Raw genomic sequence first — 53959 nt, forward strand, 5'->3', positions numbered from 1 at the left:
GAACACGTCGCACAAAAGCTCAACAGCCGCCCACGCAAGACGCTCGGCTGGGATACCCCAGCCGAGCGTCTGCTACAACTCATTTAGTTCACTTGGCGTTGCGACGACCCCTTGAATCCGCCCGTGAGGCACCGGGCGCTTCGTCGATGCGGCTCAGCCCTTGCTGTGGCCGGCCGATCCGAGCTGCTGCGCGGCCTCGACGACGCGGGCGGCCATCGCCGTCTCGGCGACCTTGCCCCACGCGCGCGGGTCGTACTGCTTCTTGTTGCCGACCTCGCCGTCGACCTTCAGCACGCCCTCGTAGTTCGAGAACATGTAGCCAGCGACCGCGCGGGTGAACGCGTACTGCGTGTCGGTGTCGATGTTCATCTTGATCACGCCGTTGGCGACCGCCGTGGCGATCTCCTCGGCGCTCGATCCGCTGCCGCCGTGGAAGACGAGGTCCAGCGGCTTGGGGCCGGTGCCGAACTTCGCTGCGATGCCCTCCTGGATCTCGCCGAGCAGCTCGGGGCGCAGCTTGACGCCGCCGGGCTTGTACACGCCGTGCACGTTGCCGAAGGTGAGGGCCGAGATGTAGCGGCCCCGCTCGCCGAGGCCGAGCGCCTCGACGGCCTTCGTCACGTCGCCCACGGTCGTGTAGAGCGCCTCGTTCGAGCCCTCGTGCACGACCCCGTCCTCCTCGCCGCCGACGACGCCGACCTCGATCTCGAGGATCGAGCCGATCGCGTGGGTGCGGGGCAGGAGGGTCTTCGCGATCTCGATGTTCTCGTCGAGCGGCACGGCCGATCCGTCCCACATGTGCGAGTTGAACAGCGGCTCGCCGCCGGCCCTGACCTGCTCCTCGCTCGCCTCGAGCACGGGCAGCAGGAAGCCGTCGAGGGCGTCCTTGGGGCAGTGGTCGGTGTGCACGGCGACCGTGATGGGGTAGTTCTTCGCGACGGTGCGCACGTACTGCGCCATCGCGATCGCGCCCGTGGCGCGGCCCTTTACGGTGTGGCCGGCGAAGTAGTCGGCCCCGCCCGTGGTGACCTGCAGGATGCCGTCGGAACCGGCCTCGGTCAGGCCCTGCAGCACGGCGTTGATGGTCTGCGAGCTCGACACGTTGATGGCGGGATAGGCGAAGCCGCCCGCCTTCGCGCGGTCGAGCATCTCTGCGTACTGGTCGGGTGTGGCGACGGGCATGTCTGGCTCCTCCGGTCGACGTCTGTCGCGTCTCACTCTACTCAGCGGCGGCCGCCCGGATACCCGGGCGAGCGGGGGCGGATCACCGGCCCGAGATGACAGGAGCGAAAGAATCGCGGATCCTTCGCGCTCCGCGGCCGTCGGATGCCGGGCGCGGCGGGGCGGCACGCCTAGGCTAGCAGCATGCAGACCGCCGACGACATGATCCCCCTCCGTCCCGATCGCAACATCGCCCTCGAGCTGGTGCGCGCCACCGAGGCGGCGGCGATCCGCTCGGTGCCGTTCATCGGCCGCGGCGACAAGGAGGCGGCCGACGGTGCGGCGGTCGACGGCATGCGCGCCTTCCTCTCGACGGTGGACTTCGACGGCGTCGTCGTGATCGGCGAGGGCGAGAAGGACAACGCGCCGATGCTCTACAACGGCGAGCACGTGGGCACCGGGAAGGGCCGGGCGTACGACATCGCGGTCGACCCGATCGACGGCACCTCGCTGACCGCCGCGGGTCGGCAGAACGCGCTCTCGGTGATCGCGCTCTCGGACCGCGGCACCATGCTCGACGCATCGAGCGTGTTCTACATGGACAAGCTCGTGACGGGTCCGGCCGGCGTGGGTGTGGTGGACATCCGCCTGCCGATCGGCGAGAACATCCGCCGCCTGGCGGAGGCGCTCGGCAAGCCGGTGGACGAGATGGTGGTCTCGGTGCTGAACCGGCCGCGGCACGACGCGCTCATCGAGGAGATCCGCGCGGCCGGCGCCGGCACGCGCCTCATGACCGACGGCGATGTGGCCGGCGGCATCAACGCGGCGCGCCACAACGCGCGCACCGACATGTGCGTGGGCATCGGCGGCAGCCCGGAGGGCATCGTGACGGCGTGCGCCATCAAGGCGCTCGGCGGGCACATCCAGGGCCGGCTGTGGCCGCGCGACGACGACGAGCGGCAGAAGGGCATCGACGCGGGCCTGAAGATGGACCACGTCTACGAGGCGGACGAGCTCGTCAGCGGCAACAACACCCTCTTCGTCGCGACGGGCGTGACCGACGGGCAGCTCGTCGCGGGCGTGCGTCGCAGCGGCGATTACGTGTACACCGAGAGCGTCGTGCTGCGCAGCCACTCGGGCACGCTGCGCCGGGTGTCGTCGGAGCACCTCGTCTCGAAGTGGCTCTGATCCGGATCCGCTGAGGGGGCCCGGATCGGGCGGGCGCCATCCGTCCGCCCGGGCACCGCCGGTCCGGCGCGCCGCCGGATCGTGATCCGGCCGTGACGGCTCTCTCACGGGAGCGCGTGGCACAATCGAGACAGGCGCTCGGGAAGGGGCATCGCTTCCGCGATGCGGGCGCCGGGAGCAACGCATATGAGCACGCAGAAGGCATCAGGACCCGTCACGGGCGCGCAGGCGGTCGTGAAGGACGCGGTCGACCCCGCACGCCGACCGGACGTGCTGCTGCGCGTGCGGCGCGAGCCCGGCGAGGAGCTCAGCCCCTGGTGGAACATCGGCGCGTTCGTCGTGTTCTCCGTCGCCGTGGTGACGCTGCTCAGCTTCATCCCCTGATCGCGCGGCTCCCGCGCAGACGCCCGATGCCCGGCGCGCGGTTCGGCGCGCGGGTCAGAGCCGGCCGCGCACGTCGCCCAGGTCGGCCGCGATCGTCGCCGCCTCGCGCGCGGCGTCGCCCTGCTCGTCGGAGCCCGCGTCGGTGCCGAGCAGCTCGGGCGCCGTGAGGGGACGCGGCGTGGCCTCGAGCGGGGCAGGGGCTTCGGTCTGCCCCAGTTTGGAGGCGTCGATCCCCGGGAAGCGCCGCGCCGTGACGAGCACGCGGCTCTCGAGCGAGCCGACGAGCTGGTTGTACGCCTCGACGGTGCGCTCGATGGCCCGGCGCATGCCGTTGGCGTGCGTGGCGAGCGAGCCGAGTCGTTCGTAGAGCTGGTTGCCGAGGTCGAAGAGCGTGCGCGCCTCCTGCGAGACCTCCTGCTGCGTCCACGAGTACGCCACGGTCTTGAGCACGGCCCAGAGGTTCACGGGCGAGGCGAGCGCCACGCGCTTGGCGAACGCGTGCTCCAGCAGGGTGGGGTCCTCCGAGAGGGCGGCCGAGAGCACGGACTCGGACGGGATGAAGCAGACGACGAACTCGGGCCCGGCGTCGAGGCCTGACCAGTAGGACTTCTTCGCGAGCGCGTCGACGTGGGCGCGCACCGCCCGCACGTGCTTCTGCAGCAGCGCCTGGCGGCGCGCGAGCTCGTCGGCGCCCGCCGAGTCGGGGATCGCGGCGGCGTCGAGGAACGCGTCGAGGGGCGCCTTCGCGTCCACGGCGATCGAGGTGCCGCCGGGCAGGTGCACCACCATGTCGGGGCGACCCGCGCCGGCGTCGGAGGAGATCGAGGCCTGCACGTCGAAGTCGACGCGGTGCAGCAGCCCCGCCGACTCGACGATGCGGCGCAGCTGCGTCTCGCCCCACACCCCGCGCGAGGTCGTGGAGCGCAGCGCGCCGGCGAGCGACTCGGTCGTGACGCGCAGCTGCTCATCGGCCGCCTGCGCGGCGCGCAGCTGCTCGGCGACCTGCCCGAACTGCTCCTGCCGGGCGCTCTCCATGGCGTCGACGCGCTCCTGCATGCGCCGCAGGCTCTCCTGCACGGGTGAGAGGGCGCGCAGCACGGCGGCCTCCTGCCGCGAGCGCTCCGCGTCCTGCGCGCGCTCGGCGCGGGCGTGCTCCACGGCGTCGCGCCGCAGGTCCTCCGCGCGCTCGAGCGCGGTGCGCAGCGCCGCCAGCTCGGCGTCCCTCGCCGCGAGCGCGGCCGCCCCGCTGCCCTCAGCCTGGCCCGCCCGCGCGGCGCGCGCGAGCCACCCGACCGCGGCCCCGGCGAGCAGGGCCAGTGCCACGAGAACAACCGTCGTCGCATCCATGCGTCCCATCATGGGCGGGGCCTGCGACATCGCCGCCCGATCCGCGGCGCGCCGGGCACGCCGCGCGCGACACGCCGCAGACCGACCCCGCGCCCGGCGCGCCGCCGGGGCAGCGGCGCGCCCGCGCGCACACTGGAGCCGTGGGCGTGGACTTCTGTGCGATCGACTTCGAGACGGCCAACTCCTCGCCCGCGTCGGCCTGCCAGGTGGGCCTCGCCCGCGTGCGCGACGGCGCGGTCGTCGAGACCGCCTCGTGGCTGATCCGGCCCGTCTCGGGCCACGACGAGTTCAACGTGTGGAACACGCGCATCCACGGCATCACGGCCGATCACGTGGCGGGCGCGCTCGGCTGGCGCGAGCAGTTCCCGCAGCTGTGCGACTTCATCGGCGACGACGTGCTCGTGGCCCACAACGCCGGCTTCGACACCGGCGTGCTGCGCAAGGCCGCCTCCGTCTCAGGCGACGCGTGCCCCGAGTACCGCTACCTGTGCTCGCTGCAGGTGGCGCGCAAGGTGTACGACCTGCCGTCATACAAGCTGCCGCTCGCGGCCGAGGCCGCCGGCTTCACGGGCTTCGCCCACCACGACGCGGCCGCCGACGCGCTCGCGTGCGCGCACATCGTCATCGACGCCGCCCGCCGCCACGCCGCCGCCGACCTCGACGACCTCGCCGCGCGGATCGGCGTCGCCGTCCGCGCGATCCACCCGATCCCCGCACCCGTCGCCTGATCGGGATCCAGCGGCAGGTCGCCGATCCTGATCCGGACCGCTCGCCGATCCCGATCCCGATCCGGACCCTGCCGATCCGCCCGCGGCCGGCGCCGCTCAGTCGCCCGCGGTGCGCACGCCCTCCTCCGCGTCGGCCGCGTGCACCTGGCGCCTCACCCACGGCGCGAGCAGGAACAGCGCCGCCGCGAACACGACCGCCACGACGCCCGTCCAGCCGAAGTAGGCCGTGTCGGGCACGTCCTGCGTCACCTGCACCACCTGCGCGGTGATCGCCGTGCCGGCCGCCGGCGCGAGGAACCACAGGCCCATCGCCTGCCCGCGGAAGGCGCGCGGCGCCAGCAGCGTGGTGGCCGCCAGGCCCACGGGGGAGAGGAACAGCTCGCCGAGGGTCTGGATCACGTATACGCCGATGAGCAGCAGTGCGGGCGTGCGGTCGCCGCCGGCCAGCGCCGCGCCGGCCGAGAGCACGAGGAACGACACCCCGGCCAGCAGCAGTCCGATCGCGAACTTGTACGGCAGTGCGGGGCGGTCGTGCGTCCGCAGCCACAGCCACGCGAACACGGGCGAGAGGATGATGATCGACAGCGGGTTCATCGACTGGAAGAACTCCGGCTGCAGCGGGATGCCGAACACGTTCAGCTCCGTGCGCTCGGCCGCGTATGTCGTGAGGGTGGTCGCGGCCTGCTCGAAGATCATCCAGAACAGCATGGCCGCCACGAACAGCGGGATGTAGGCGAGCAGCCGCCGCCGCTCCGGCGCGGTGACCTTGGGGGAGCGGTACATCACGGCGAACGCCGCGACGGGCGCGACGAACGCCGCGTACGAGAGGGTGTCGACGAGGGTCGTCATGCCGAAGCCGCCGCTCACGAGCGAGGCGATCACGGCGAGCACCGCGAGGCCGGCGATGACCACGGCGAACAGGCGGATCACCTTCGGCCACTCGTCGCGGGCGATCGGGTTCGGCGGGGTGTCGCCCGCGCCGCCGAGCGCGCGACGGCCCCCGATGTAGAACGCCACGGCGATCGCCATGCCCACCGCCGCGACGAGGAAGCCGGCGTGGAAGCCCCACAGGCCGCGCACGAACCCCACGATGAACGGTGAGAAGAACGAGCCGATGTTGATGCCCATGTAGAAGATCGAGAACGCCGAGTCGCGGCGCTCGTCCTCGCGCTCGTAGAGCTCGCCGACCATCGACGACACGTTCGCCTTCAGCAGGCCCGTGCCGATCGCCACGAGCGCGACGCCCGCGAACGAGAACCCGGCCCCGGGGATGGCGAGCACGACGTGCCCGCTCGCGATCACGACGCCGCCGTACAGCACGGATCGCCGGGCTCCGATGATCCGATCCGCCAGCCAGCCGCCCGCGATCGTGAGCAGGTACACGCCCGTGCCGTAGATCGCCACGAGCGCCTGCCCGGTGGCGGTGTCGAGGCCCAGGCCGCCCTCGGCCATCTCGGCCGTGAGGTACAGCAGCAGGATGGCGCGCATGCCGTAATAGCTGAACCGCTCCCACAGCTCGGTGGTGAAGAGGGTGAACAGCCCCAGCGGGTGCCCGAAGAACCGGCGGTCGTCTCGCACGCGTGCCGCGGGGGTCGGATCCGCCGATCCGTCGGGGGGCGGGTACGGCGACGGCTCGGCGGTGCTCATGCCCTCGATGGTTCCACCCGTGCGTCGGATGCGCGAGGGGCTTGCGGGCCGGGCGGGCGCTCGGCGTGCCCGCAGGCGGCCGCACCTAGACTGGACTCCCGTGGCCCTCACCATCGGTATCGTCGGACTCCCCAACGTGGGCAAGTCGACGCTCTTCAACGCCCTGACCAAGAACACCGTGCTCGCGGCGAACTACCCGTTCGCGACGATCGAGCCGAACATCGGGGTGGTCGAGCTTCCCGATCGGCGCCTGGATCGCCTCGCCGAGATCTTCGGATCGCAGAAGATCCTGCCCGCTCCGGTGTCGTTCGTCGACATCGCCGGCATCGTCCGCGGTGCGAGCGAGGGCGAGGGGCTCGGCAACCAGTTCCTCGCCAACATCCGCGAGGCCGACGCGATCGCCCAGGTGGTCCGAGGCTTCAGCGACTCGGACGTCGTGCACGTCGACGGCAAGGTCGACCCCGCCAGTGACATGGAGACGATCAACACCGAGCTGATCCTCGCCGACCTGCAGACCCTCGAGAAGGCGCTGCCGCGCCTCGAGAAGGAGGTCAAGGGCAAGAAGACCGACGCCTCGGTGTTCGACGCCGCGAAGGCCGCCAAGGACGTGCTCGACTCGGGCAAGACGCTGTTCCAGGCGGGCTTCGACGTCACGCCCATCAAGGAGCTGGGCCTGCTCACGGCCAAGCCGACGCTGTTCGTCTTCAACGTGGACGAGGGCGTGCTCACCGACGCGGATCGGATGGCGGAGCTGGCCGCGCTCGTCGCGCCGGCGAAGGCCGTGTTCCTCGACGCCAAGGTGGAGTCGGAGCTCATCGACCTCGACGCCGAGGAGGCCCTCGAGCTGCTGCAGTCGCTCGGCCAGGAGGAGTCGGGCCTCGACCAGCTCGCCCGCGTCGGCTTCGAGACCCTCGGCCTGCAGACCTACCTCACGGCCGGGCCGAAGGAGGCCCGCGCCTGGACGATCCGCCGCGGCTGGACGGCCCCGCAGGCCGCGGGCGTCATCCACACCGACTTCGAGCGCGGCTTCATCAAGGCCGAGATCGTCTCGTTCGACGACCTCGACCAGTACGGCTCGATGGCCGAGGCCAAGGCCGCCGGCCGCGTCCGCATGGAGGGCAAGGACTACGTCATGCAGGACGGCGACGTGGTGGAGTTTAGGTTCAATGTGTAGTCGGCACTGCACGGGAGCCAGTGCGCGCCATGGCGAGCATATGGGGCTCTTCACGATTGAGGGTGTAGCGCGGGTTTGAATCCGCCGGCTTCGAGCAGGCTGCGTGCGATGTAGTGGGTGAGGTTGCGGAATCCGAGTGCGGAGCCGCGGAGGTGTTCGAGCCGGCCGTTGATCGCCTCGGTGGGTCCGTTGCTGGTGCCGGGTCGATCGAAGAACGCGAGGATGTCGGTGGCGCGCTGGCGCATGGTGCGGCCGAGCTTGCGGATCTCGACGAGCGCCGCGGGGACCCCGGTGGTGATCGCGTTGATCACGGCCTGCATCATCTGCTTGGCCTTCTTCTTGTCGTGTTCCCGGTAGGCGGCGACGATGCGCTGGTAGATGCCCCAGGTCGCTTCGACCTCGACGTGCTCTTCGATCGCGAACACCGCGTCGAGGCGGGCGGTCTGTTTCTCGGTGAGCAGGTCCGCGCCGGTGTGCAGGGTGCGGCGTGCTTTGTAGAGCGGGTCACCGGCGCGGCCGCGGTGCCCGACCGTGTCCTGCTGCACTCGGCGTCGGCACTGGTCCAACGCGTCGCCGGCAAGGCGGACAACGTGGAAGGGATCCATGACCGGGACGGCGTCGGGGAGTTCTTCGGCGGCGGCGGTCTTGAAGCCTGCGAACCCGTCCATCGCGACCACCTCGATCGCCTTCGACCACTCCTTCGGGCGGGCGGCGAGCCACTGCTTGAACACCGCCTTCGAACGACCCTCGACCATGTCCAGCAGCCGCGCGGGTCCTGTCTTCTCGCGGGCCGGGGTGAGGTCGATGATCACGGTCACGTACTTGTCGCCGAGGCGGGTGTGCCGCCAGACGTGCTCGTCGACACCGATCGTGGTGACCGCGTCGAACCGGGCGGGATCGTCGATCAGTCGACGCTTGCCCTCCGCGAGCACCGCAGTGTTCGCGGCGCTCCAGGACACCCCCAGGCCCGCGGCGACACGGGTCACGGTGAGGTGGTCGATGACGATGCCCCGCAGCGCCCACTCCACGCCGAGGCGGGAGATCTTCGCTCGTGGCTCGGCGGCGCGGGTCATGTCCTGACGCCACGTCCGTCGGCAGTGCGCGCACCGGTACCGGCGCACCCGGACCAGCAGCGTCGTCGGGCGATGCCCGAATGGTTCGTGCGCCAGGCGACGCGTCGCCGTGTCTCGCGGCACACCCTCCGCCCCGCACTTGCGACACCACGGGTTTGTCTCGACCGGTCGGCACTCGATCACCGCCCGGTCCGGCTCGATCAGCTGGCCGACGGCGACGAGCCCGAGCTCGTCGAGCCGGCAGAACGCCGTCAGGTCAGGGGTCGCGAAAGTAGGGTGGAGCACGTCGAGGTCTTTCGAGATGGCAAGCGTGAAGAACTTCCATCATCCGGGAGGCCTCGACCCCTACCCGGCCACCGACGCACTCAACCGACTACACCCTCGTTCGCGAAGAGCCAGCAATACGAGGCCAAGCGGGGTCTCGACTGTGCAGGCGAAGACGTCGGGTGCCTTTACTGTGCCCACCGACGCGGCACCCCCGGTGCGGGGCGTCGCACGCTCGGTTGCGGGAACAGGGAGGTCCGCGTGCGATGCGGCAATCGACTCCGCGGTGGGGATTTCACTCATGGCCGTGCGCCTTTCTCTGGGCTGGCTGGCGTCGCCTCGAGCCCGGGATGGTCCGCTGCCGGGCTCGGTTCGCGCGCTGGCCGGTTCTGTGGCAGAACTCCCGCCCTCATCACACGGTAGACGCACGCGGGGCCGAGGGCGAGGCCCTCTGGAACGCGGTGCGTGCCGGTTCAGCGCGGAGCTTCACTCGTAGCGGTAGAAACCCTCGCCGCTCTTGCGACCGAGCTTGCCGGCATCCACATAGCTCTTCACGAAGTCGCGAGCGGTCGCCGGCAACCAGGGATACTGCGCGAGGTAGTGCTCTTCGATGTCGAGAACGACATCGAGCCCGACCTGATCCATCAGCGCGAATGGGCCCGCGGCGATGCCCATGTTCGCCTTCATGATGCCGTCGACATCGGCGGGCGTGCTCACGCCCTCGGCGACCACGGTGAGCGATTCGCGTTTGATGGCGGCCCAGATGCGGTTGAAGATGAAGCCGGTGCTCTCGGCGTGCGCGATGAAGGGCAGCAGGCCGTAGCGGCGCAGCTGCGCATCGAGGAGGTCCATCACACCGTCCGCGGTCTGGCCGTCGGTCATCAACTCAACCGCCATGCTCTGCGGCGGCATCGCGAAGTGCATGTTCAGTACCCGTTCGGGGTGGGTCACCTCGGTGATCACCTCCCGCGAGGCGTAGGAGGAGGAGTTCGTCGCAAGGAGCGCGTCGGCGTCCGCGATGCGATCGAGCGTGCCGAACAGGGGCCGCTTGATGTCGAGCCGCTCGGGCACGGCCTCGATCACGAGCCAGGAGCCGGGAACGGCCTCTTCCGCGGTCGCGAAGGCGGTGAAATCGATCGAGCTCGCGGCCTGGCCGCGCTGCTCGCGCAGCTGCGGAACGAGCTCGTTCACAAACGCGGTCGCACTCGCGCGCTGTTCGGGTGCCAGATCGACGAGACGGACGGCGGCGCCGCCGGCGGCGAACACCGCAGCGATCCGGCGGCCGAGCGTCCCGCCACCGATCACGACGACCGGACGTGCGTCGATGTTCTCGGGCAGCTCATAGGTCATATCGACCCCTTCCTTCCCCGGCCAGCGCCGGATGCGATACATTTTGTATTGAATTCATTATGCATCGAGATGTGGAGGTCGGGATGCGTGCAGCGACCATGCGCAGCCGTGAGAACACGCGGACCCGTCTCGTGTCCGCGGCCGAAGCGCTGCTTGCCGAGACCGGGACGGCCCGGCTGAGCATCGACGAGATTTGCGAGCGTGCCGGCTTCACCCGTGGTGCGTTCTACTCCAACTTCGGCGCCGTCGACGATGTGCTCTTTGCGCTGTATGAGCGAAAGACCGCGGAGGTGCTCGAGGGGATCGCTGCGGCGCGACCGCGGATGCGACCGGGGGCGGGGGTCGACGACGTCGCTGACGGCATCCTCGAGGTCGTCCAGGCGGATGCCGACTGGTTCACCTTGCGGGTGACTTTCGCTGCCAGCGCCCGATCGGATGCTGCGATGGCGGCGTCTCTGCGCGAACACGGGGAACAGCTCGTGCGCGGCGTCGCGCCCGGCCTCGCGCGTCTGGTCGAGGACGCGGGTCTGGCGCTGCGCCTTGACGAGTATGAAGCGGCTCGCGTGGTCGTGGCCGCCCACGTCGGCGCGGTGCTTCAAGCTGCCTTCGTGGATGATCCGGCACTGCTGCGCCGCGACACCGTTCGGGCGGCTTTGCGCGGCATCACCGAGCCCGGGGCTGCGGTGGCCGCGGGCGGAACAGAGGAGAGTTGATCATGGCTGAACGCGTCGCCATCATCGGGGCGGGTGTGATTGGACTGAGCTGGGCGGAACTGTTCGCCCGAGCCGGTTGGGAGGTCGCCGTCTTCGACGTCGCTGCGGGTGCCGTGCCGGAGGGTGCCGGGTATCTCGTCGCCGACAGCGTTGAAGCCGCTGTTGCGGGCGCTGCATTCGTGCAGGAGAACGGCCCCGAGCGGCTCGAGATCAAGCGGGAGTTACTCGGGCGGATCGCCGCGGCAGCGGGGGAGGACACGGTGATCGCCTCATCGACCTCGACGCTGCTGCCGAGCCTGCTCGCCGAGGGCAACGCGCGCGCGGCGCAGATCATCGTCGGCCACCCCTACAACCCGCCGGCGATCATGCCGCTCGTGGAGGTCGTCCCCGGGCCGGACACCCGTCCCGACATCGTCACGCGCGCCACCGAGGTGTACCGCGCCCTCGGCAAGCATCCCGTCGCACTCAAGCGCGAAATCCCGGGCTTCGTCGGGAACCGCGTGCAGAAGGCGGTGCTCGATGAGGCGATGTGGCTCGTGCAGCAGGGGGTCGTCGACCCGGCAGACTTCGATGCGATCTTCCGGGACTCGCTCGGCCTGCGCTGGGCATCGATCGGTGTGTTCGAAGCGAGCCATCTCGGCGGCGGCCCGGGCGGCATCCGCCACCTCCTCGAGCACGTCGGTGTTGCGCTTGACGCCTTCACGCTGGAAAAACCCAGTCGCGATCCTGCCGCCGCGGCAGCGCTGATCGACGCGGTCGAGCACAGCTACGGCGGCGCCGACAGCTATGGTGCGCGTGCCGCGCGCCGCGACCGGATCACGCGTGCTGTTGCGCAGACGGTCGCACGCGAGCATGAGACATCCGTGCTCTACGCGCTGACGCCGTTGACCGGCGGCGTGCACCGCATCGATCCGGACACCGGCGCCGTCGCACAGCTCGTCTCCGGCCTGACCGAGGTCCCCGACGGGATCGTCATCGATCCGATTGGCGAGCAGGCCGTCTTTACGCTCATGGGGGCGCCCGATCGTATGCCGGCTCCGGGCGAGGAGCCGCCGTTCACTCAGCGCAACGGTTCTGTGCAGGCGGTTCCGCTCACCGGCGGCGACCCCTCCGAGCTCGTTGCGTGCGGAACATTCACGACCGGTAAGCAGCTTGCCCGCGACGCACAGAGCGGACGGCTGTACTGGGCCGACCGGGAGGGGCGCGCCGTTTATCGTTCGGAGGCGGATGGTACCTCGGTGACGGCGCTTGTCGTGCGCGATGGACGGGGACCGGATGCCGTGGACGAAGAGTGCGTGGGAGTCGCCGTCGACCCGGTCGGCGGGTACCTGTATTGGACGCAGAAGGGGGCGCCCGACGCGGGGCGTGGCCGAATCTTCCGCGCAGGGCTGGAGCTTCCCGAGGGTGAGGATGCCGCCCATCGCAGCGACATCGAGGTGCTCTGGCACGGGCTCCCCGAGCCGATCGATCTGGAGCTGGATACCGCGGCCGGCATGATCTACTGGACCGATCGCGGCGCCGAGCCCGACGGTAACACCCTCAACCGTGCGCCGATCCCGGCCGCGGGGGTGCCGGGGGAGGTGCCTGCGATTCTCGCGCGCGGCTTCCGCGAGGCGATCGGTCTCGCCCTCGACCACGCTCGCGGCATCGCCTACGTTGCAGACCTCGGCGGCGACATTCGGGCGATCGAGCTGCGGACCGGCGCGGAACGAATCGTTGCCACCTTCCACGGAGGCGTCACCGGGCTCGCACTCGCGCAGGCCTGACGCACCGAACCGCCCCGCGGGATCTCCCACGGGGCGGTTCGCGTCATGCGTTGCGGAGGGCTGGTATCAGTCCTCGACGACCGAGACGGTCACCTCGATGTTGCCGCGCGTCGCGTTCGAGTACGGGCACACCTGGTGCGCCGCGTCTGCGAGGGCCTGTGCCTGCTCGTGCGGTAGATCCGGGATGACGACCTCGAGTTGAACGGCGAGCCCGAAGCGGCCCTCGCCGACCGAGCCGAGCTGAACGCGGGCGCCGACGCTCGTGTCGTGCAGTGCGACCTTCTGCACGCGGGCGACCGACAGCAGCGTCGACGAGCACGTCTGGCGTCACACCCGGGCCGGGGACAAATACGTCACGGTGATCATCGACCTGACCCCGATTCGCGACGACACGGGCCCCGCACGCCTGCTGGACATGGTCGAGGGCCGCTCCAAGCTCGTGTTCAAGACCTGGCTCGCCGCCCGCCCGCAGGACTGGCGCGATGGCGTCGAGGTGGTCGCGATGGACGGGTTCACCGGGTTCAAGACCGCAGCCACCGAGGAACTGCCGAAGGCGACGGCGGTGATGGACCCATTCCACGTCGTCCGCCTCGCCGGCGAAGCGCTGGATGTCTGCCGGCGCCGGATTCAGAACGACATCTTCGGACGCCGCGGCCGCAAGAACGACCCGCTCTACAAAGCCCGCCGGCTGCTGGTCACGGGCGAGAAGCTCCTCACCGAACGACACCGGCTGCGCCTGGAGCTCCTGTTCGCAGACGACAAGCATGCGCCGGTCGAGGCGACCTGGGGCGTCTACCAGCAGATGATCACCGCCTACCGCACCCCGAACCGGAAGGTCGGCAAGCAACTCATGGAGGCGCTCATCGACAACTTCACAGTCGGCATCCCCGCGGGCCTGGCCGAAGTCCGCAAGCTCGCCGCGACGCTCAAGAAGCGTCGCGCGGACATCCTCGCGTTCTTCGACCTCCCGGGCTCCAGCAACGGCCCGACTGAGGCGATCAATGGACGTCTCGAGCACCTGCGCGGCTCCGCACTCGGCTTCCGCAACCTCACCAACTACATCACCAGATCCCTGCTCGAGACCGGCGGGTTCAGACCAGCGCTACACGCTCAAATGCGATGAGCCCGATATGTGGCGGAGGTGGAACCACTGCTCCGTCGCGGCGCGAGCATCGAACTCGACGGGCGTCGCGGTGTCGAGGAGCTGGCTGACGCGATCGAGGCGCTCGGATGGCGGCACCCGCATCCAGAGGTTGTTCGGTGCCATAACGCGGTGGAGTTCCGGTTTAACGCCTAGCGTTAATGACGCGTCGCGTTATACCCTGGTCATGTGATCAGGTCGTTCGGGGACAAGGTGACCGAGCGGATCTGGCACGAGCAGTATGTGAAGAGCGTTGATCGGAACCTCCAGCGGACGGCCTTGCGCAAGCTTGAGCTCATCCACGCGGCCAGAGACGTCGAGGACCTGCGGATCCCGCCCGGCAACCGGCTGGAACGCCTCGGCGGTGATCGTCGTGGTCAGTACAGCATCCGCGTGAATGACCAGTGGAGGATCTGCTTCGTATGGAGAGATGGAGGTGCGGACGATGTCGAGCTCACGGACTACCACTGACGGCGACCTGATCGATCCGATCCACCCGGGTGAGGTGCTCATGGAGGACTTCATCAAGGGCTTCGGGATCACGCAGAACAAGCTCGCCGTGTCGATCGGCGTGCCTCCACGGCGCATCAACGAGATCGTCCACGGCAAGCGTCGGATCACGGCAGACACGGCTCTCCGGCTCGCGAAGTACTTCGGCACGTCCCCGGAGTTCTGGATGAACCTGCAGTCGCACTACGACCTGCGGATCGAGCGGCGCAACCACGGCGCGATCAACGAGATCACTCCGCTGCGAGTCGCGTGACGAACGGCTAGCACGACGTCGGATCTGGACATCGACGTCCTCGATGGCGCCTCAACGGCAGCGCGCAGGACGCGCCCGGCCCCGTAAAGTGGGCCCGTGGTTGCCGATGTCATCGTTCTGACTGGCCCTCCGGGCGCGGGCAAGTCGACCACGGCGCGCGAGCTTGCCCGGCGGTACGAACGTGCCGTGCATCTGCACGACTACTTCCTGCCGACTGCGAACCAGCAGAAGGCCCCGGCGGTTCACTATGTCGTGCTTCGGCCGGGTCGTGATGAGACGCTTCGGCGGGCACAGGGGCGGACAGCGCCGGGAGCGTTGGTCGACGCCGAGGCCATCGACTCGATGTGGAGGCAGTTCGCGCAGTCGTCATCCGAGACGACAAGCGCGGTGGTGAGTGCGATCTCGAGTGAGAAGTGCCTTCTCCGTCCGCGACCTTCCTGAGCGGAGGCAACGGCTTCGGCATGCGGTGGAGTTCTTCAACGCCTGAATTCCACCCCTTGACTGTTCCCATAACCGGAAGATATCTTCCTGTTTTGTGAAGACTCCCGTTCCGCAGCTGACGCCGTTCGTGCGCTCCGACGCGGTCGGGGCGCTCCTGGCGGAGACGCTGGGGCATCCCGACCGCGAGTTCTCGCTGTCTGAGCTCGGGCGCCGCACGGGCGTGAGCGGGACCGTCGTGCACCGGGAGGTCGGGCGCCTCGTCGAGAACGATGTGCTCCGCGACCGCCAGGAGGGTCGCAACCGGATGGTGCGCGCGAACGACGAGCACCCGCTGTTCGCCCCGATGCGCGAGCTGATCGCGGCGACGTACGGCCCGGTTCCCGTGCTGCGCGAGCTCTTCGACGGTGTCGATGGTGTCGACGAGCTGCTGATCTACGGCTCGTGGGCGGCGCGCCGAGCGGGGGAGAGCGGCGCTTTCCCGAACGACGTCGACGTGCTCGTGGTGGGCTCGGCGCCTCGCCGCACCCTCGCAGACCTCGCCGCGGAAGCGAGCGCACGTCTTGATGTGCCGGTGAACGTCACGCGGATGGGATCCGACGAATGGCGCGCCGATCGTCCTTCGCTGTTTGTCGAGACGATCCGTTCGCGCCCGATCGTCGATGTGCTGACCGGCGATGTCCATGGCTGATGCCATCGCCGCGATGATCGCCGGCCGACGGCTCGAGCGCGTCGCCGTGAACCACGAGCACGCCGTGAGTGTGATCGCGATGTCCGAGCGCCACATCGATACGGCGGCCGCCCTTGCTGAGACCGAGGATCACGCGATGGCGTTCACCGCGGCGTACGACGGCGCGCGCAAGGCGCTCACCGCGGTGCTCGCGATCGAAGCCTGAGGGTGCGGCCCGTCGGCGGTGCTCACCGGAACACGGCGACCGCCGCGGCGCAGTTCGTTCACGACGACGCGCTCGGCGAGTTCGAGTGGATGCGGCAGGTGCGCAACGCCACCGAATATCCGGACGATGATCGTCCGACCGCGACCCCGCAGGATGTCTCCGAGGGGATCGAGGCAGCCCGCGCGATCGTCGAAGCATGCGCGGCGCACGTGCGCGCTCGAACCTGACGCTGAGAGAGCGGGCCTGCTGGCGCTGGCCTCTGGGGTCATCTGGCGACTCCATAGCGGAGGCGGATGAGACGGTGCTCTGCTGTCAACGCTGTGGAGTTCCGCTTCGACGTGTGATCGCGTCGCGCGGCGCGCGTTGAGCAACAGATCTCGCGTTGGGGCACAGGGATCCGCACGATTCGCGTGTCCGAAGGCGCGATGTGTGCAGTTGCCGGCGCGCCTTTGCGCGCCGCTATCATGTCTGATAGCAGAGGAGGTGGTCTCGGATGTCGTCCATCATCGTTCGCGGTCTCGACGACGCCGTAAAGCAACAGCTCGCTAGGCAGGCGAAGGAACACGGTCGGTCCATGGAGGCCGAGGTTCGCGACATTCTCACCAAGGCTGCGCGGAGGCCGCACATCGGGATGGCGTTGCTGGCGGCCGCGCAGGGTGTCGGTGGCGTCGAAGAGCTGAAGATCCCGGAGCGCGATGACGTCGCGCGAGTGGTGGACTTCGAGTGATCGTCCTCGACACGAACGTCATCTCCGAGATCTTCCGGCCCTCGCCGGAGCCGCGCGTGGTCGATTGGCTCGCTTCGCTGACGGGTGACGTCGCGATCACGTCCGTGACGCTCGCGGAACTGCTCGCGGGTGTGCAGCGGCTTCCGGACGGTCGGCGAAAGGAAGAGCTGACGAGGCGCATCGCCGCAGCGCTCGACCCGTACCGGGCCAGTCGAGCCGTCCTGCCTTTCGACGACCAGGCGGCCGAACGCTACGCCGACCTGCTCGTGAAGCGGGAATCGGTGGGTATGCCGATCAGCACCGCCGACGCACAGATCGCCGCAATCTGTCTCGCGCACGAGGCGGCCTGCGCGACGCGGAACGCCAAGGACTTCGCGCATACCGGCGTTGAACTGGTCGATCCGTGGAAGGCCAACGGGTGAAGGATCATTCGATGACCGTGGTCGCCCAAGGATAGCGTGCCGTCTATGGATGAGCACCTGACGGCCGCGGGAGCCTCGTGGGATCCGGACCCCACCGCCGGCGAGTGGATCGGCGCGCTCCTCGACGGGTTCGGCCCGACACTCGGGCACGCCGTTCCCGCCGGCTACGAGGCGCATGCCGTCATCCCGATCCCGTGGGGCGATGAGATCCTCGAGCGGCAGGACTACCGCGTCCTCGAGGCACTGCTCGAGGTGCTCGCCCCCTTCACCGGCGAGCAGGTCGTGCACACTGCCTTCTGGGAGGGGTGGGGATGGATGTACGACCGCGACGAGGACCCGCGCACAGCTCTGGGAATGGGCGTCCTCATCGTCGGTGCGCACGACGAAGAGGCGGTGAGAGCGGCGCGGGAGGAGATGGCCCGCCGGCGCATCGCGCGGCCCGATGCCCCGCCCCTGGTGCTGCCGGAGCGGAACTACTTCCTGTGGTCGGGGCCGCTGTCGTCGGCCGCGGCGCTGCGGCACACCGGCGACATCCCGTCGCTGATCTGGCCGGACGATCGATCCTGGTTCATCGGCGCGCCGATCTACACGAGCGAGATCGCCGTCGGGGCCGACGAGCAGGTGATCCGGGCCGTCCTGGAGGCGCCGTCGCTCGGTGCGCTCGGCGCGCGGCGGGCGGAGCGCGGCGACGTGCTCCAGGGCGACGGTTGAGGGTCGGGGTCGGGCGTGTCAGTCGTCAAGGGATGCGCGTGAGGCCCGCGCTAGCCGGGTCACGAGCTCGTCCGGAATCGGCTTGTGCGGTGGGAAGGTGATGCCCGTCTTGCTCGCCTTCAGGCCCGCCGCCGCGATCTCGTCGGCGTGTTCGGAGATCGCGGGGGCCAGGAGGTACAGCCCGACCTGCTTGCTGAACGCCGCGTAGCTTGCGACGACTGTGCCATCGGTCGCGAAACCCGGCATGTTGTACGCCGTCATCTCCTGGGCGTCCGGCAGGGCCGCGCTCAGGAGACGCCGCAGGTGCGCGAGGACCGGGCGGAAGGCCTCGGAGGCCGCATCGATGTAGGCGTCGTGGTCCGTGGTGCCAGCCATGTGCATGCCGTCCTCTCCGATGCGGAGAGCCTAGCTGTGCACCTCCCGATCGGATGTCGGGGGTGTCGGCTAGCGTGCCGCCCAGGAGGACCGATGACTCGCTACCGCTACTACACCGCCACCACCCTCGACGGGTTCCTCGCCGACGACGAGGACTCGCTCGCCTGGCTCTTCAAGCAGCAGCTGCAGGAGGAGGGCCCGGGCAACATCACCGCGTTCCTCTCCGAGGTGGGGGCGCAGGTCATGGGATCGACGACCTATACATGGGTGCGCGAGCACGAGCCCGACTGGCTCCCCGAGATGCCCACCTACGTGTTCACGCATCGCGAGCTGGAACCCGCGAACGAGCACGTGTCGTTCGTCTCCGGGTCGCCTGCCGAACACCGTGCGGTGTTCGAGGCGGCGGCCGACGGCCGCGACGTGTGGGTGATGGGAGGCGGCGGTCTCGCGGCGGAGTTCGCCGCGGCCGGGATGCTCGACGAGGTGATGGTGTCGATCGCGCCCGTGACGCTCGGCTCGGGCAAGCCGCTGTTCGGCGGTGCCTACGACCTCGCGCTGCAGGAGTGCGACCGCAACGGCGACTTCGTCATCGCCCGCTACGACGTCGTCGGGCCCCTGCGGAACCCCTAATTCGGGTTCGAGGCGCAGCCCGCCCTCGCGCGGTGGCGATCGATCCCGCTCGGACGACGAGGTTCTCGTGCCATGCTTCGGTAGCCGTGGTGAGATCTCCCGCAGCGCGTTAGCCGAGGGACTGCCACAATGGGCGGCGTGGAAGCGCGGAGAAGCCGTCGCATGGCCAGGGAACTTGCGCCCGCCGTCGGGGTCCTGCTCGGCGCGTGGCTGCTCATGGGGCTGGCGCAGGGTGTCCCGAGCATCTGCCTGCCTGCTCATCCGTGCCCTGCGCCCGACGCGAGGGTCGCGCCTGCGCTCAGCTTCGGTGGGCTGATGCTCGTGCCTGTGGTGGTGCTGCTGCTCGCCTCACTTGCGGGGCGGCCGCGAGGACGATGGCTGCGCGTCGCCTGCTACGTGATGCTGCTCGCGCTGGCCGTCGTGGGATTGGGGGCCGTGCTGTTCTCGGGCGGGTTCACGGTTCCGACGTTCGGGTTGCGGCTGTGAGGCACGGCCGGACCGGACACGAGGCCCTGTGGTTCACTGTCGACCGTGGATGTGAACGCCCTCGCCCTGAACGTGCCCATCCCGCCGGAGCTGCGCTGGGAGGACGAGCGGCGCGGCGAGCGCTTCGAGCTGCAGTCGATCACCGTGCGGCTGCTGCCGGACGGATCGCTCGCGGCGAAGGCGTATGGGCGCCCGGTCGCGGGAGGACGCGGAGCCTACGTGTCGTTCTCGGTGCGCCGCAGCGCCGAGATCGATGCGCTCATCGCCGAGGCGGCCGACGAGGCGGCGCGCCGCTGGGCCGCACACCGCGGCCTCTGACGTCTCCGGCCCCGTCAGAGCCGCTCGCGCCGACCACGCCCTCGCGCACGCGCCGCTCCATCCGCCGCGCGGACGCGATGAGCTCCTCGGGGCCGACCACCCGGAAGTCGGCGTCGAAACGCAGGATCGCGGCGAGCAGGCCCGTCCACGACCAGGATCCGAGCGTGACCCGGCTCGTGTGGGGACCGGTCGGCTCGATCTCGCCGTCGCCGATCCACACGGCTACCTCGCGTGCGGGCAGATCGATCTCGACCGTGCCGACGCAGGGCCACGCATCCGTCTCGGGCGCGCCCTTCGAGCGGGCGGAGACGAACGTGCTCGGGCTGCCCGTGGGCACGGGGCGCGGATCGAAGGCGGGCCCGATCGGGCGGCGGGGTGCAACCCTGTCGAGGCGGAAGATGCGCCAGTCCTCGCGATCGAGATCCCACGCCACGAGGTACCAGCGGCCGCCGCGGGCCACGAGCCCGTGCGGGTGCGTGCGGCGCGGCGGGCCGTCGCCGTCGCCATAGTCGAAGCGAAGCGTCATGCGGCGCCGGACGGCCTCGCTCGCGGCCTCGAGCACGTCGGGCGCGACGGACGTGCCCGCTGCCGTGCCGGTGAAGCGCACGCCGTCGACGCGGTGCCGCAGATGCGGCGGCATCACCTGCTGCACCGTGGCGAGGGCGCGCTCGGCGGCCTCCTCGACTCCCACGCCGGTGGCTGCGGCGCTGCGCAGGGCGATCGCGATCGCCACGGCCTGCTCGTCGTCGAAGCGCAGCGGCGGCAGCTCCGATCCCGCCTGAAGGCGGTAGCCGCCGTCCGGACCCTTCAGCGCGTGAATGCGGTACCCCAGCGCGCGCAGCCGATCCACGTCGCGCCGCACGGTGCGCGTCGTCACGCCGAGGCGCTCGGCGAGCACGCCGCCCGGCCAGTCGCGCGGCACCTGCAGCAGTGACAGCAGCGTCAGCAGGCGGGCTGTCGTCTCCATGGGATCACCATTCTCGCAGTAGCGGACGGATCTTGTCCTCCACCTTCGCGAGGATCGCTGACGACGGCGAGAACGCCGCCGACAACCCCGTCATCTGGAGCGATCGATGTCCCTTTCCCCCACCACCCACCTCAACCTTCCCGGCACCGCGCGCGAGGCGCTCACGTTCTACCAGCACGTCTTCGGCGGGCGGATCCACGTCACGACCTACGGCGAGGTCGGCATTCCGCAGGACGCGCCCGACGCGGCCAAGGTCGTCTTCGGATCGGTCGAGGCCGACAACGGCTTCCGCGTGATGGCGTACGACATCCCCGGCCGCTCGGAGCCCTTCGCCGGCAGCACGGCCCGCGAGCACGGGACGACCAACACCGATCAGCCGTTCTTCGTCGCCGTCGGCGCCGACTCGCTCGACGAGGCACGCGGCTACTGGGAGAAGCTCGCGGAGGGCGCGACGATCGTCGAGCCGCTCGCGGCCTCGGAGTGGAGCCCCGGCTTCGGCATGCTCACCGACGCGTTCGGCGTCACGTGGAGCGTCGACGTCGCCTCCGCGTACGCCGGCTGACGCCACGGCGAGGACTCCGGCGCGCGCCGGGGTCCTCGCGCGTCGCGGGGTCGGATCAGTCCGCGGGCGCAGCCTGGAGCCAGCGCTCGACGTCGGCGCCGAGCGGGCCGGTGGCCTCGAGCGGCACGACATGGCCCGCATCCGGGAACGTGATGACGTCGGCCGGCGCGGGGAGTCGCGCCGCGAGCTCGGCGGCGTGGGAGACGGGGATCCACGGATCGTCCTCGCCCCAGCCGATCCGGACGCGGCAGCGCACACGGTCGAGGCGCTCGACGATCGGTGCCGTGTGGGCGGGATCCAGCTGCGCGATCTGGCGGGAGAAGGCCTTCTGGCCGTTCGGCGAGAGCCACGGATTCGCGAGTGTCTCGATCCACGCGGGGTCGAGGTCGGGGCCGCCCGCGCCGGCGATGTACTCGCGTACCAGGGCGGCGTGAAGCTTCGGGGGCAGCGCGGCGAAGACGTGCGCGTTCTCGGCGACGAGCCGGAAGAACGGCGATCCCCAGGGGTCGAGCGTGACGATGTCGAGCAGGTAGAGCGACGCAAAGTCGCGCCCCTCGAGCAGGTGGGCGCCGAGTGCGACGGCCCCGCCGATGTCGTGCGCGACGACGTGCGGCTGCTCGAGCCCCCAGCGCACGAGGAGGGCGGCGAGCCGTCGGCGCTGGCTGACGAGATCGACGGGCCGCTCGGACTCGTCGATCGACGCGCCGTAACCGGGCATATCCCACAGGAACACGCGATGCGTCCGGGCGAGCATGCGCGCGACGGGCATCCAGGACGCCGCCGACCACGGCGTGCCGTGGCACAGCACGACGTCCCCCGCCGAGTGCCCGCTGTCGGGCCCGAGCCGGTACGTCGCGATGTCGGTGCCCTCGACGCGGACGTGTGTCGGCTCGGGGGCCAGGAGATCGTCGGGCATGCCCGCCACCCTAGAGGCACCGACCGACATGGCATCGAGTGCGACAATGCGATCTCGGCACCTGCGGACGAAGGGACACGCGCATGACGACGGACGAGGGCGTGTGGCTGCGACCGCTGCGCCGAGACGACGCCGGGGGCGTGCTCGCCGCGTTCCGCTCGAACGCCGATATGGCTCGGCAGGGAGAGGTGACGACCGTCGCCGAGGCCGAGCGGTACGTGGGTAACCTCCTGGCGCCCGAATCTCCGCATCGTCCGTGGGTCGTCGCGACCGAGGGTGGGCTCGCCGGCCTCGTGTGCGTGAGCGCGGATGAGAGGAACCGGAACGGCTGGTTCTGGTACTGGATGGCGGCCGCGGCGCGCGGACACGGCTGGATGCGACGGGCCGCGGCCACCGTGGCGGACTGGGCACTCGCCGAGGGCGGCCTCGAGCGGCTCGAGCTCGGGCACCGGGTGAACAACCCGGCCTCGGGCGCCGTCGCCCGCGCCGCCGGGTTCGTCAAGGAGGGGGTCGAACGGGCCAAGTTCCTCATCGACGGACACAGGGTCGACGTCCACACGTACGGGCGCCCCCGCACCGATCCGCACCCGCGATACGAGCCGCTGCCGATGCGGGGTGAGGCAGGGTGAGCGGCAGGCGGCCGGGCTTGCTGCTGCGCGCCCCTCGTCCCGACGATGAGGCTGAGGCGCGGGCCGCGCAGGCGGAACTCGCGGCCAGTGGCTTCGACTTCCTCCTCGCAGAAGAGGGCATCCCATGGGCGCAGTACCTCGCTGATGTCGACAACGAGCGCCGCGGCATCGGCCTCGCGGAGGGACGCGTACCCGCGACCATGCTGTTCGCCGTCGCGGATGACCGGATCGTCGGCAGGGTGCACATCCGGCACGCGCTCACGCCGTCGCTGCTGCGGGTGGGCGGGCACATCGGATACGCGGTGCGGCCCGGCTGGCGCAACCGTGGCTACGCCACCGAGATGCTCCGCCAGGGGCTCGCGGTCCTCCGCGATCTCGGCGTCACCCGCGCGCTCGTCACCTGCGACGACGACAACGTCGGCTCCATCCGGACGATCGAGCGCAACGGCGGCGAGCTGGAGGAGGTGTTCGCCCTCCCGGGCGGGCCGCTCAAGCGCCGGTACTGGATCCGCGCGCTAGGGTCGTGGTCATGCCCGACGCCCTGTTCGACGACCCGCGACTGGCTGCGCTCTACGACGTGCTCGATCCGGATCGTTCGGACCTCGACACGTACCTTGCCATCGCCGACGAGGCCGGCGCGCGCTCGGTGCTCGACGTCGGCTGCGGCACCGGGGTGCTTGCGCTGCTGCTCGCCGAGCGCGGCGTCGAGGTGACGGGCGTGGATCCGGCGCGCGCCAGTCTCGATGTCGCACGGGCGAAGCCGGGCGCCGAGCGGGTGCGCTGGGTGCATGGCACCGCCGCGGACCTGCCGCCGCTCGCGGCGGACCTGGCGACGATGACGGCGAACGTGGCGCAGGTGTTCCTGACCGACGAGGACTGGGACGAGACGCTGCGCGCCATCCACGCGGCGCTGCGTCCGGGCGGGGAGCTGGCGTTCGAGACGCGGGTGCCGGCGGCGCGGGCCTGGGAGTCGTGGGTGCCGTCGCGCAGCCGGAGCACGACCGAGGTGCCCGGTCTCGGGCCGCTCACCGAGTGGTACGAGCTGAACGAGGTCCGGGAGGACCCGTTGCTGGTCACGTTCACGGCGCACAACGAGTTCCCCGGTGGCGAGGACGTCGTCTCCACGTCGACCCTCTGCTTCCGCGGCCGCGACGAGATCCTTGCGTCGCTGGAGCGCGCGGGATTCACGGATGTGCGGATCGGGGATCTGCCGTACGCGCCGGGCCGGGGATGGCTGGTGCGTGCGCGGCGGTCGGAGTGAACGACCACTGCTCAGTTCGACGCCGGGGTCGATCCGCGCAGGAGCTCGGCGGCGCGGTCGACGGCGAGCTGTGACGATCCGATGAGCTCGGCCGGCGCGCCGGCGCGCTTGCGGAGCTCGAGGGCGAGGGTGAACTCGCGCAGCGCAGCCGCGAGGTCACCGGCGACGAAGTGCGCCTTTCCGAGGTGCTGCCGCATCACCGCCTCCTGCGGGGTGCCGACCGTCTCCGCGACGAGCCCGTCATACATCCGGATCGCGTCGGCGTGCCGGCCCTGGTCGCCCGCGCAGTCCGCGAGAAGCGCCCGCGCGCGCCGGGAGCCGGCGTCGGCGACATCGGCGCGGATCCGGCGTTCCGCCTCGGCCGGGTCTCCGCTCCACAGCGACACGAGCGCCTCACGGGCGGGATCATCAGCGTGGGCTTCACGGAACACAGCGAGGTCGTCGATCACCGGCAGGAGGGTGTCCGGATCGATGTGCCAGCCGGTGTCGCTCGTGCGCTCGGGGCGCGGCTGGATCATGCCGCGATGCTACCGGCTCACCTCCCCGCGCGGCCCATCCGGATCCTCCTGCGGACTCACCGGGAGCACGCCGCGCGCACGGCGGCCGTGAGCTCCGCGGGGCTGCCGCGCCAGGGCGCGCCGTGGCCGGGAAGCACCCACGAGGCCGAGACCGCGGCGAGCCGGTCGAGCGACGCGAGCGCCTGATCCGGCTCGTCGGTGAAGGGCGCCGGCTGCGGACCGCCGCGGCCGGTGAGCACGTGGCGCGTCGTGAGGGCGTCGCCCACGAACACGGCGTCCGCCGCGGGCACGTGCACCGCGACGCTGCCGGGCGAGTGGCCCGGCATGCCGACGATGCGCGGGCTGCCGGGAAGATCGAGCACGTCGCCGTCGGCGAACTCCACGACCTCCTGCACATAGCGCGTGCGCATCCCGTCCTTGCGCAGCGAGTAGGTGAGGAACCCGAGCATCGGTCCGGGGCGGGCGGGGCCCATCGGCGTCTTCGGCTTCTCGCCGGTGCGCGCGCGGTGTGCGTCGGCGGCGTGGATGTGCACGGGCACACCGGCCTCACGCCGCAGCCGCTCGGCGAAGCCGATGTGGTCGCTGTCGCCGTGGGTGAGGACGACGCCCCGGATGTCGGAGAGCGCGCGCCCGATCTCCTCCAGTTCGGCCCGCAGGTCGTTCCAGTGGCCGGGCAGGCCGGCATCGATCAGCGTGATGCCCTCGGGCATATCGATCAGGTACGAGGCGACGATGTCGTTGCCGAGGCGATGCAGGTGCGGCGCGAGCTTCATGAGGAAGATCCTTTCGGGTACGATGGCTACGATAGTTAGCCATGATGGCTAATGTCAATAGCTCATTGTCCGCAGAACCATCGTCCGCAGAACAGAGGGGACCGCATGCCATCGCCGACGCGCACCACGAACGAGGAGGTCGTCGCCGCCGCGCGCGAGATCGTCGAGACGGCCGGCGCGGCCGGGCTCACCATGCAGGCGGTCGCCGAGCGTGTCGGCGTGCGCGCGCCGTCGCTGTACAAGCGGTTCGCGGGCAGGGATGCGCTGCTCGTCGCGGTGACGGAGGCGGCGATCGCAGATCTCACCGAGCGGTTCGAGGCGGCTGCCCCGAGCCTGCCCCGGCTGGCCGCCGCGTATCGCGCGTTCGCCAAGGAGCACCCCGAGGCGTTCCGGCTGATGTTCACCCCCTCGGCGCCGCAGGAGGCGCTGCAGCGCTCCGCTGAGCCGGTCATCCGCGCCGCCGCCGCGCGGGTGGGCGAGGAGCACGCGCTCGACGCCGCGCGGCTGCTCACCGCTTGGGCGACGGGCTTCCTGCAGATGGAGCTGGCGGGCGCCTTCCGCCTCGGGGGAGACGTCGAGCGCGCGTTCGAGTACGGCCTGTCGCACCTGCTCGCCGGGATCGAGCAGGACGGTTGAGCCGCGCGGTGCGGGAGGATGAGGGGATGACCGGACCCTTCCGCGGCCTCAGTTCGTTCCCCCTCACGCCCCTGCGCGACGATCGCGTGGACGAGACGGCCTTCGCCGGCCTCGTCGAGCGGCTCGCGGCGTCGGGCGTCGACTCGATCACCGCGCTGGGCTCGACCGGCTCCTACGCGTACCTCGACGCGGACGAGCGCGCTCGCGTCGCCCGCATCGCCGTCGAGCGCGCGGGCGACACCCCCGTGCTCGTCGGCGTGGGCGCGCTGCGCACGTCGCACGTGCTGCGCCACGTCGCCGACGCCGAGGACGCGGGAGCGGCGGGGGTGCTGCTCGCGCCGATGACGTACCAGCCGCTCACCGACGACGACGTGTTCGAGCTGTTCCGCACGGTCGCCGGGGCCACGGCGCTGCCGATCGTCGTCTACGACAACCCGCGCACCACACGCTTCGCCTTCACGAACGACCTGTACGGCAGGATCGCGCAGCTGCCGGGCGTCGCCTCGATCAAGATCCCCGGCGTACCAGCCGAGCCGTTCGCCGCCCGCGCGCACGTCGCGGCGATCCGCGCGGTCGTCCCGCCGCACGTCACGATCGGCGTCTCGGGCGACGCGCTCGCCGCCGAGGGGTTGCTGGCCGGCTGCGACGCCTGGTACTCCGTGATCGCCGGCACCCTGCCCGAGGCGGCACTGCGGATCGCGCGCGCCGCGGGCGGCGACGACGCCGAGGCGGCGCGGGCGGAATCGGCGCGGCTCGCGCCCCTGTGGGAGCTGTTCGCCGCGCACGGTGGCAGCGTGCGGGTGATCGCCGCGATCGCCGAGCACCGCGGGCTCGTGCCGCCCGACTGCCTGCCGCTGCCGATCCGCGGCCTCCGGGAAGAGGCGCGCGACGAGGTCCTGCGCGTCGCCGACGCGCTCGGCCTGGCCTGACGCGCGGCGACCCGCGCGGCCACCGGGAGTGCCGGTGCCAGGATGAGACGGGGCGCACGACCGTCGGATCGCCGTGTCAGCGGGATCGGGAGGGTCCGTGCCCCGCTCGCACCCGCCGCCGATGGAGGTTTCCCATGACCCTTGCCCTGACGAACGCGCACGTGATCCCCGTGGTGGGCGATCCCTACCACGGCACGATCGTCGTCGGCGAAGACGGCCGCATCGCCGCCGCCGGCGCGGACGTCGAGGTGCCGGAGGGCGCGGAGGTCGTGGACCTGCAGGGCGCCACGGTGACGCCCGGGCTCATCGACGCGCACGTGCACCTCGGCGTGCACCCCGAGGGCGACGGCGCCGCCGCGAGCGACACGAACGAGATGACCGGCCCGAACCAGGCGGCCGTGCGCACGATCGACGCGATCGATCCGTTCGACGAGGGCTTCGACGTCGCGCTCGCCGGCGGCGTGACGACGGTGGGCGTGAACCCGGGATCGGGCAACCCGATCGGCGGGCAGGCGACGGTGCTGCGCACGCACGGCCGCATCGTCGACCGCATGGTGCTGCGCGCCCCGGCCGGCGTGAAGTCCGCGCTCGGCGAGAACCCCAAGCGCGTCTACGGCGAGAAGAAGCAGACGCCCTCGACGCGCCTCGGCAACGCGAAGATCATCCGCGAGGCCTTCGTCGCGGCGCAGAACTACATGCGCAAGCACGACGCCGCCGAGGAGGGCAAGCCCGCCGAGGTCGACCTCACGAACGAGGCGCTCGCGGCGGTACTGCGCGGCGAGATCCCGTGGCGCCAGCACGCGCACCGCGCCGACGACATCGTCACGGCCGTGCGCCTGGCCGACGAGTTCGGCTACCGCCTCGTCATCGACCACGGCACCGAGGCACACGTCGTCGCCGACTATCTCGCCGAGCGCGACGTGCCCGTGCTGATCGGGCCGCTGTTCACGACGAAGTCGAAGATGGAGCTGCGCGGTCGCTCCATCGCCAATCCCGGCAAGCTCGCGGCGGCGGGCGTCGAGATCTCGATCATCACCGACCACCCCGTCATCCCGATCAACTTCCTCGTGCACCAGGCCTCGCTCGCGGTGCGCGAGGGGCTCGACGAGCGCACGGCGCTCGAGGCGATCACGATCAACCCGGCGCGGGTGCTCGGTGTGGACGCGGAGCTCGGATCGATCGAGGCCGGCAAGCGGGCCGACCTCGTCGTGTGGAACGGCGAGCCGCTCGACGTCATGGCGCGGCCCGCGCGGGTGCTCATCGACGGCCGCACGGTGTACGAGTACGACCGCGACGCGCGCACCGAGCGCGTCGCCCCGCGCGACGCCGCCTGAGCGCCCGGCTCCCGGCCGCGCGCTAACCGCGCCCGGCCGGGAGCGCAAGCCCTGGCGGCCGGGCCCGCGCGGCGCGTACGGTCGCGGCATGGCACTCGACACCATGCTCGCGGCGGAGATCGAACAGCAGCTCAAGACGATGGGGCGGAAGGAGCGTGCACAGTTCACGCTCGATCTCGTGGAGGTCGTGCATCGCTACGCGACCTCCGATGCCGTCGGCGAGGAGCGCGTCAGCGACGACGAGGGGCTGGGCGCGGTCGTCGCGGCGGCGCGCACGCACCTCGAGCAGACCGAGGCCGACGCGACGGAGTGACCGATCCGCCCCGGCGGATCAGCCGGGGGCGTGACCGTCCTCGCGCCGCACGCGCCGGCCCGAGACGGCCGCGATGCGGTAGCGCAGGTAGCGCGGCCGGTCGCCGCCCGCCCACGGCACCAGCCCACGCGCGGCCGGGCTGGCCGCCACCTCGTCGTCGTCCATCGTCGTGACGGAGCCGTGCATCAGCACGCTCCAGCCGGCGCCGCGGTTGGGGTCGTGGTAGTCCACCTCGAAGGTCACGGGCGCGTCCTCGTCGGGCAGCCCGGCGAGCACGCCCTCGGTCCCCGTGCGCACGATGATGTCCGAGCCGTCGTAGCGGTAGGTGACGGGGATGATGAGCACCCGTCCGTCGCGCACGAAGCCGAACCGGCCGACCGATCCCGTGGCCAGCAGGTCCAGGCATGCCTGGTCGTTCAGCGTCGTGGTCATCGGGCCGCCCCTCATCTCTGCGTCATGCAGCTCGCCGCGGCTCGATGCGGCCGCGCCTTCGATGGTAGGTTTCGCCCGATCCTGCACGGCCCGGCGGTCCAAACGCTGAGTGCCAGGGTGAGTGGGCGCGGCCGCGGACGGCGATCGCGCGGACGCGCGCCGCGGCGGCCGCCGACCCGCGGGACGGCGGCCGCCGACGGATCACGCGTGCTGCTCGGCGTGCTTGCCCTCGGCGATCTCCTCGACGGTCTTGTCGCAGAAGGCGGGCAGGTCGTCGGGCGTGCGGCTGGAGACCAGCCCGGCGTCGACGACGACCTCCTCGTCGACCCAGTTCGCGCCGGCGTTCTGCAGGTCCGTGCGCAGGCTGGGGTAGCTCGTGATCGTGCGGTCGCGCACGACGTCGGCCTCGATGAGGATCCACGCGCCGTGGCAGATGACCGACACGGGCTTGTGCTCGGTGAAGAACGAGCGCGCGAACTCGACCGAGGCGCCGTCCATGCGCAGGTGGTCGGCGTTCACGACGCCGCCGGGAAGGACGAGGGCGTCGAAGTCGCCGCTCGTCGCCTGCGAGACCGGCAGGTCGACGGGCTGGGTGTGCCCGTTCGTGCCGCTGATCTGGCCCTCGGCGGGGGAGACGAGAACCGCCTCGGCTCCGCTCTCGGTGACGGCCTGCCACGGGCTCGTCAGCTCGCTGTCCTCGTATCCGTCGGTCAGCAGGAATGCCACGCGCTTGCCGGTGAGTTCGGCCATGGTGCCTCCTCGTTTCGTCGTTCTGGGGTCATGGGCGACGTTACGGAGGGCGCCGCGCCGCGTCACGGGGCTTGCGTGCGCCGAGACCCGTCGCTAGGCCTGGCCGTGCCCGGTGCGAGCAAGGGTATGGACGGTGGCCACGGACGCATGGGTGAGTGACGCCCGCCGCGTTGGTGAGTGCCGCGCGCCGTCGCTGAGTGCGGGTACGACGGGTCTAGCCTGGCGCGATGGCATTCGAGCACCACCATGGCGCGGACGACGGCGCGGACACGGCAGCGCACCGCACGGCGACGCCCGCGACACCCCTCGCGCCGAAGCCCCTCACCCTCGTGGGCGGGGCGCACGGCGCGGGCATGTGCGCGGGCGGGGTATGCGAGATCCCCGAGGGCTGACCTGAGCCCGCCCCCGGGGATCCGCGTTTCGATCAGTGTCCGGCGGGGATGCCGGGTCCCTCCTGATCCGCGGGCTTGCGGATGAAGAAGGCCAGCACGACCGGCACGAGCGCGACGATCGCCGCGAGCAGGAACGCGGTGCGCGCGCCGGGGGCGCCGGCGTCGGCGATCGACATGCCCTCGGCCTCGCCGAGGTGCAGCGCCGTCGAGTACAGCGAGACGAGCAGGGCCGTGCCCACGGCGCCCGCCACCTGCTGCAGCGTGTTGAGCGCGGCCGAGCCGTGCGAGTACAGCCGGCGCTCGAGCGAGCCGAGCGAGGCCGAGAACAGCGGCGTGAACGAGCTGGCCAGGCCCAGCGACATGACGATCTGCACGGCGATCAGCACGCCGATCGGCGTGTTCTCGCCGAGCGTCGAGTACACGAACAGCGCCGCGGCGATCATGATCGTGCCCGGCACGAGCAGCGTCTTCGGGCCGCGCGCGTCGTAGATCCGCCCCATGACGGGGCCGAGCAGACCCATGAGCACCGAGCCGGGCAGCAGCACGAGGCCGGCCTGCAGCGAGTCCAGGCCCGCGACGTTCTGCAGGTACAGCGGCAGCAGCGACAGCGTGCCGAACATCGAGAAGGCGACGACGGCCATGATCGTCACCGCCACGACGAAGTTGCGCGAGCGGAACACGCGCAGGTCGAGCAGGGCGTCGTCCTTCTTCTGGAGCGCGAGCTGGCGCCACACGAACAGGGCCAGCGCCACGGCGCCGAAGGCCATGACGATCCAGCCGATCGTCGCCGATCCGGCCGCGCCCTCGCCGTGCCCGCCGAATTGGCTGAGGCCGAAGACGATGCCGCCGAAGGCGAGCGCCGAGAGCACGATCGACAGGATGTCGATGGGGGCGTGGGTGGTCTCGCCGAGGTTGAGCATCCACTTGGCGCCCAGCGCGAGCGCGATGAGCGCGATCGGCAGCACGATGGCGAACAGCCAGCGCCAGCTGAGCGTCTCGAGCACGGCGCCCGAGAGGGTGGGGCCGATGGCGGGGGCGAGCGAGATGACCAGGCCGACGCGGCCCATCATGCGACCGCGCGAATGCGGCGGCACGACGTTCATCATGGTCGTCATGAGCAGCGGCATCATCACGCCGGTGCCGGCGGCCTGCACCACGCGGCCGACGAGCAGCAGCGTGAAGCCGGGCGCCACGAGGCAGATGAGCGTGCCGAGCGTGAACGAGATCATCGCCGCGAGGAACACCTGGCGGGTGGTGAAGCGCACGAGCATGAAGCCCGTGGTGGGGATGACGACGGCCATCGTGAGCATGAAGGCGCTCGTCATCCACTGGCCGAGCTCGGGCGGCAGGCCGAGGTCCTCGTTGAGGTGCGGGATGGCGATGCCCATCGTCGTCTCGTTGAGGATCGCGACGAAGGCGGCGATGAGCAGCAGCCAGATCACCCGCATGCCGCGCGGGTCGATGGTGTCGGGCGCCGGCACGGCGCGAACGGTTCCGGTATCAGTCGTCAAGGAGTACTCCGTGCTGAAGAAGACAAGTCGCCCCGGGCCAGAGGATCCCAGATTCGTCCTCTCGCGGGCGACGATCAACCCCAACTGCGGCCCGATCCGCTCGATTCCCGATCCGCGGACAATTCACTCGCTCGTCAACTGACGCCACCCTCAGAGACCGCGTCGCAGGCCGGCCCTAGTCTGAGCGGGTGAGCATGGGGCGAGGCATGGGAGGCGGCCGCGGTGGCATGCGCGGCGTGGACGAGGCGGCGCTGCGCCGCGAGAACGCCGAGGCGCCGGCCGTGCCCGACCTCGGGCGGCGCGTCGTGGCCCTGTTCGCGCCGTACCGGGGGCGGATCGCGGTCACGGCGCTGCTCGTCGTGGTGGGCGCGGCCCTCGGCGTCGTGCCGCCGCTGATCATCGAGCGCGTCTTCGACGACGCGCTGTTCCCCGCCGAGGGCGGCGTGCAGATGGGGCTGCTCGGCCGGCTCGTGGCGCTCATCATCGGCCTCTACGTGCTGAGCGCGCTCGTCGGCGTCGTACAGACGTGGTTCACCTCGAACGTGGGCAACCGCGTGACGGGCGACCTGCGCGTGCGCATGTTCGAGCACCTGCAGGCGATGGAGCTCGGCTTCTTCACGCGCACGAAGACGGGCGTCATCCAGTCCCGCCTGCAGAACGACGTCGGCGGCGTCTCGGGCGTGCTCACGAGCACGTTCACGAGCATCCTCGGCAACACCGTCACGGTGATCGCGTCGCTCGTCGCGATGCTGCTGATCGACTGGCGCCTCACGCTCATCGCGCTCGTCGTGATGCCCCCGCTCGTGTTCGTGCAGCGCCGGGTCGGCCAGGTGCGGGCGCGGATCGCGTCGCAGACCCAGCAATCGCTGTCGGAGCTGACCGCGATCACGCAGGAGACCCTGAGCGTCTCGGGCATCCTGCTGTCGAAGTCCTTCAACCGCCAGCGCGCCGAGTCCGCACGGTACGCCACGGAGAACGCGAACCAGATCCGCCTGCAGGTGCGCCAGGCGATGAGCGGCCAGGGCTTCTTCGCCGTCGTGCACGTGCTCATGGCGTCGGTGCCCGCCGTCATCTACCTCGTGGCGGGCGTCATCATGGTCGGCGACCCCGGCGCGATCACGGCCGGCGCGATCGTCGCGTTCACGACGGTGCAGGCGCGCCTGCTGCAGCCGCTCACGAGCCTCATGCGCGTGGCGCTGGAGGTGCAGACCTCGGCCGCGCTGTTCGCGCGCATCTTCGAGTACCTCGACCTGAAGCCCGCCATCACCGACGCCCCCGGCGCGATCTCCGTCGCCGACGCACCCGGGCCGCTGGGGCGGATCGAGTTCCGCGACGTGACCTTCCGCTACCCGGACGCGTCGGGCGACTCGCGCCCCACCCTCGACGGCGTGAGCTTCGTCGCCGAGCCCGGCCAGCAGGTGGCGTTCGTGGGGCCGAGCGGCGCGGGCAAGACCACCGTGCTGTACCTCACGCCGCGGCTGTACGAGGCCTCGTCCGGATCGGTGCTCTTCGCGGGCGCGGACGTGCGCGCGCTGCGGCAGGAGTCGATCATCGACCACGTCGGCATCGTGTCGCAGGAGACCTACCTCTTCCACGCGACGATCCGCGAGAACCTGCGCTATGCCAAGCCGGACGCGAGCGACGCCGAGATCGAGGAGGTGTGCCGCCAGGCGAACATCCACCACGTCATCGCGGGCTTCGAGCACGGCTACGACACGGTGGTGGGGGAGCGCGGCTACCGCCTCTCGGGCGGCGAGAAGCAGCGCATCGCCATCGCGCGCGTGCTGCTGAAGGACCCGCCCGTGCTGCTGCTGGACGAGGCCACGAGTGCGCTCGACACGGTGTCGGAGCGGATCGTGCAGGAGGCGCTGGAGGCGGCCGCGCGCGGCCGCACGACCCTGTCGATCGCGCACCGGCTCTCGACCGTCATCGACGCCGACGTGATCCACGTGGTCGAGGCGGGCCGGATCGTCGAGTCGGGCACGCACGCCGAGCTGCTGGCGCGCGGCGGGCTGTACGCCGAGCTGGCGGCCGAGCAGCTTGCCTCCACGCGGGTGCTCGAGACGGAGGACGAGATCGAGGCGGAGGTCGCCGCGGAGGAGGGACCGGCCGAGGCCGGGCGCCGCGCCGACCGCGCTCCCGACGAGCCCGCCGCGGAGGGGACCGCGCTCGCGACCGGCGCCATCGCGCTCCCGCCCGCCGATCCGGAGGTGCCCGAGGCCTGATGCCCGATCAGGGCAGCAGCGCGGCGACCTCGCGGCGGAACGCCTCCAGCTCGGCCGGGTACGCGGGATCGGGGTGGTCGAGCGCGTGCCCCCCGAGACGCGGCACGTCCATGCCGAGGATCGTGGAGGCGCGCGCGAGGACCGCGACCTCCGGGCCGCGCTCGCGCAGCACCTCGAGACCGGCGCGCATGGCGGCCAGCACCGCGCGGAGCACCTCGATGCGGGCCTCGCCCTGGGTGATCGACGATCCGTCCGGGCGCACCCGCCAGCGCACGACGGGATCGGCGACCGTGTCGATCCGCCGCGCCCGCGTGTACAGCTCCTGCGCGATGAGCTGATCCTCGTACAGCCCCGCCGGGAATCGCAGCCCGCGCCACATCTCGGCGCGGGTGACCTTCGACCACGCGACGATGTTGTTGACGACCTCCGGATGCTCCGCCAGCGTCGCGCCCGCGCGCGGTGGCGCGGTCGAGGCGGCGACCCACGGCTGCACGTCGCCGAGCAGGTAGCCGCGCGTGGCGGGGCGCAGCCGCCGATAGGCGCCGACGGCGATGTCGCTGCCGCTGCGCTCGAGCGCGCCCACGAGCAGGGCGAGCGCGTCGGGCTCCATCACATCGTCGGCGTCCAGGAAGCCGACGAAGGGGGTGTCGATCCGTTCCAGCCCGGCGTTGCGCGCCGCGCCCAGTCCGCGCCGCTCCGGGTGGTGCACGACGGTGAAGCGCGCATCGAGCGCCGCGAAGCCGTCGAAGTCCGCCCCGGTGCCGTCGTCCGAGCCGTCGTCGACGAGGATCGCGCGCCAGTCCTCGCGGGTCTGGGCGCGCAGCGAGGTCAGTGCCTCGTCGGCGTAGGGGGCGATGTTCCAGCCGGCCACGATCACCGTGACCGCCGCGCCGCTCACGCGAGGGGACCGTTCTCGGCCAGCGCCACCTCGGCGTTGTAGCGGAACAGCCGGGCGGGGCGGTGCTTGCCCGTGCGGAACGACTCGGTGGGCACGAGCGCCTCGGAGCCCTCGATGAGGCGGCGGAAGTTCGACGGATCCAGGCGCCGCCCGAGCACCGCCTCGTACACCTCGCGCAGCTCGGTCAGCGTGAACTCGTCGGGCAGCAGGCCGGCCGCGATGCGGCTGTAGGCCACCTTGTTGCGTAGCCGCCACAGCGCGTACGCGACGATCCGGTCGTGGTCGAACGCGAGCGCGGGCAGCGCGTCGACGTCGAACCACGCGACGTTCTCGGGCGCGGGGCGCGAGGACAGTTGCGCGTCGACGAGGTCCTGACGCAGCAGCGCCCAGTACGCGATCGAGACGACGCGGCCGGGGGAGCGGTCGACGTCGCCGAACGCGTAGAGCTGCTCGAGGTAGCTGGCGCTCAGCCCCGTCGTCCCGTCGAGAGTGCGCGCCGCGGCGTCGTCGAGCCCCTCGTCCTCGCGCAGCCAGCCGCCCGGGATCGCCCAGTCGCCGCGGAACGGGTCTCGCGTGCGCCGCACGAGCGGCAGCATGAGCGCGTCGGGGGCCTCCGGGCGCGACCGCAGGGAGAAGATCACGGTCGAGACCGCGACGCGGATACCCTCACTCACGCTACGAGGGTATCCGCGTCGGCGGGCAGGTCCGGATTGGCCGGGATCACTCGGCGGCGATCACACTGCTGAGATCACTCGGCCGGGATCACGAGACCGTCGTAGGTCTCCTCGATCCACGCCTTCGTCTCGTCCGACGTGAGCAGCTCGTAGAGCTTCTCGACGCGGGGGTCGTCCTCGAGCTCCGGGCGCGTGGCGAGGATGTTGAAGTACTCGCTGTCCTGGCCCTCGCTCAGCAGCTGCAGGTCGCTGGAGATGCCCGCGGCCGAGGCGAAGTTGAAGTTGACGACGGCGGCGTCCATCTGCTGCAGCGCGGCCGGCAGCGTGGCGGCGTCGATCTCGCTGAACTCGAAGCCCTTCGGGTTCGCCGTGATGTCGCTGATCGTCGTGGGCGCGTCGGTCGTCTCGATGAGGCCGGCCGAGGCGAGCAGCAGCAGCGCGCGCGACTCGTTCGAGGCGTCGTTCGGCAGCGCGATCGTCGCGCCCTCCGGCAGGTCCTCGAGCGACTCGACGCTCTCCGAGTACAGCGCCAGCGGCGGCAGGTACACGGGGCCGACATTGACGAGGTCGTCGCCCGCGTCCTCGTTGTAGAGGTCGAGGAACGGCCCGTGCTGGAAGAGGTTCGCGTCGTTCGCACCCTGCGACAGCGCCGGGTTGGGGGTGTTGTAGTCGCTGTACTCCTGGATCTCGATCGTCAGGCCCTCGGCGGGGGCCAGCTCGTCGGCGACGAACTGCAGCAGCTCGCCGGCCGGCACGGCGGTGGCGCCGACCGAGATCGTGCCGAGGCCCTCGCCCTCGGCGTCGGAGGATCCGCCGCAGGCCGTCAGGCCCAGGGCGAGCGCGGCGACGCCGGTGACGGCGGCCGCGGAGCGGGTGAATCGGGACATGGTGGTGCCTTTCGGTGGGGCGGTGAGAAGGATCAGGAGGCCACGACGACGGTGACGGCGGCGCGACCGGCGGAGCGCTCGTGGTCGAGGCGCTTGGCCAGCCACTCGCCGAGCGTCTGCAGTCCCTGCACGAGCACGACGAGCACGATGACCACGCAGATGATGTACTCCGTGCTGTAGCGCTGGTGGCCGTAGCGCACGGCGAGGTCGCCGAGCCCGCCGGCGCCGATCGTGCCGGCGATCGCGGAGAAGTTGATGATCGAGACGACGGTCGTGGCGAAGCCGCGGATCATCGCGGGCAGCGACTCGGGCACGAGCACCTTCGTGAGGATCTGCCAGCGGGTGCAGCCGAGCGCCTCGGCCGCCTCGATCCGCCCGTCCGGCACCTCGCGCAGCGCGATCTCCGCGAGCCGCGCGAAGAACGGGATCGCCGAGATCGACAGCGGCACGATCGCCGCCGTCGACCCGAACGACGTGCCCAGCACGAGGAACGTGAACGGGATGAGCGCGATCATGAGGATGAGGAACGGGATCGAGCGCGTGATGTTCACGACGACCGACAGGACGATGTTGATCGCCCGTCCCGCGGCGCGGCTGCCGAAGGGGCGCTCCAGCACGCCGCCGCGATCGGTCGCCACGAGCAGCACGCCCAGCACGAGGCCGATCACGAAGGTGACGACCATCGTGGCGCCGACCATGTAGAGCGTCTCGAGCGTCGCCTTCCAGAGGTTGGCGAACAGCGTGGGCCAGAAATCCGGCGCGTTCACGTCGATCACGCGGCCACCTCCTCGACGACGATGCCCTGCTCGCGCAGGGACGCGATCGCGCGCGCCACGTCGGCGCCCGCGGGCAGCTCGAGGCGCGTGCGGCCCGACTGCACGCCGTCGATCGTCTCGATCGCCGCGCCGAGCAGTCCGATGTCGAGCCCCTGCTCGCGCGCGAGCCGCGCGATCACGGGATCCTGTGCCGTCAGCTCCGTGAACGTCAGGTCGAGCACGGTCGAACCCGGCGTGGCGGGCGCCTCGCCCAGCGGGAACAGCTGACGGGCGATGACGGATCCGGGCGTGCGCAGCAGCTCGCGCAGCCGGCCCGCCTCGACGATCCGGCCCCTCTGCATGAGCGCGGCCGACGTGCAGATCTGCTTGACGACGTCCATCTCGTGCGTGATGAGCAGGATCGTCAGCCCCAGCTCGCGGTTGAGGCGCTGCAGCAGGGCGAGGATGCTCGCGGTCGTCTCGGGGTCGAGGGCGCTCGTGGCCTCGTCGCTCAGCAGCACCTTCGGGTTCGTCGCGAGCGCGCGGGCGATGCCGACGCGCTGCTTCTGCCCGCCCGAGAGCTGGGCCGGGTAGTGGCCGGCGCGGTCGGCCAGGCCGACGAGGTCGAGGATCTCGGCGACGCGCGCCCGGCGGGCGGCGCGGCCGAGGCCCTGCGCCTCGAGCGCGAGCGAGACGTTGCCGGCGACCGTGCGCCGCGAGAGCAGGTTGAAGTGCTGGAAGATCATGCCGATGCCGTGGCGCGCCTCGCGCAGCGCGGCGCCGCTCAGGCCGGTGATGGCCCTGCCGTCGACCTCGACCGTGCCGGAGTCGGGCTTCTCGAGGCCGTTCACAGCCCGGATGAGGGTGGACTTGCCGGCGCCGGACGTGCCGACGACGCCGAAGATCTCGCCGCGCTCGACGGTCAGCGAGACGTCGTCGAGGGCGCGCGTGGGGCCGTAGCTCTTGACGAGGTGGGAGATGGTGATCATGTGCCTGCTTCAGATCGCGGCACGCCGCCGGCGCGCCGCTCCGCCGGTGGTGTCGACCCTTCGATCCTCCCCGATCCGCTCCGATCCGCCGAATCCGCGTGACGCTGTGTGACGGCGCGTTCCGTCGTCCGCGCGAAACGTGCGTGGCCTAGCATGGAGCCACAACAGCACACGGGCCCCATGATCTGTCGCGGGAGAGCCCCGGTCCTCGCGCCGGGCACCGAAGGAGCAAGCCTCCCCGCCAATCTCTCAGGTATGCGTACCGCGCAGATCGGGCCACTCTGGAAAGCGGAGCCCACGCTCCCGCCGACGGTGAAAGACGGGCTCGGCCCGTCGAAACTCTCAGGCCGATGACAGAGGGGGAGTTCGCACGGCGCCGCTCGGCGCGTGCCGGACTCAGGGAGCCCCGCATGGAGTCACCGCCCGTCGCCCCGCGCGACACCCCGCTGCGCGCCGAGCACGAGGCGCTCGGCGCGAGCTTCACCGACTTCGGCGGCTGGATGATGCCGGTCCGGTACGGCTCGGACCTCGCCGAGCACCACGCCGTGCGCACCGCCGCCGGGCTGTTCGACATCTCTCACATGGGCGAGATCCTCGTCACGGGTGAGCGCGCCGGGGCATTCCTCGACTTCGCGCTCGCGGGCCGGCTGTCGGCGCTCGCCGTCGGCAAGGCCAAGTACACGATGATCCTCGCCGAGGACGGCGGGATCATCGACGACCTCATCGTCTACCGGCTCGCGGACGACCGCTTCCTCGTCGTCGCCAACGCCGGCAACCGCGATGCGGTGGCGCAGGCGCTGCAGGAGCGCGCGTCGGCCTTCCGCTTGTCGACCGGAGCGGCGCAGCCGCGGAGCGGAGACGGGTCGAGCGAGGGCAGCGAGCCGAGACCGCTCGAGGTCACGGTCGAGGACGTCACCGACGCGCACGCCCTCCTCGCCGTGCAGGGCCCTGCGGCCCAGGCGATCCTCGAGGCGACCCCCGGTATCGCCGAGCTCGACACCCCCTGGGGCGAGCAGCGGTACTACGCCTGGGCGAGCGCGCGCTTCGACGGGGCGCCGCTGCTCATCGCGCGCACCGGCTACACCGGCGAGGACGGCTTCGAGCTGATGATCCCCGTCAGCCGCGCCGCCGCCCTCTGGCGCGCGCTGCTCGCCGCGGGCGAGCCGCACGGGCTCGTGCCCGCCGGGCTCGCCGCGCGCGACACGCTGCGCCTCGAGGCGGGCATGCCGCTGTACGGCCACGAGCTCTCGCGCGACGTCGTCCCGGCGCAGGCCGGGCTCGGTCGCGTGATCCCGGCCGACAAGACCGGCTTCATCGGCGAGGCGGCGAAGGAACCGCGCCCCGAGGCGCCGGTCCTGGTGGGCCTGACGACGGAGGGCCGCCGCGCCGGGCGCGCCGGCTACCCCGTCTATCGCGGCGACGAGCGCGTCGGCGAGCTCACGAGCGGCGCCCTCAGCCCCACCCTCGGCCACCCCATCGCCATGGCGTACGTCCGCCCGGACGCCGCCTCCGCCACCGACCTGACCATCGACGTCCGCGGCACGCGCATCCCCGCTGCCGTCGCCGCCCTGCCCTTCTACCGGAGGAACTCATGACCGACCTCGCCGCCCTCAAGTACACCGCCGAGCACGAGTGGGTCGCCGTCGACGGCGACGTCGCGACGATCGGCATCACCGACTACGCCGCCGACCAGCTCGGCGACGTCGTCTACGTCGACCTGCCCGCCGACAACGCCGCGCTCACGGCCGGCCAGGTGATGGGCGAGATCGAGTCGACCAAGTCGGTCTCGGAGCTCTATGCCCCCGTCGACGGCGAGGTGATCGCGCTGAACGGCGAGGTCGACGCCGACCCGTCGCTCGTCAACCAGGACCCGTACGGCAAGGGATGGCTCGTGCGCGTGCAGCTGTCGGGCCAGCCGCTGACCGGCCTCATGGATCGGGCGGCGTACGAGGCGCTCACGGGCGGCGCCGCGTGAGCGACTACCTGCGTCGCCACATCGGCACGTCGGAGGCCGACCGTCGCGCGATGGTCGAGGCGCTCGGCCTGAGCGTGCGCGAGGAGATCGCCGAGACCCGCGAGCTCACCGATCCGCTCGTCGCCCAGGCGATCCCGGCCGCCATCCGCGCCGACGGGGCGACCTCCGGTGCGATCCCCGTCCGCGGGGTGAGCGAGGCCGAGGCCCTGGCCGAGCTGCGCGCCCTCGCCGCGAAGAACCGGGTGCTCTCGCCGATGATCGGCCTCGGCTACAGCGACACGATCACGCCGAGCGTGATCCAGCGCAACGTGTTCGAGAACCCGTCCTGGTACACGGCCTACACGCCGTACCAGCCGGAGATCTCGCAGGGCCGCCTGGAGGCGCTGCTGAACTTCCAGACGATGGTGGGCGACCTCACGGGGCTTCCCGTCGCGAACGCGTCGATGCTCGACGAGTCCACAGCGGTCGCCGAGGGCATGCTGCTCGCGCGCCGCGCCGTCCGGGGCGGATCGAACGTGTTCGCCGTCGACGCCGACGCCCTCCCGCAGACGAAGGCCGTGCTCGCCGTGCGTGCCGAGGCGGTCGGCATCGAGCTCGTCGAGGTCGACCTCGCCGGCGGCGAGGCGCTGCCGGCCGAGCTGTTCGGCGCGCTCATCCAGTACCCCGGCGCCTCGGGGCGCGTGTGGGATCCCTCCGCCGTCATCGACGCCGTGCACGCGGCGGGCGGCCAGGCCGTCGTCGCCGCCGACATCATGGCGCTCGTGGTCCTCGCCTCGCCCGGATCGATGGGCGCCGACATCGTCGTGGGCTCGACGCAGCGCTTCGGCGTGCCGCTCGGCTTCGGCGGCCCGCACGCCGGCTACATGGCCGTGCGCCAGGGCCTCGAGCGCCAGCTGCCCGGTCGCCTCGTCGGCGTCTCGGTCGACGCCGACGGTGCCCCCGCCTACCGCCTCGCGCTGCAGACGCGCGAGCAGCACATCCGCCGCGAGAAGGCGACGAGCAACATCTGCACGGCGCAGGTGCTGCTGGCCGTCATGGCGGCGATGTACGCCGTGTACCACGGCCCGGAGGGGCTGCGGTCGATCGCCTCGGGCATCGCGATGCGCACCGGTGTGCTGAAGCAGCAGCTCGCCTCGGGTGGCGTCGAGATCCTGCACGAGCAGTTCTTCGACACGATCCGCGCCCGCGTGCCCGGGCGCGCCGCGGAGGTCGTCGCGAACGCGCGCGAGCGCGGCGTGCTGCTGCACCTCGTCGACGAGGACACCGTGGGCATCTCGGTCGGCGAGGCGACGACGGATGCCGACGTCGCCGCCGTTCGGGAGGCGTTCGGCGTGGCGCCGGACGCGCCGTTCGGGCGCCCGCTCGGCGGCACCGTGCGGATGGTGTCGATGCGCGACTCCGGCATCCCGCGCGAGCTGTTCCGCCGCGACGAGATCCTCACGCACCCCGTCTTCCGTACGCACCACTCCGAGACGGCGATGATGAGGTACCTCAAGCGCCTCGCCGACAGCGACTACGCGCTCGACCGCGGCATGATCCCGCTGGGCTCCTGCACGATGAAGCTCAACGCCGCGACCGCGATGGCGGCGGTGTCGTGGCCGGAGTTCTCGCGGATCCACCCGTTCGCACCGCGGGAGGACGTGGCCGGCTCGCTCGAGCTCATCCACCAGCTGGAGGGATGGCTCGCCGACCTCACGGGCTACGACACCGTCTCGCTGCAGCCGAATGCCGGCTCGCAGGGCGAGCTCGCCGGGCTCCTCGCGATCCGCGGCTACCACCTCTCGCGCGGCGACGAGCACCGCGACGTCTGCCTGATCCCGTCGTCGGCACACGGCACGAACGCCGCCTCGGCGGTGCTGGCCGGCATGCGCGTGGTCGTCGTGGCCTGCGACGAGCTCGGCAACGTCGACCTCGGCGACCTGCGCGCGAAGATCGCCGAGCACGCCGATACGCTCGCCGCGCTCATGATCACCTACCCGTCCACGCACGGCGTGTACGAGGCCGACGTGCTCGAGATCACGGCCGCGGTGCACGAGGCCGGCGGCCAGGTGTACATCGACGGCGCCAACCTCAACGCCCTGCTCGGCCACGCCCGCTTCGGCGACCTGGGCGGCGACGTGTCGCACCTCAACCTGCACAAGACGTTCGCCATCCCGCACGGCGGCGGCGGCCCGGGCGTCGGCCCGGTGGCGGCGAAGACGCACCTCGCGCCGTTCCTGCCGAACCACCCGCTCGCGCAGGATGCGACCGAGGGCATCGGCCCGGTGTCGTCCGCACCGTACGGATCCGCGTCGATCCTGCCGATCTCGTGGGCGTACATCCGGATGATGGGGCTCGAGGGCCTCACGGAGGCGACCGACGCCGCGGTGCTCGGTGCCAACTACATCGCCGCGCGCCTGGGCGAGCACTACCCGGTGCTGTACACAGGCGCCGAGGGACGGGTGGCGCACGAGTGCATTCTCGACCTGCGCCCGCTCAAGGCGGTCACGGGTATCTCGAACGACGACGTCGCCAAGCGGCTCATCGACTACGGCTTCCACGCCCCGACCATGTCGTTCCCCGTGGCGGGCACGCTCATGGTCGAGCCGACGGAGTCGGAGGACCGCGCCGAGCTCGACCGCTTCGTCGAGGCGATGATCGCGATCAAAGCCGAGGCGGAGCGCGTGGCCGCGGGGGAGTGGCCGGCGGGCGACAACCCGCTCGTGAACGCGCCGCACACCGCCGCCGCGCTCGTGGGCGAGTGGGATCACCCGTACTCGCGCGAGGAGGCGGTCTTCCCGGCCGGCATCACGGCGGCCAAGTACTGGCCGCCGGTGCGCCGGATCGATCAGGCCTACGGCGACCGCAACCTCGTGTGCGCGTGCCCGCCGATCGAGGCCTTCGCCTGATCGGCTGCTCCGGCTAGAGCCCGGCCGCGCGCAGGGCCGGCAGGATCCTCGTCATCATGAGCGGGGCGAGGTCTCCTGCCGGCTCGGCCATCTCCGGCACCCAGCGGATCTCCTCGATCTCGGCGGCCGGGCGGATCCCCGACACGGGCGGGTGCACGAACACCGTGCCGCGCACCGTCCATCCCGACTCGTTCGCCGCCGGCGCGTCGAAGGTGCCCAGCAGCGTCATCCGATCCGGATCCAGCTCCACCTGCAGCTCCTCGCGCAGCTCGCGCACGGCCGCGTCGAGCGCCGACTCGCCCGGCTCGGGCTTGCCGCCCGGCTGCATGAACGTGGTCGTGCCGCGCTTGCGCACGGCCAGGATGTCGCCGGTCTCCGGGTGCCGCAGCACGACGGCGCTGACGGTGACGACGCGCGCGGCGTGGTCGAGCGCGTGATGCGCGCTCACGCCGGCTCCGCCGCGTTCTCGAGGCCGGTCGTCGTCTCGAAGCGCGCCGATCCGGGGTGCTCGAGCGCCACGCGGATCCGCTCGCGCATGTCGTCGCTCATCCGCTCGTCGGCCAGCCGGTCGATCGGGCACCACCAGGCCCGCACGTTCTCGCCGTCGGCGGGGTGCGGATCGCCCGACACCCAGCGGCAGCGGACGGTGATGTCGAGGTACTGCGCGACGTCGCCGTTCGCGTACCGCATGGGCGGCAGCGCGTGCACCCACACGAGGGCCTCGGGATCGGCGACGACGCCGGCCTCCTCGAGCGTCTCGCGCACGGCCGCGACGGCCGGCTCCTCGCCGGGATCGACGATCCCCGTGACGGGCGTGACGCGGCCGTTGTCGGCGCGCTCCACGAGCAGCACCGCGTCGTCCCTCACGACGACGGCCGTGACGCCGGTGAGCCAGAGCGGATCGTGCCCGATCCGCTCGCGCAGCCGCAGGATGAAGTCGGGCGTCGCCATGCCCCCAGCCTAGGAGCCCCCGCGGCGACCCGCGGCCGTGCCCTGATCTCGGGGGTGATGGGGAAGAAGGAGGAGCCCGGCGACGGCAGCGCGCTGCCACGGGCGCGCGGCATCCGCAGGCTCTGGCACAGCACGTTCGGCATCGACCACGCGGGAAGGCGCTACGACGTCGCGGTGGACTACTTCGATCTCGACGAGCGCGTGCGCCTCTACATCGACGGCCAGCACACCGCGACGCAGTCCTCGCCGGCGGCGTTCGAGGTGCCGGGTGGGCGCGTGGAGGTCGCCTTCAGCCTCTACGGGCTCAAGCGCGCGCGGCTCGTGGCCGACGGTGTCGAGCGGCGGCTCGAGCCGGGTACCGAGACGCTCGAGCGGTGGCGGCAGGAGGTCGACGCCCGGCACCCGACCGCGAGCCGGGCGGTGTCGGCGGTGTCGTGGACGGTGCTCGTCGTCGCGCTGCTCGTCGGCGTGACCGAGCTGCTCGACGTCGGCCTGCCCTGGCTCGCGGAGATCACCGGAGCGGACCTGCCGCAGGCCTCCCCGATCCGCTTCCCCGAATGGATGACCGCGCCGGCGGCCGTCCTCGGCCCGATCGCCGCGATCGACCGCGCCCTCATGATGCGCCACCACTGGCTCCTCGACGACTGACCCGCCGCACGCTCCCGTCGCCCGCGACCGCCTCTAGGCTCGAGCGGTGACCTTCGTCGACACACCCGTCCTGCACAACGACATCGTGCGGCTGGAGCCGCTTCGTCCGGAGCACGCCCCCGACCTCGCGGAGGCGGTCGCCTTCGACGACCTGTGGCGCCGCACCTGGTTCTCGCGACTTCCGGCGCCCGACGAGGTCCCCGCCGAGATCGAGCGCCGCCTCGCGCGGCAGGCGGCGGGCGAGATGGCGCCCTGGGCCGTCGTCGAGCCCGCCACCGGCCGGGCGATCGGGATGACCTCGATCTGCAGCGTCTCGCCCGCCGATCTGCGCGTGGAGATCGGATACACCTGGCTGCGTGCCGACGCGCACGGCACCGGCATCAATCCCGCAGCCAAGCTGCTGCTGCTCGCCCGCGCGTTCGACGACCTCGGCTGCGTGCGCGTCGAGCTCCGCACCCACTGGCACAACCACCGCTCCCGCGCCGCGATCGAGCGGCTGGGCGCCCGCCTCGACGGCGTGCTGCGCAGTCACCTGCGCATGCCCGACGGCACGTGGCGCGACACGATGGTGTACTCGATCCTCGCGACCGAGTGGCCGCAGGTGCGCCGCGGCCTCGAGTCCCGCCTCGAGCCGCGCAACCCTTAATCCGCAAGTCTGTGCCAAGTCCGTACGGTACTCGGCGCGGATTTGGCACAGACTTGCGGACTCAGCGGTTGAGCAGCTGCGCGAGACCGTGCAGATGCGTGGTGCGGGGCGGGCGGACCACCGGCACGCCGGCCGCCTCCAGCGCCAGACCGAGACGCTCGGGCGCCCGCAACTCGTTCCAGCCCCAGCGGGCGAAACCGCGCATCGAGCGGCGCAGCGCATCCTCCCGCTTCTTCTCCCGGATGACGGCATCCGCCGCGTCGCCGATGGCGTACTTCGTGTCGCCGTCGGCCTCGCCGATCACCTGCTGATCGGGCCACTCGAAGTCGGCGCGGTACTCAGCGCCATCGATCACGAAGCGCGATTGCAGGCGGGGGATCGGGAGCCCCAGCCACTCGATCGCAGCGCGGCTGATCGACTCGAGGACGGACTCGGAGAGCGGAGTTGCATGTTCGAGAGGCCAGGCTGCGACGGCCCGTCCGCGCCCGCTGCGACGCGCGTCATTCGCCAGCAGCAGGCGCTCGCGCGAGCACGCCCCCGTACGGAGGAGCGCGTCGGCCACCGTGAGCCCGTAGGCGGGATGGCGGCTGCGCGCGAGGTCGACGGCAGTCGCGACCGCCGTCGTCGCGCAGACGCCGAGGCTGTCGGCGAGGTCCGGCTCCTCGACAGCGTGGTGCCCTTGGACGTTACCCACGCGGCGGGCATCGCCCTTGCGAGCGACGAGCACATGGATCGTGCGGAGATCGCCGAGCACGGGTAGCCCCCACAGCGCGGCGGCTGACTCGTGGGTGAACACGACGGCCGGGCGCTTCAGGGCCAGCGCGTGGATGCGAGCAAGGTACTTCTGCCAGGGCGGCAGAGCGGCCCACTGTTCCGCGGGCGCGAACACTCCTGCGCGAACCCGGTGGAGCGTTCGCGATTCGATGTCGCGGCGCATCGAACGGTCATCCGAACGCCGCAGAAGCGGCACGGGGCTGGGCTGCAGCGAGGCGGCGAGGACGTCGGCAGTCGGGCTTGTCATGCCTTCCACGGTCCCAGCGCCTTCCGCGCGCCGGTCTCCTGGCGCTCGATCTGTGAACCGATCCGCTCCTCCGCCGGGCTGGGGACGAGTCGGGGCGCGGCGAGTCCGCAAGTCTGTGCCGAATCCGGCCGTTCGAGCGCCCGGACTTGGCACAGACTTGCGGATCTCCTCCGGTCCGAGCCGCTAGGGAAGGTAGGGGGCGAAGAGGGGGTAGCCCACGAAGGCGATGGCGTCGATGAGCGTGTGTGCGATCACGAGGGGCATGACGCGCCGCCAGCGCAGGTACACCCACGCGAAGACGACGCCCATCACGACGTTCCCGAGCATCATCGCCGGGCCCTGGTACGCGTGGTAGGCGCCGCGCAGCAGGGCGATCGCGAGGATCGTGGTCCACGGGCGCCAGCCCAGCTCGCGCAAGCGCTCGCCGAGGTAGCCGTTCAGGATGACCTCCTCGAGCAGCCCGGCGCGCAGCGCCGACAGCAGCAGGAGGGGGATCGTCCACCAGGCGGCGTCGAGCCCGGCCGCCTGCACCTGCACGGTCAGGCCCAGCGCGCGCGAGCCGGCGTAGAGGGCCGCCCCCGGCACCCCGATCGCGGCGAGCAGCGCGACGGCGAGGCCGAGGTCGCGCCCGAAGCGGGAGAAGTCGAGCCCGATGCGGCGCAGCGCGCTGCGGCCCGGCTCCCACAGGAGGTACACGACGAGCGCGACGAGGGCGAGGTCGAAGAAGACGTCGAGCACGCGGTAGACCGCGTCCCACACGGCGTCGTCCGCCCGCGACGGGTTCAGCGCCGCCGACTGCTCGGAAAGCGGCGCGCGCGTCAGCGCGCGCACGAGCGAGAGCACCGAGTACAGCGCGGACTGTCCGAGCGAAAGCGCCAGGACGATGCCGATTTCCCACCACAGCCGTGCGCGCGCCACCCCGCCAGCGTGCCACACGCGCAGGCCGTCAGCAGAATGCTCAGCGGCCGTGTGCGCGCGTTACGGCGATGTAACAGTTCGCGATGCGAGTTGGTGCGATGGTCGCACCGTGCCTATCGTCGTCGCTATCGCCTGCGCCCGAGTGGGCAGGCTCAATCCCTTCCCTGGAGGAAAAACCCAATGAAGCGCAACAAGGTCGCCCTTTCGGGCGTCGCGCTGCTCGGCCTCGGCGGCATGCTGCTCGCCGGGTGCGCGAGCGGCGATGGTGGCAGCGGCGACGGCGGCAACGGCGCCGGCGGCGACGCGATCGTCACCACCAACGGCACGGAGCCGCAGAACCCGCTGATCCCGACCAACACCAACGAGGTCGGCGGCGGCAAGATCCTCGACAGCATCTTCTCGGGTCTGATCTCGTACAACGCCGACGGCTCGGTCGAGAACGAGGTCGCCGAGTCGATCACGGTCGACTCGCCGACGCAGCTCACCGTCAAGATCAAGGAGGGCCTGACCTTCACCGACGGTGAAGAGGTCACGGCCGACAACTTCATCAAGGCGTGGAACTACGGCGCCGCGCTCGACAACCAGCAGCTCTCGAGCTACTTCTTCGAGGACATCGAGGGCTTCAGCTGGGACGAGAACGTCGAGGAGCTCTCGGGCCTGCAGCAGGTCGACGAGTACACCTTCACGATCACGCTCAACAAGCCGGCCACCGACTTCGCTCAGCGCCTCGGCTACTCGGCCTTCTACCCGCTCCCGGACGTCGCGTTCGAGGACATGGAGGCCTTCGGCGAGTCGCCCATCGGCAACGGCCCGTACAAGCTGGCCAGCGAGGACGCCTGGGTCCACGACGAGGGCATCTCGCTCGTCGTGAACGAGGAGTACGAGGGCCCGCGCGAGCCGCAGAACGACGGCCTCGACATCCGCTTCTACGCCTCGCAGGACGCCGCCTACGCCGACCTGCTCTCGGGCGAGCTCGACGTGCTCGACCAGATCCCCGAGGCCGCTCTCGAGACGTACCAGGACGAGCTCGGCGACAACTGGGTCAACCAGCCCGCCGCGATCTTCCAGTCGTTCACGATCCCCGAGTACCTCCCGCACTTCGAGGGCGAGGAGGGCGTGCTGCGCCGTCAGGCCATCTCGATGGCGATCAACCGCGAGGAGATCACCGACGTGATCTTCCAGGGCACCCGCACGCCGGCCAGCGACTTCACGTCGCCCGTGATCGACGGCTGGAGCGAGGAGCTCGAGGGCGCCGAGGTGCTGGAGTACAACCCCGAGCGCGCGCAGGAGCTGTGGGCCGAGGCCGACGCCATCAGCCCGTGGGAGGGCACGTTCGAGATCGCCTACAACTCGGACGGCGGCCACCAGGGCTGGGTCGACGCGGTCGCCAACTCGATCGCCGGCACGCTCGACATCGACGCGGCCGGTGCGCCGTACCCCGACTTCGCCGGTCTGCGCGAAGAGGTCACAAACCGCACCATCACGACGGCGTTCCGCACGGGATGGCAGGCCGACTACCCGGGCCTGTACAACTTCCTCGGCCCGCTCTACGCGACCAACGCCGGATCGAACGACGGCGACTACTCGAACCCCGAGTTCGACGAGCTGCTGTCGCAGGGCATCAGCGCGACCGACCCGGACGAGGCGAACGCGCTGTTCCAGCAGGCGCAGGAGATCCTCCTCCAGGATCTGCCCGCCACCCCGCTGTGGTACTCGAACGTCACCGGCGGCTGGGCCGACACGGTCGACAACGTCGAGTTCGGCTGGAACTCGGTGCCGCTGCACTACAACATCACCAAGGGCTGACCGGGCCTGAGATGATCCGCTGCGAGGCGGTGGCGTACACGCCACCGCCTCGCACCATGTCGCCGGCACACCGTTCTCCCAGTTTCGGGAGCGGAGGATGGCCGAGCGGGTCCCCCGAAGGACCCGCTTTCTGCTGTGCTCCTCGCCCGAGTCGCGGGCCAGGGTTTCTTCCGTGTCGTGTGACCTCGTCATCCCCAGAAGGGAGGCACGAGGGTGGCCACTTACATCCTCAGACGCATCCTGCAGGTGATCCCCGTCTTTCTCGGGGCCACGCTGCTGATCTACTTCATGGTCTTCGCCATGCCCGGCGACCCGATCGCCGCGCTGTTCGGCGACAAGCAGCCGCCGCCGCAGCTGCTGGAGCAGATCCGCGCGCGCTACCTGCTCGACCAGCCGTTCATCGTCCAGTACCTGAACTACCTCGGCGGGATCCTGCGCCTCGACTTCGGCGTGGGCTTCAACGGCCAGCCGGTGATCGAGACGCTCGCCCGCACGTTCCCCGTGACCCTGCGCCTGGCGATCATGGCGGTCGCGATCGCGTTCATCCTCGCGATCGTCATCGGCCTCACCTCGGCGCTGCTGAAGGGCACGGTCTACGACCACTTCATGCTCGTCTTCGCGCTGCTGTTCGTCGCGGTGCCGGTGTTCGTCGTCGCCTTCGCCGCCCAGTTCTTCCTGGGCGTGCAGCTGGGCTGGTTCAAGCCGACCGTCGGCAGCGACAACGACTGGGGCGGCCTGTGGCTGCCCGCGATCGTGCTCGGGTTCAGCATCTACGCCACGATGATGCGCCTCACCCGCGCGTCGACGATCGAGACGCTGCAGCAGGACTGGGTGCGCACCGCCTACGGCAAGGGCCTGTCGCGCTCGCGCGTCATCCCCGTGCACGTGCTGCGCAACTCGATGATCCCGATGGTCACCGACACCGCCTCGCAGTTCGGCGTGCTCATGGTCGGCGCGACCGTGACGGAGGGCATCTTCAACGTGCCCGGCGTCGGCAACCAGCTGTACACGGCGATCATCAAGCACGAGACGCCCACCGTGGTGTCGTTCGTGACGATCTTCGTCGTCGTGTACGTCCTCATCAACCTGCTCGTCGACCTGCTCTATGGTCTGCTCGACCCGAGGATCCGCTATGTCAAGTAGTACGCATTTCGTGGCGCCCGTGAAGGAGGCGCAGGTCCAGGTCGACCAGGTCCACCTGAGCACCCGCAAGAGCAACCTGTGGCTCGACGCGTGGCGAGACGTCCGCAAGCGCCCGCTGTTCTGGATCTCGATGGTCCTCGCCGCGGTCGTGATCATCATGGCGGTCGCGCCGGGCATGTTCACGCAGGTGGCGCCCTCCGGCGGCGCCTGCCAGCTGGCCAACAGCAACGGCGGCGCCGCGGCGGGCCACCCGCTGGGGTTCAACCGCCAGGGCTGCGACATCTGGTCGCGCCTCGTGTGGGGCACGCGCACGTCGATGGTGGTCGGCCTGCTGGCCACGCTCATCGGCACCGCGATCGGCCTCATCATGGGAGCCCTCGCGGGCTTCTACGGCGGCTGGCTCGACTCGCTGCTCTCGCGCATCGGCGACATCTTCTTCACGATCCCCTACATCGTCGCGGCGATCGTCGTGATGACGGTGCTGTCGAGCGCGCGGAACGAGCTCACGCTCGCCTTCGCGATCGGCGGGTTCTCGTGGGCCTCGACGGCGCGCATCGTGCGTGCCGAGGTGCTGCGCGTGAAGCAGTCGGACTACGTCATGGCGTCGATCGCCCTCGGGCTGTCGCGCTTCAAGACGATGCTCGTGCACGTGCTGCCCAACGCGATGGCCCCGGTCATCGTCGTGGCGACGATCAGCCTCGGCCACGCCATCGTGGCGGAGTCGACCCTGTCGTTCCTCGGCGTCGGCCTGGGCGGCAACACGGTCTCGTGGGGCGCCGACATCAGCCAGGCGCAGGCCACGCTGCGCACCGCCCCGATGGCGCTGTTCTGGCCGTCGCTCGCGCTGACGATCGCGGTGCTCGCGTTCATCACGCTCGGCGAGATGCTGCGCGACGCGCTCGACCCGAAGGCGAGGGCACAGCGATGAGTGAAGGAATCCCCATGACGGATGCACTGCTGCAGATCCGCGGCCTGAAGGTCGCCTTCGGCACGGGCAAGAAGCAGCGCGAGGTGCTGCACGGCATCGACCTGGACGTCTTCCCGGGCGAGACGGTCGCGATCGTCGGCGAGTCGGGCTCGGGCAAGTCGACCACGGCCTCGGCCGTGATCGACCTGCTGCCCGGCACGGGCGAGATCACCGGCGGCACCATCACGCTCGAGGGCCGCGAGCTCACGAGCGCGAGCCGCCGCGACATGGAGCGCCTGCGCGGCCGCGAGATCGGCTACGTGCCGCAGGACCCCATGTCGAACCTCAACCCGGTGTGGTCGATCGGCTTCCAGGTCAAGGAGGCGATCCGTGCGAACGGTCTCGCCACCGGCCGCAAGGAGGTCGAGCGCCGCGCGATCGAGGTGCTGCAGCAGGCGGGGCTGGCGGACGCCGAGCGTCGCCTGCACCAGTTCCCGCACCAGTTCTCCGGCGGCATGCGCCAGCGCGCGCTCATCGGCATCGGCCTGGCGGCCGACCCGAAGCTGCTCATCGCGGACGAGCCGACGAGCGCGCTCGACGTGACGGTGCAGCGCGTGATCCTCGATCACCTCGCCTCGCTCACGCGCGAGAAGGGCACCTCGGTGCTGCTCATCACGCACGACCTGGGCCTGGCCGCCGAGCGCGCCGACCGCATCATCGTGATGAATCAGGGCGAGGTCGTCGAGTCGGGGCCGAGCCGCGAGATCCTCGAGGACCCGCAGCACCCGTACACGCAGCGGCTCGTGGCCGCGGCGCCCAGCCTCGCCTCGCAGCGCATCCAGGCGAGCGTCGAGCACGTCACCACCGAGACCGAGGTGCTCGCGCAGGCGGCGCCGGTCGTCGAGGTGCGCGATCTCGTCAAGGAGTACCGCATCCGCAAGGGCGGCTTCTCGAGCGAGGCGTTCCGGGCTGTCGACGGGGTGTCGTTCCAGATCCCGCGCGGCAAGACGCTCGCGCTGGTGGGGGAGTCCGGATCGGGCAAGTCCACCGTCGCGAAGATGGTGCTGCAGCTGGAGGAGCCGACGAGCGGTGACGTTCTGATCGACGGTGTGAGCACGTCGACGCTGAAGCGCCGCGATGTGCTCGGCCTGCGCCGCCGCATGCAGCCGGTGTTCCAGGATCCGTACGGCTCGCTCGATCCGCTGCGCTCGATCGGCACGCTCATCGCGGAGCCGCTGAAGGTGCACGGCGTCGGGGACGGTGCGTCCCAGCGCGCCCGCGTGCTGGAGCTGCTCGACCAGGTGGCGCTGCCGCGCGAGCTGGCGATGCGGTACCCGAACGAGCTGTCGGGCGGCCAGCGCCAGCGCGTCGCGATCGCGCGCGCCCTCGCGCTCAAGCCCGACATCATCGTGCTCGACGAGGCGGTCTCGGCGCTCGACGTGCTCGTGCAGGATCAGATCCTCACGCTGCTGGCCGAGCTGCAGGCCGAGCTCGGCCTGACCTACCTGTTCATCACGCACGACCTCGCGGTCGTGCGCGTCGCCGCCGACATGGTGTGCGTCATGGAGCGGGGCAAGGTCGTGGAGCAGGGGACCGTGGACGAGATCTTCGCCAACCCGCAGGAGGCGTACACGCGCCGCCTCCTCGACGCGATCCCCGGCGCCACGCTGCCGCTCGGGGGGCGCTGACGGTGTCGGGAGCAGGCGCGGACTACGAACCCGGCGACGAGCTGAAGCGCGAGATCCGGCCCACCTGGGGCCGGGTCTGGCTCGCGCTCACCGGCGTGCTCGTGGTCGGCCTGCTCATCGATGCGGCGATCCGCGGGGGCTGGCAGCAAGCCGCCCTCATCGCACCATGGCCGCTCGGCCTGCTCTGGTTCATCTACGTCTTCGTCTACGCGCCGCACGTCGTCGCCGACGAGGCGGGCGTCACCGTGCACAACATCCTGCGGATCACGCGCGTGCCGTGGGGCGCGATCGACGACATCGTCATGCGGTGGCAGCTCGAGGTGCGCCTCACGGCCGCGGCCGGCGGCAAGACCATCCAGGCGTGGGGCGTGCCCACCCGCCGGCCGCGCGGCCGGATGCGGGATCGGCCCGCCGACGTCGAGGCCGAGATCCTGCGCGAGATGAAGCTCAACGCCGCCGCCGCGCCGGACGACCGGATCGTGCGCTCGTGGGACCTGCTCGGCGTCGCGTCGCTCGCCGTGCTCGTCGTGTGGGCCGCGATCGCCGTGAGCGTCACCGCCTGAGCGTCACCGCCTGAGCGTCAGCGGACGGCGCCGTCGGGCGCGAGGCGGACCCCCGCCGGTGCGCACGGACCGCCCAGCCACGCCGCGATAGGATGGAACGCCCCGCCTCCGGGGCACATCCCACAGAACGCAAGGATCCCTTTCATGGCGCGCGCCCTCCGTCCCGACCTCCGCAACGTCGCGATCGTCGCGCACGTCGACCACGGCAAGACGACCCTCGTCGACGCCATGCTGCGCCAGACGGGGTCGTTCGGCTCGCACGAGCACCTCGAAGAGCGTGCGATGGACTCGAACGATCTCGAGCGTGAGAAGGGCATCACGATCCTCGCCAAGAACACGGCGATCACGTACAACGGTGCCCACACCGACACCCCGATCACGATCAACGTGATCGACACCCCGGGCCACGCCGACTTCGGCGGCGAGGTCGAGCGCGGCCTGTCGATGGTCGACGGCGTCGTGCTGCTCGTCGACGCCTCGGAGGGCCCGCTGCCGCAGACCCGCTTCGTGCTGCGCAAGGCGCTCGAGGCGAAGCTGCCCGTCATCCTGCTCGTGAACAAGACCGACCGCCCCGACGCGCGCATCGAGGAGGTCGAGGGCGAGGCCCAGGACCTGCTGCTCGGTCTCGCGAGCGACCTCGTCGACGTCGTGCCCGACCTCGACGTCGACGCACTGCTCGAGGTCCCGGTCGTCTACGCGTCGGGCCGCGCCGGCGCCGCGTCGCACAACCGTCCCGCCGACGGATCGCTGCC

60 protein-coding genes, 3 pseudogenes and 2 riboswitches (1 of these 65 cut by a window edge) are annotated in these 53959 nt (G+C 71.1%); of the genes and pseudogenes, 40 read left to right on the plus strand and 23 right to left on the minus strand.

Features of this window, described 5'->3' with window-relative positions; all coding sequences use genetic code 11:
• Nucleotides 1-153: 153 nt before the first annotated feature.
• Entirely contained in the window at nt 154-1182 is a 1029-nt protein-coding gene (gene fbaA / locus ACYVJ0_RS08630; RefSeq protein WP_460817280.1) for a class II fructose-bisphosphate aldolase, read from the minus strand.
• Between the two features lie 183 nt (nt 1183-1365).
• On the opposite strand from fbaA, the gene glpX reads away from it, so the two are divergent.
• Both glpX and ACYVJ0_RS08640 read left to right on the plus strand, forming a co-directional pair.
• Nucleotides 1366-2349, plus strand: coding sequence for a class II fructose-bisphosphatase (gene glpX / locus ACYVJ0_RS08635; RefSeq protein ID WP_460817282.1), 984 nt, complete (start codon nt 1366-1368; stop codon nt 2347-2349).
• 186 nt (nt 2350-2535) lie between these two features.
• A complete protein-coding gene (locus ACYVJ0_RS08640; protein WP_460817284.1) occupies nt 2536-2733 on the plus strand; it encodes a UDP-N-acetylmuramyl pentapeptide phosphotransferase in 198 nt (65 codons plus the stop codon).
• A 54-nt stretch (nt 2734-2787) separates the two neighbouring features.
• Here ACYVJ0_RS08640 and ACYVJ0_RS08645 read toward each other — a convergent pair whose 3' ends face one another.
• Entirely contained in the window at nt 2788-4080 is a 1293-nt protein-coding gene (locus tag ACYVJ0_RS08645) for a DNA recombination protein RmuC (RefSeq protein ID WP_460817285.1), read from the minus strand.
• A 140-nt stretch (nt 4081-4220) separates the two neighbouring features.
• Between ACYVJ0_RS08645 and ACYVJ0_RS08650 the strand changes: the two genes are divergently transcribed.
• Nucleotides 4221-4808 (plus strand): exonuclease domain-containing protein, encoded by a 588-nt coding sequence (locus ACYVJ0_RS08650; protein WP_460817287.1) that lies wholly within the window; start codon nt 4221-4223, stop codon nt 4806-4808.
• A 96-nt stretch (nt 4809-4904) separates the two neighbouring features.
• Here the strand turns inward: ACYVJ0_RS08650 and ACYVJ0_RS08655 are convergent, their stop codons facing one another.
• Nucleotides 4905-6455 carry a peptide MFS transporter gene (locus tag ACYVJ0_RS08655; RefSeq protein ID WP_460817288.1) on the minus strand — a complete coding sequence of 517 codons (1551 nt, stop codon included), beginning with the start codon at nt 6453-6455 and terminating at the stop codon, nt 4905-4907.
• A gap of 100 nt (nt 6456-6555) precedes the next feature.
• On the opposite strand from ACYVJ0_RS08655, the gene ychF reads away from it, so the two are divergent.
• Entirely contained in the window at nt 6556-7629 is a 1074-nt protein-coding gene (gene ychF, locus ACYVJ0_RS08660; RefSeq protein ID WP_449853428.1) for a redox-regulated ATPase YchF, read from the plus strand.
• A 50-nt stretch (nt 7630-7679) separates the two neighbouring features.
• On the opposite strand, the gene ACYVJ0_RS08665 is transcribed toward ychF, so the two are convergent.
• Nucleotides 7680-8987, minus strand: coding sequence for an ISL3 family transposase (locus ACYVJ0_RS08665; protein ID WP_449855077.1), 1308 nt, complete (start codon nt 8985-8987; stop codon nt 7680-7682).
• A 465-nt stretch (nt 8988-9452) separates the two neighbouring features.
• Entirely contained in the window at nt 9453-10316 is an 864-nt protein-coding gene (locus ACYVJ0_RS08670; RefSeq protein WP_460817290.1) for a 3-hydroxyacyl-CoA dehydrogenase family protein, read from the minus strand.
• A gap of 59 nt (nt 10317-10375) precedes the next feature.
• Between ACYVJ0_RS08670 and ACYVJ0_RS08675 the strand changes: the two genes are divergently transcribed.
• Together ACYVJ0_RS08675 and ACYVJ0_RS08680 are read left to right on the plus strand one after the other, a co-directional pair.
• Nucleotides 10376-11029 (plus strand): TetR/AcrR family transcriptional regulator, encoded by a 654-nt coding sequence (locus tag ACYVJ0_RS08675; protein WP_460817292.1) that lies wholly within the window; start codon nt 10376-10378, stop codon nt 11027-11029.
• A gap of 2 nt (nt 11030-11031) precedes the next feature.
• The gene (locus ACYVJ0_RS08680; protein ID WP_460817293.1) at nt 11032-12795 is read left to right on the plus strand and encodes a 3-hydroxyacyl-CoA dehydrogenase NAD-binding domain-containing protein; all 1764 of its coding nucleotides are present in this window, start codon (nt 11032-11034) and stop codon (nt 12793-12795) included.
• Between the two features lie 66 nt (nt 12796-12861).
• Here the strand turns inward: ACYVJ0_RS08680 and ACYVJ0_RS08685 are convergent.
• Nucleotides 12862-13107, minus strand: a pseudogene (locus ACYVJ0_RS08685) (OsmC family protein); the annotation flags it as partial.
• On the opposite strand from ACYVJ0_RS08685, the pseudogene ACYVJ0_RS08690 reads away from it, so the two are divergent.
• The 10 genes and pseudogenes from ACYVJ0_RS08690 to ACYVJ0_RS08735 form a co-directional block, all read left to right on the plus strand.
• Nucleotides 13103-13918 (plus strand): annotated as a pseudogene (locus ACYVJ0_RS08690) (ISL3 family transposase); the annotation flags it as partial. The pseudogenes ACYVJ0_RS08685 and ACYVJ0_RS08690 sit on opposite strands and share 5 nt — an antisense overlap.
• A 207-nt stretch (nt 13919-14125) precedes the next feature.
• Complete coding sequence (locus ACYVJ0_RS08695) at nt 14126-14407, plus strand: type II toxin-antitoxin system RelE/ParE family toxin (protein ID WP_460817295.1); 282 nt, start codon at nt 14126-14128, stop codon at nt 14405-14407.
• Nucleotides 14382-14699 carry a HigA family addiction module antitoxin gene (locus tag ACYVJ0_RS08700; RefSeq protein ID WP_449853426.1) on the plus strand — a complete coding sequence of 106 codons (318 nt, stop codon included), beginning with the start codon at nt 14382-14384 and terminating at the stop codon, nt 14697-14699. The genes ACYVJ0_RS08695 and ACYVJ0_RS08700 overlap by 26 nt, the downstream gene beginning before the upstream one ends.
• A 96-nt stretch (nt 14700-14795) precedes the next feature.
• Complete coding sequence (locus tag ACYVJ0_RS08705; protein WP_460817297.1) at nt 14796-15140, plus strand: AAA family ATPase; 345 nt, start codon at nt 14796-14798, stop codon at nt 15138-15140.
• Nucleotides 15141-15234: 94 nt separating this feature from the next.
• Nucleotides 15235-15828 carry a hypothetical protein gene (locus ACYVJ0_RS08710; protein WP_460817298.1) on the plus strand — a complete coding sequence of 198 codons (594 nt, stop codon included), beginning with the start codon at nt 15235-15237 and terminating at the stop codon, nt 15826-15828.
• A complete protein-coding gene (locus ACYVJ0_RS08715; protein WP_460817300.1) occupies nt 15821-16033 on the plus strand; it encodes a hypothetical protein in 213 nt (70 codons plus the stop codon). Before ACYVJ0_RS08710 ends, ACYVJ0_RS08715 begins: the two co-directional genes overlap by 8 nt.
• A gap of 2 nt (nt 16034-16035) precedes the next feature.
• Nucleotides 16036-16260, plus strand: a complete 225-nt coding sequence (locus ACYVJ0_RS08720; RefSeq protein ID WP_460817301.1) for a hypothetical protein — start codon at nt 16036-16038, stop codon at nt 16258-16260.
• Between the two features lie 266 nt (nt 16261-16526).
• A complete protein-coding gene (locus ACYVJ0_RS08725; RefSeq protein ID WP_449853422.1) occupies nt 16527-16760 on the plus strand; it encodes a FitA-like ribbon-helix-helix domain-containing protein in 234 nt (77 codons plus the stop codon).
• Entirely contained in the window at nt 16757-17182 is a 426-nt protein-coding gene (locus tag ACYVJ0_RS08730; protein ID WP_460817304.1) for a PIN domain-containing protein, read from the plus strand. Before ACYVJ0_RS08725 ends, ACYVJ0_RS08730 begins: the two co-directional genes overlap by 4 nt.
• A 45-nt stretch (nt 17183-17227) precedes the next feature.
• The gene (locus ACYVJ0_RS08735) at nt 17228-17893 is read left to right on the plus strand and encodes a hypothetical protein (protein WP_460817305.1); all 666 of its coding nucleotides are present in this window, start codon (nt 17228-17230) and stop codon (nt 17891-17893) included.
• A gap of 18 nt (nt 17894-17911) precedes the next feature.
• Here ACYVJ0_RS08735 and ACYVJ0_RS08740 read toward each other — a convergent pair whose 3' ends face one another.
• Entirely contained in the window at nt 17912-18268 is a 357-nt protein-coding gene (locus ACYVJ0_RS08740; RefSeq protein WP_460817307.1) for an iron chaperone, read from the minus strand.
• 93 nt (nt 18269-18361) lie between these two features.
• Between ACYVJ0_RS08740 and ACYVJ0_RS08745 the strand changes: the two genes are divergently transcribed.
• The 3 genes from ACYVJ0_RS08745 to ACYVJ0_RS08755 all read left to right on the plus strand — a co-directional run bounded on the left by ACYVJ0_RS08745 (nt 18362) and on the right by ACYVJ0_RS08755 (nt 19702).
• Nucleotides 18362-18898: a dihydrofolate reductase family protein gene (locus tag ACYVJ0_RS08745; RefSeq protein WP_460817309.1), complete on the plus strand. Its 537-nt coding sequence runs from the start codon at nt 18362-18364 to the stop codon at nt 18896-18898.
• Between the two features lie 162 nt (nt 18899-19060).
• Nucleotides 19061-19384, plus strand: coding sequence for a hypothetical protein (locus ACYVJ0_RS08750; RefSeq protein WP_460817310.1), 324 nt, complete (start codon nt 19061-19063; stop codon nt 19382-19384).
• A gap of 45 nt (nt 19385-19429) precedes the next feature.
• Entirely contained in the window at nt 19430-19702 is a 273-nt protein-coding gene (locus ACYVJ0_RS08755; protein WP_460817311.1) for a hypothetical protein, read from the plus strand.
• Here the strand turns inward: ACYVJ0_RS08755 and ACYVJ0_RS08760 are convergent.
• A complete protein-coding gene (locus ACYVJ0_RS08760; protein WP_460817313.1) occupies nt 19644-20669 on the minus strand; it encodes a helix-turn-helix transcriptional regulator in 1026 nt (341 codons plus the stop codon). The genes ACYVJ0_RS08755 and ACYVJ0_RS08760 overlap by 59 nt on opposite strands.
• Before the next feature lie 106 nt (nt 20670-20775).
• On the opposite strand from ACYVJ0_RS08760, the gene ACYVJ0_RS08765 reads away from it, so the two are divergent.
• Nucleotides 20776-21231, plus strand: a complete 456-nt coding sequence (locus tag ACYVJ0_RS08765) for a VOC family protein (protein ID WP_460817314.1) — start codon at nt 20776-20778, stop codon at nt 21229-21231.
• A gap of 55 nt (nt 21232-21286) precedes the next feature.
• On the opposite strand, the gene ACYVJ0_RS08770 is transcribed toward ACYVJ0_RS08765, so the two are convergent.
• On the minus strand, nt 21287-22147 hold the full coding sequence (locus ACYVJ0_RS08770; protein ID WP_460817316.1) for an alpha/beta fold hydrolase: 861 nt from the start codon (nt 22145-22147) through the stop codon (nt 21287-21289).
• Between the two features lie 83 nt (nt 22148-22230).
• Between ACYVJ0_RS08770 and ACYVJ0_RS08775 the strand changes: the two genes are divergently transcribed.
• The 3 genes and pseudogenes from ACYVJ0_RS08775 (at nt 22231) to ACYVJ0_RS08785 (ending at nt 24037) form a co-directional block, all read left to right on the plus strand.
• A complete protein-coding gene (locus tag ACYVJ0_RS08775) occupies nt 22231-22776 on the plus strand; it encodes a GNAT family N-acetyltransferase (protein WP_460817317.1) in 546 nt (181 codons plus the stop codon).
• Nucleotides 22773-23216, plus strand: a pseudogene (locus ACYVJ0_RS08780) (GNAT family N-acetyltransferase); the annotation flags it as partial. The gene ACYVJ0_RS08775 and the pseudogene ACYVJ0_RS08780, both read left to right, overlap by 4 nt.
• Nucleotides 23217-23305: 89 nt before the next feature.
• Nucleotides 23306-24037, plus strand: a complete 732-nt coding sequence (locus ACYVJ0_RS08785) for a class I SAM-dependent methyltransferase (protein WP_460817319.1) — start codon at nt 23306-23308, stop codon at nt 24035-24037.
• An 11-nt stretch (nt 24038-24048) separates the two neighbouring features.
• On the opposite strand, the gene ACYVJ0_RS08790 is transcribed toward ACYVJ0_RS08785, so the two are convergent.
• Nucleotides 24049-24555 (minus strand): tetratricopeptide repeat protein, encoded by a 507-nt coding sequence (locus ACYVJ0_RS08790; protein ID WP_460817320.1) that lies wholly within the window; start codon nt 24553-24555, stop codon nt 24049-24051.
• 56 nt (nt 24556-24611) lie between these two features.
• A complete protein-coding gene (locus ACYVJ0_RS08795; protein WP_460817322.1) occupies nt 24612-25328 on the minus strand; it encodes an MBL fold metallo-hydrolase in 717 nt (238 codons plus the stop codon).
• Nucleotides 25329-25433: 105 nt separating this feature from the next.
• Here ACYVJ0_RS08795 and ACYVJ0_RS08800 point away from each other — a divergent pair, with 105 nt between their 5' ends.
• From ACYVJ0_RS08800 to ACYVJ0_RS08815, 4 genes are all read left to right on the plus strand, one after another.
• Nucleotides 25434-25964 (plus strand): TetR/AcrR family transcriptional regulator, encoded by a 531-nt coding sequence (locus ACYVJ0_RS08800; RefSeq protein WP_460817323.1) that lies wholly within the window; start codon nt 25434-25436, stop codon nt 25962-25964.
• A 26-nt stretch (nt 25965-25990) separates the two neighbouring features.
• Nucleotides 25991-26893: a dihydrodipicolinate synthase family protein gene (locus ACYVJ0_RS08805; protein ID WP_460817325.1), complete on the plus strand. Its 903-nt coding sequence runs from the start codon at nt 25991-25993 to the stop codon at nt 26891-26893.
• A gap of 134 nt (nt 26894-27027) precedes the next feature.
• Nucleotides 27028-28227, plus strand: coding sequence for an amidohydrolase (locus ACYVJ0_RS08810; RefSeq protein ID WP_449853413.1), 1200 nt, complete (start codon nt 27028-27030; stop codon nt 28225-28227).
• Nucleotides 28228-28315: 88 nt separating this feature from the next.
• On the plus strand, nt 28316-28540 hold the full coding sequence (locus tag ACYVJ0_RS08815) for a hypothetical protein (protein WP_449853412.1): 225 nt from the start codon (nt 28316-28318) through the stop codon (nt 28538-28540).
• An 18-nt stretch (nt 28541-28558) separates the two neighbouring features.
• On the opposite strand, the gene ACYVJ0_RS08820 is transcribed toward ACYVJ0_RS08815, so the two are convergent.
• Together ACYVJ0_RS08820 and ACYVJ0_RS08825 are read right to left on the minus strand one after the other, a co-directional pair.
• Complete coding sequence (locus ACYVJ0_RS08820; protein WP_460817327.1) at nt 28559-28972, minus strand: pyridoxamine 5'-phosphate oxidase family protein; 414 nt, start codon at nt 28970-28972, stop codon at nt 28559-28561.
• Nucleotides 28973-29173: 201 nt separating this feature from the next.
• Nucleotides 29174-29722 (minus strand): type 1 glutamine amidotransferase domain-containing protein, encoded by a 549-nt coding sequence (locus ACYVJ0_RS08825; protein WP_460817329.1) that lies wholly within the window; start codon nt 29720-29722, stop codon nt 29174-29176.
• A gap of 227 nt (nt 29723-29949) precedes the next feature.
• Here ACYVJ0_RS08825 and ACYVJ0_RS08830 point away from each other — a divergent pair, with 227 nt between their 5' ends.
• A complete protein-coding gene (locus tag ACYVJ0_RS08830; RefSeq protein WP_460817330.1) occupies nt 29950-30114 on the plus strand; it encodes a hypothetical protein in 165 nt (54 codons plus the stop codon).
• 32 nt (nt 30115-30146) lie between these two features.
• Here the strand turns inward: ACYVJ0_RS08830 and ACYVJ0_RS08835 are convergent, their stop codons facing one another.
• Entirely contained in the window at nt 30147-31562 is a 1416-nt protein-coding gene (locus tag ACYVJ0_RS08835) for a DHA2 family efflux MFS transporter permease subunit (RefSeq protein WP_449853455.1), read from the minus strand.
• Nucleotides 31563-31819: 257 nt separating this feature from the next.
• On the opposite strand from ACYVJ0_RS08835, the gene ACYVJ0_RS08840 reads away from it, so the two are divergent.
• Nucleotides 31820-33850, plus strand: coding sequence for an ABC transporter ATP-binding protein (locus ACYVJ0_RS08840; protein WP_460817403.1), 2031 nt, complete (start codon nt 31820-31822; stop codon nt 33848-33850).
• Nucleotides 33851-33857: 7 nt separating this feature from the next.
• On the opposite strand, the gene ACYVJ0_RS08845 is transcribed toward ACYVJ0_RS08840, so the two are convergent.
• The 5 genes from ACYVJ0_RS08845 to ACYVJ0_RS08865 form a co-directional block, all read right to left on the minus strand.
• Complete coding sequence (locus ACYVJ0_RS08845) at nt 33858-34748, minus strand: glycosyltransferase family 2 protein (RefSeq protein ID WP_460817332.1); 891 nt, start codon at nt 34746-34748, stop codon at nt 33858-33860.
• Nucleotides 34745-35344: an NUDIX hydrolase gene (locus ACYVJ0_RS08850; RefSeq protein ID WP_460817405.1), complete on the minus strand. Its 600-nt coding sequence runs from the start codon at nt 35342-35344 to the stop codon at nt 34745-34747. The genes ACYVJ0_RS08845 and ACYVJ0_RS08850 overlap by 4 nt, the downstream gene beginning before the upstream one ends.
• Before the next feature lie 152 nt (nt 35345-35496).
• On the minus strand, nt 35497-36309 hold the full coding sequence (locus ACYVJ0_RS08855) for a MetQ/NlpA family ABC transporter substrate-binding protein (protein ID WP_449853407.1): 813 nt from the start codon (nt 36307-36309) through the stop codon (nt 35497-35499).
• Nucleotides 36310-36341: 32 nt separating this feature from the next.
• Nucleotides 36342-37085 (minus strand): methionine ABC transporter permease, encoded by a 744-nt coding sequence (locus ACYVJ0_RS08860; protein ID WP_460817334.1) that lies wholly within the window; start codon nt 37083-37085, stop codon nt 36342-36344.
• A complete protein-coding gene (locus tag ACYVJ0_RS08865; protein ID WP_460817335.1) occupies nt 37082-38053 on the minus strand; it encodes a methionine ABC transporter ATP-binding protein in 972 nt (323 codons plus the stop codon). The genes ACYVJ0_RS08860 and ACYVJ0_RS08865 overlap by 4 nt, the downstream gene beginning before the upstream one ends.
• Before the next feature lie 181 nt (nt 38054-38234).
• Nucleotides 38235-38328, plus strand: a riboswitch (glycine riboswitch).
• A riboswitch (glycine riboswitch) is annotated at nt 38329-38420 on the plus strand.
• 43 nt (nt 38421-38463) lie between these two features.
• Between ACYVJ0_RS08865 and ACYVJ0_RS08870 the strand changes: the two genes are divergently transcribed.
• From ACYVJ0_RS08870 to gcvP, 3 genes are read left to right on the plus strand one after another with little or no spacing between them, the layout of a single operon-like run.
• Complete coding sequence (locus ACYVJ0_RS08870; protein ID WP_460817336.1) at nt 38464-39648, plus strand: glycine cleavage system aminomethyltransferase GcvT; 1185 nt, start codon at nt 38464-38466, stop codon at nt 39646-39648.
• Complete coding sequence (gcvH, locus tag ACYVJ0_RS08875; protein ID WP_460817338.1) at nt 39645-40028, plus strand: glycine cleavage system protein GcvH; 384 nt, start codon at nt 39645-39647, stop codon at nt 40026-40028. The genes ACYVJ0_RS08870 and gcvH overlap by 4 nt, the downstream gene beginning before the upstream one ends.
• Nucleotides 39938-42916 carry an aminomethyl-transferring glycine dehydrogenase gene (gene gcvP, locus ACYVJ0_RS08880; RefSeq protein WP_460817340.1) on the plus strand — a complete coding sequence of 993 codons (2979 nt, stop codon included), beginning with the start codon at nt 39938-39940 and terminating at the stop codon, nt 42914-42916. Before gcvH ends, gcvP begins: the two co-directional genes overlap by 91 nt.
• A 13-nt stretch (nt 42917-42929) precedes the next feature.
• Here the strand turns inward: gcvP and ACYVJ0_RS08885 are convergent, their stop codons facing one another.
• Together ACYVJ0_RS08885 and ACYVJ0_RS08890 are read right to left on the minus strand one after the other, a co-directional pair.
• A complete protein-coding gene (locus ACYVJ0_RS08885) occupies nt 42930-43364 on the minus strand; it encodes an NUDIX hydrolase (protein WP_460817342.1) in 435 nt (144 codons plus the stop codon).
• On the minus strand, nt 43361-43867 hold the full coding sequence (locus ACYVJ0_RS08890) for an NUDIX hydrolase (protein ID WP_460817344.1): 507 nt from the start codon (nt 43865-43867) through the stop codon (nt 43361-43363). Before ACYVJ0_RS08890 ends, ACYVJ0_RS08885 begins: the two co-directional genes overlap by 4 nt.
• A 54-nt stretch (nt 43868-43921) precedes the next feature.
• Here ACYVJ0_RS08890 and ACYVJ0_RS08895 point away from each other — a divergent pair, with 54 nt between their 5' ends.
• Nucleotides 43922-44515, plus strand: a complete 594-nt coding sequence (locus tag ACYVJ0_RS08895) for a hypothetical protein (protein WP_460817346.1) — start codon at nt 43922-43924, stop codon at nt 44513-44515.
• 46 nt (nt 44516-44561) lie between these two features.
• Nucleotides 44562-45161 carry a GNAT family N-acetyltransferase gene (locus ACYVJ0_RS08900; RefSeq protein ID WP_460817348.1) on the plus strand — a complete coding sequence of 200 codons (600 nt, stop codon included), beginning with the start codon at nt 44562-44564 and terminating at the stop codon, nt 45159-45161.
• Nucleotides 45162-45222: 61 nt separating this feature from the next.
• Here the strand turns inward: ACYVJ0_RS08900 and ACYVJ0_RS08905 are convergent, their stop codons facing one another.
• Nucleotides 45223-46182 carry a hypothetical protein gene (locus ACYVJ0_RS08905; protein WP_449853397.1) on the minus strand — a complete coding sequence of 320 codons (960 nt, stop codon included), beginning with the start codon at nt 46180-46182 and terminating at the stop codon, nt 45223-45225.
• A 183-nt stretch (nt 46183-46365) separates the two neighbouring features.
• Nucleotides 46366-47100 (minus strand): CPBP family intramembrane glutamic endopeptidase, encoded by a 735-nt coding sequence (locus tag ACYVJ0_RS08910; protein ID WP_449853396.1) that lies wholly within the window; start codon nt 47098-47100, stop codon nt 46366-46368.
• Between the two features lie 180 nt (nt 47101-47280).
• Between ACYVJ0_RS08910 and ACYVJ0_RS08915 the strand changes: the two genes are divergently transcribed.
• The 6 genes from ACYVJ0_RS08915 to typA all read left to right on the plus strand — a co-directional run.
• On the plus strand, nt 47281-48906 hold the full coding sequence (locus tag ACYVJ0_RS08915; RefSeq protein ID WP_460817350.1) for a peptide ABC transporter substrate-binding protein: 1626 nt from the start codon (nt 47281-47283) through the stop codon (nt 48904-48906).
• Between the two features lie 213 nt (nt 48907-49119).
• Nucleotides 49120-50049 (plus strand): ABC transporter permease, encoded by a 930-nt coding sequence (locus ACYVJ0_RS08920; protein WP_449853394.1) that lies wholly within the window; start codon nt 49120-49122, stop codon nt 50047-50049.
• Nucleotides 50039-50977: an ABC transporter permease gene (locus tag ACYVJ0_RS08925; RefSeq protein ID WP_449853393.1), complete on the plus strand. Its 939-nt coding sequence runs from the start codon at nt 50039-50041 to the stop codon at nt 50975-50977. The genes ACYVJ0_RS08920 and ACYVJ0_RS08925 overlap by 11 nt, the downstream gene beginning before the upstream one ends.
• A gap of 14 nt (nt 50978-50991) precedes the next feature.
• On the plus strand, nt 50992-52644 hold the full coding sequence (locus ACYVJ0_RS08930) for a dipeptide ABC transporter ATP-binding protein (RefSeq protein ID WP_449853392.1): 1653 nt from the start codon (nt 50992-50994) through the stop codon (nt 52642-52644).
• A gap of 2 nt (nt 52645-52646) precedes the next feature.
• Entirely contained in the window at nt 52647-53207 is a 561-nt protein-coding gene (locus ACYVJ0_RS08935; RefSeq protein WP_460817353.1) for a PH domain-containing protein, read from the plus strand.
• 144 nt (nt 53208-53351) lie between these two features.
• Nucleotides 53352-53959 carry the 5' end (the start) of a translational GTPase TypA gene (typA, locus tag ACYVJ0_RS08940; protein WP_460817355.1) on the plus strand. Its footprint extends 1306 nt past the window's final position, so only the first 608 of its 1914 coding nucleotides appear in the window; it begins with the start codon at nt 53352-53354; its stop codon lies off the right edge, out of view.

The sequence above is a fragment of the Microbacterium petrolearium genome (assembly GCF_054782875.1).

Coding starts and splice junctions, on each gene's coding strand:
- fbaA (WP_460817280.1), bottom strand. CDS start 1,182: ATGCCCGTCGCCACACCCGACCAGTACGCAGAGATGCTCGACCGCGCG.
- glpX (WP_460817282.1), top strand. CDS start 1,366: ATGCAGACCGCCGACGACATGATCCCCCTCCGTCCCGATCGCAACATC.
- ACYVJ0_RS08640 (WP_460817284.1), top strand. CDS start 2,536: ATGAGCACGCAGAAGGCATCAGGACCCGTCACGGGCGCGCAGGCGGTC.
- ACYVJ0_RS08645 (WP_460817285.1), bottom strand. CDS start 4,080: ATGGATGCGACGACGGTTGTTCTCGTGGCACTGGCCCTGCTCGCCGGG.
- ACYVJ0_RS08655 (WP_460817288.1), bottom strand. CDS start 6,455: ATGAGCACCGCCGAGCCGTCGCCGTACCCGCCCCCCGACGGATCGGCG.
- ACYVJ0_RS08670 (WP_460817290.1), bottom strand. CDS start 10,316: ATGACCTATGAGCTGCCCGAGAACATCGACGCACGTCCGGTCGTCGTG.
- ACYVJ0_RS08675 (WP_460817292.1), top strand. CDS start 10,376: ATGCATCGAGATGTGGAGGTCGGGATGCGTGCAGCGACCATGCGCAGC.
- ACYVJ0_RS08680 (WP_460817293.1), top strand. CDS start 11,032: ATGGCTGAACGCGTCGCCATCATCGGGGCGGGTGTGATTGGACTGAGC.
- ACYVJ0_RS08700 (WP_449853426.1), top strand. CDS start 14,382: ATGTCGAGCTCACGGACTACCACTGACGGCGACCTGATCGATCCGATC.
- ACYVJ0_RS08715 (WP_460817300.1), top strand. CDS start 15,821: ATGGCTGATGCCATCGCCGCGATGATCGCCGGCCGACGGCTCGAGCGC.
- ACYVJ0_RS08725 (WP_449853422.1), top strand. CDS start 16,527: ATGTCGTCCATCATCGTTCGCGGTCTCGACGACGCCGTAAAGCAACAG.
- ACYVJ0_RS08735 (WP_460817305.1), top strand. CDS start 17,228: ATGGATGAGCACCTGACGGCCGCGGGAGCCTCGTGGGATCCGGACCCC.
- ACYVJ0_RS08740 (WP_460817307.1), bottom strand. CDS start 18,268: ATGGCTGGCACCACGGACCACGACGCCTACATCGATGCGGCCTCCGAG.
- ACYVJ0_RS08745 (WP_460817309.1), top strand. CDS start 18,362: ATGACTCGCTACCGCTACTACACCGCCACCACCCTCGACGGGTTCCTC.
- ACYVJ0_RS08750 (WP_460817310.1), top strand. CDS start 19,061: ATGGCCAGGGAACTTGCGCCCGCCGTCGGGGTCCTGCTCGGCGCGTGG.
- ACYVJ0_RS08760 (WP_460817313.1), bottom strand. CDS start 20,669: ATGGAGACGACAGCCCGCCTGCTGACGCTGCTGTCACTGCTGCAGGTG.
- ACYVJ0_RS08765 (WP_460817314.1), top strand. CDS start 20,776: ATGTCCCTTTCCCCCACCACCCACCTCAACCTTCCCGGCACCGCGCGC.
- ACYVJ0_RS08770 (WP_460817316.1), bottom strand. CDS start 22,147: ATGCCCGACGATCTCCTGGCCCCCGAGCCGACACACGTCCGCGTCGAG.
- ACYVJ0_RS08775 (WP_460817317.1), top strand. CDS start 22,231: ATGACGACGGACGAGGGCGTGTGGCTGCGACCGCTGCGCCGAGACGAC.
- ACYVJ0_RS08785 (WP_460817319.1), top strand. CDS start 23,306: ATGCCCGACGCCCTGTTCGACGACCCGCGACTGGCTGCGCTCTACGAC.
- ACYVJ0_RS08790 (WP_460817320.1), bottom strand. CDS start 24,555: ATGATCCAGCCGCGCCCCGAGCGCACGAGCGACACCGGCTGGCACATC.
- ACYVJ0_RS08795 (WP_460817322.1), bottom strand. CDS start 25,328: ATGAAGCTCGCGCCGCACCTGCATCGCCTCGGCAACGACATCGTCGCC.
- ACYVJ0_RS08800 (WP_460817323.1), top strand. CDS start 25,434: ATGCCATCGCCGACGCGCACCACGAACGAGGAGGTCGTCGCCGCCGCG.
- ACYVJ0_RS08805 (WP_460817325.1), top strand. CDS start 25,991: ATGACCGGACCCTTCCGCGGCCTCAGTTCGTTCCCCCTCACGCCCCTG.
- ACYVJ0_RS08810 (WP_449853413.1), top strand. CDS start 27,028: ATGACCCTTGCCCTGACGAACGCGCACGTGATCCCCGTGGTGGGCGAT.
- ACYVJ0_RS08815 (WP_449853412.1), top strand. CDS start 28,316: ATGGCACTCGACACCATGCTCGCGGCGGAGATCGAACAGCAGCTCAAG.
- ACYVJ0_RS08820 (WP_460817327.1), bottom strand. CDS start 28,972: ATGACCACGACGCTGAACGACCAGGCATGCCTGGACCTGCTGGCCACG.
- ACYVJ0_RS08825 (WP_460817329.1), bottom strand. CDS start 29,722: ATGGCCGAACTCACCGGCAAGCGCGTGGCATTCCTGCTGACCGACGGA.
- ACYVJ0_RS08830 (WP_460817330.1), top strand. CDS start 29,950: ATGGCATTCGAGCACCACCATGGCGCGGACGACGGCGCGGACACGGCA.
- ACYVJ0_RS08835 (WP_449853455.1), bottom strand. CDS start 31,562: ATGCGGGTGATCTGGCTGCTGCTCATCGCCGCCTTCGTCGCGATCCTC.
- ACYVJ0_RS08840 (WP_460817403.1), top strand. CDS start 31,820: ATGGGGCGAGGCATGGGAGGCGGCCGCGGTGGCATGCGCGGCGTGGAC.
- ACYVJ0_RS08850 (WP_460817405.1), bottom strand. CDS start 35,344: ATGCTGCCGCTCGTGCGGCGCACGCGAGACCCGTTCCGCGGCGACTGG.
- ACYVJ0_RS08855 (WP_449853407.1), bottom strand. CDS start 36,309: ATGTCCCGATTCACCCGCTCCGCGGCCGCCGTCACCGGCGTCGCCGCG.
- ACYVJ0_RS08865 (WP_460817335.1), bottom strand. CDS start 38,053: ATGATCACCATCTCCCACCTCGTCAAGAGCTACGGCCCCACGCGCGCC.
- ACYVJ0_RS08870 (WP_460817336.1), top strand. CDS start 38,464: ATGGAGTCACCGCCCGTCGCCCCGCGCGACACCCCGCTGCGCGCCGAG.
- gcvH (WP_460817338.1), top strand. CDS start 39,645: ATGACCGACCTCGCCGCCCTCAAGTACACCGCCGAGCACGAGTGGGTC.
- gcvP (WP_460817340.1), top strand. CDS start 39,938: ATGGCTCGTGCGCGTGCAGCTGTCGGGCCAGCCGCTGACCGGCCTCAT.
- ACYVJ0_RS08890 (WP_460817344.1), bottom strand. CDS start 43,867: ATGGCGACGCCCGACTTCATCCTGCGGCTGCGCGAGCGGATCGGGCAC.
- ACYVJ0_RS08905 (WP_449853397.1), bottom strand. CDS start 46,182: ATGACAAGCCCGACTGCCGACGTCCTCGCCGCCTCGCTGCAGCCCAGC.
- ACYVJ0_RS08915 (WP_460817350.1), top strand. CDS start 47,281: ATGAAGCGCAACAAGGTCGCCCTTTCGGGCGTCGCGCTGCTCGGCCTC.
- ACYVJ0_RS08925 (WP_449853393.1), top strand. CDS start 50,039: ATGTCAAGTAGTACGCATTTCGTGGCGCCCGTGAAGGAGGCGCAGGTC.
- ACYVJ0_RS08930 (WP_449853392.1), top strand. CDS start 50,992: ATGACGGATGCACTGCTGCAGATCCGCGGCCTGAAGGTCGCCTTCGGC.